Source organism: Brochothrix campestris, assembly GCF_046058945.1.
GTDB classification, from domain to species: Bacteria; Bacillota; Bacilli; order Lactobacillales; family Listeriaceae; genus Brochothrix; species Brochothrix campestris.
Genome location: NZ_CP175511.1, coordinates 460,174 through 517,844, shown reverse-complemented (window position 1 = coordinate 517,844; position 57,671 = coordinate 460,174). Strand labels below are relative to the sequence as shown.

At 42.6% G+C, this 57,671-nt stretch carries 53 protein-coding genes, 4 pseudogenes and 1 riboswitch (2 of these 58 only partly in view); of the genes and pseudogenes, 18 read left to right on the top strand and 39 right to left on the bottom strand.

Annotation, left to right across the window (positions count from 1 at the left end; translation table 11 throughout):
• The 3 genes from pfkB to ACJYYY_RS02680 form a co-directional block, all read right to left on the bottom strand.
• Nucleotides 1-727 carry the 5' portion of a 1-phosphofructokinase gene (gene pfkB, locus ACJYYY_RS02690; protein WP_035314513.1) on the bottom strand. 185 nt of this gene lie to the left of the window's left edge, so only the first 727 of its 912 coding nucleotides appear in the window; it begins with the start codon at nucleotides 725-727; the stop codon falls past the left edge of the window.
• A gap of 2 nt (nucleotides 728-729) precedes the next feature.
• Nucleotides 730-1,476, bottom strand: coding sequence for a DeoR/GlpR family DNA-binding transcription regulator (locus ACJYYY_RS02685; protein WP_035314515.1), 747 nt, complete (start codon nucleotides 1,474-1,476; stop codon nucleotides 730-732).
• A gap of 212 nt (nucleotides 1,477-1,688) precedes the next feature.
• The gene (locus tag ACJYYY_RS02680) at nucleotides 1,689-1,838 is read right to left on the bottom strand and encodes a hypothetical protein (RefSeq protein ID WP_408869079.1); all 150 of its coding nucleotides are present in this window, start codon (nucleotides 1,836-1,838) and stop codon (nucleotides 1,689-1,691) included.
• A 237-nt stretch (nucleotides 1,839-2,075) separates the two neighbouring features.
• On the opposite strand from ACJYYY_RS02680, the pseudogene ACJYYY_RS02675 reads away from it, so the two are divergent.
• Nucleotides 2,076-2,688: pseudogene (locus ACJYYY_RS02675) on the top strand (transposase).
• A 347-nt stretch (nucleotides 2,689-3,035) separates the two neighbouring features.
• The gene (locus ACJYYY_RS02670; protein WP_035315643.1) at nucleotides 3,036-3,413 is read left to right on the top strand and encodes a hypothetical protein; all 378 of its coding nucleotides are present in this window, start codon (nucleotides 3,036-3,038) and stop codon (nucleotides 3,411-3,413) included.
• A 49-nt stretch (nucleotides 3,414-3,462) separates the two neighbouring features.
• Here ACJYYY_RS02670 and ACJYYY_RS02665 read toward each other — a convergent pair whose 3' ends face one another.
• From ACJYYY_RS02665 to ACJYYY_RS02645, 5 genes and pseudogenes are all read right to left on the bottom strand, one after another.
• Nucleotides 3,463-4,212 (bottom strand): alpha/beta fold hydrolase, encoded by a 750-nt coding sequence (locus ACJYYY_RS02665; protein WP_035315642.1) that lies wholly within the window; start codon nucleotides 4,210-4,212, stop codon nucleotides 3,463-3,465.
• A 3-nt stretch (nucleotides 4,213-4,215) separates the two neighbouring features.
• Nucleotides 4,216-5,445 carry a CynX/NimT family MFS transporter gene (locus ACJYYY_RS02660; RefSeq protein ID WP_408869078.1) on the bottom strand — a complete coding sequence of 410 codons (1,230 nt, stop codon included), beginning with the start codon at nucleotides 5,443-5,445 and terminating at the stop codon, nucleotides 4,216-4,218.
• Nucleotides 5,429-6,211, bottom strand: a complete 783-nt coding sequence (locus ACJYYY_RS02655; RefSeq protein ID WP_035315641.1) for a TIGR01457 family HAD-type hydrolase — start codon at nucleotides 6,209-6,211, stop codon at nucleotides 5,429-5,431. Before ACJYYY_RS02655 ends, ACJYYY_RS02660 begins: the two co-directional genes overlap by 17 nt.
• A gap of 112 nt (nucleotides 6,212-6,323) precedes the next feature.
• Nucleotides 6,324-6,608 (bottom strand): annotated as a pseudogene (locus ACJYYY_RS02650) (YutD family protein); the annotation flags it as partial.
• Nucleotides 6,577-7,926, bottom strand: a complete 1,350-nt coding sequence (locus ACJYYY_RS02645) for a bifunctional metallophosphatase/5'-nucleotidase (protein ID WP_408869077.1) — start codon at nucleotides 7,924-7,926, stop codon at nucleotides 6,577-6,579. The pseudogene ACJYYY_RS02650 and the gene ACJYYY_RS02645, both read right to left, overlap by 32 nt.
• Nucleotides 7,927-8,257: 331 nt before the next feature.
• Here ACJYYY_RS02645 and ACJYYY_RS02640 point away from each other — a divergent pair, with 331 nt between their 5' ends.
• Entirely contained in the window at nucleotides 8,258-8,512 is a 255-nt protein-coding gene (locus ACJYYY_RS02640; protein WP_035315640.1) for a hypothetical protein, read from the top strand.
• 146 nt (nucleotides 8,513-8,658) lie between these two features.
• On the opposite strand, the gene ACJYYY_RS02635 is transcribed toward ACJYYY_RS02640, so the two are convergent.
• From ACJYYY_RS02635 to ACJYYY_RS02585, 11 genes and pseudogenes are all read right to left on the bottom strand, one after another.
• The gene (locus tag ACJYYY_RS02635) at nucleotides 8,659-9,456 is read right to left on the bottom strand and encodes a tyrosine-protein phosphatase (protein ID WP_035315639.1); all 798 of its coding nucleotides are present in this window, start codon (nucleotides 9,454-9,456) and stop codon (nucleotides 8,659-8,661) included.
• 30 nt (nucleotides 9,457-9,486) lie between these two features.
• A complete protein-coding gene (locus tag ACJYYY_RS02630; protein ID WP_035315638.1) occupies nucleotides 9,487-10,332 on the bottom strand; it encodes a DUF72 domain-containing protein in 846 nt (281 codons plus the stop codon).
• Nucleotides 10,333-10,545: 213 nt separating this feature from the next.
• Nucleotides 10,546-11,895, bottom strand: a complete 1,350-nt coding sequence (locus ACJYYY_RS02625) for a gluconate:H+ symporter (RefSeq protein WP_035315637.1) — start codon at nucleotides 11,893-11,895, stop codon at nucleotides 10,546-10,548.
• Nucleotides 11,896-13,443: a gluconokinase gene (gene gntK / locus ACJYYY_RS02620; RefSeq protein WP_035315636.1), complete on the bottom strand. Its 1,548-nt coding sequence runs from the start codon at nucleotides 13,441-13,443 to the stop codon at nucleotides 11,896-11,898.
• A gap of 283 nt (nucleotides 13,444-13,726) precedes the next feature.
• Nucleotides 13,727-14,413, bottom strand: coding sequence for a FadR/GntR family transcriptional regulator (locus ACJYYY_RS02615; protein WP_408869076.1), 687 nt, complete (start codon nucleotides 14,411-14,413; stop codon nucleotides 13,727-13,729).
• A 229-nt stretch (nucleotides 14,414-14,642) separates the two neighbouring features.
• Nucleotides 14,643-16,340 (bottom strand): hypothetical protein, encoded by a 1,698-nt coding sequence (locus ACJYYY_RS02610; protein ID WP_408869075.1) that lies wholly within the window; start codon nucleotides 16,338-16,340, stop codon nucleotides 14,643-14,645.
• Nucleotides 16,341-16,502: 162 nt separating this feature from the next.
• Nucleotides 16,503-16,619, bottom strand: coding sequence for an LPXTG cell wall anchor domain-containing protein (locus ACJYYY_RS02605; RefSeq protein WP_408869228.1), 117 nt, complete (start codon nucleotides 16,617-16,619; stop codon nucleotides 16,503-16,505).
• The gene (locus tag ACJYYY_RS02600) at nucleotides 16,568-17,278 is read right to left on the bottom strand and encodes a hypothetical protein (RefSeq protein WP_408869074.1); all 711 of its coding nucleotides are present in this window, start codon (nucleotides 17,276-17,278) and stop codon (nucleotides 16,568-16,570) included. The genes ACJYYY_RS02605 and ACJYYY_RS02600 overlap by 52 nt, the downstream gene beginning before the upstream one ends.
• Nucleotides 17,279-17,518: 240 nt before the next feature.
• Nucleotides 17,519-21,574: a hypothetical protein gene (locus ACJYYY_RS02595; protein WP_408869073.1), complete on the bottom strand. Its 4,056-nt coding sequence runs from the start codon at nucleotides 21,572-21,574 to the stop codon at nucleotides 17,519-17,521.
• Between the two features lie 70 nt (nucleotides 21,575-21,644).
• Nucleotides 21,645-22,784, bottom strand: a pseudogene (locus ACJYYY_RS02590) (adhesive domain-containing protein); the annotation flags it as partial.
• A gap of 291 nt (nucleotides 22,785-23,075) precedes the next feature.
• Nucleotides 23,076-23,441, bottom strand: a pseudogene (locus tag ACJYYY_RS02585) (MFS transporter); the annotation flags it as partial.
• Between the two features lie 55 nt (nucleotides 23,442-23,496).
• Here ACJYYY_RS02585 and ACJYYY_RS02580 point away from each other — a divergent pair.
• The 4 genes from ACJYYY_RS02580 to ACJYYY_RS02565 all read left to right on the top strand — a co-directional run bounded on the left by ACJYYY_RS02580 (nucleotide 23,497) and on the right by ACJYYY_RS02565 (nucleotide 27,095).
• A complete protein-coding gene (locus tag ACJYYY_RS02580) occupies nucleotides 23,497-24,198 on the top strand; it encodes a LysR family transcriptional regulator substrate-binding protein (RefSeq protein WP_408869072.1) in 702 nt (233 codons plus the stop codon).
• A gap of 168 nt (nucleotides 24,199-24,366) precedes the next feature.
• Nucleotides 24,367-25,317: an NADP-dependent oxidoreductase gene (locus tag ACJYYY_RS02575; protein WP_035313058.1), complete on the top strand. Its 951-nt coding sequence runs from the start codon at nucleotides 24,367-24,369 to the stop codon at nucleotides 25,315-25,317.
• A 23-nt stretch (nucleotides 25,318-25,340) separates the two neighbouring features.
• Nucleotides 25,341-26,072, top strand: a complete 732-nt coding sequence (locus ACJYYY_RS02570; RefSeq protein ID WP_035313057.1) for an SDR family NAD(P)-dependent oxidoreductase — start codon at nucleotides 25,341-25,343, stop codon at nucleotides 26,070-26,072.
• A gap of 27 nt (nucleotides 26,073-26,099) precedes the next feature.
• On the top strand, nucleotides 26,100-27,095 hold the full coding sequence (locus ACJYYY_RS02565; RefSeq protein WP_051456788.1) for a pirin family protein: 996 nt from the start codon (nucleotides 26,100-26,102) through the stop codon (nucleotides 27,093-27,095).
• A 410-nt stretch (nucleotides 27,096-27,505) separates the two neighbouring features.
• Here the strand turns inward: ACJYYY_RS02565 and sufB are convergent, their stop codons facing one another.
• From sufB to ACJYYY_RS02480, 17 genes are all read right to left on the bottom strand, one after another.
• Nucleotides 27,506-28,903: a Fe-S cluster assembly protein SufB gene (sufB, locus tag ACJYYY_RS02560; RefSeq protein ID WP_035313056.1), complete on the bottom strand. Its 1,398-nt coding sequence runs from the start codon at nucleotides 28,901-28,903 to the stop codon at nucleotides 27,506-27,508.
• A gap of 15 nt (nucleotides 28,904-28,918) precedes the next feature.
• Complete coding sequence (gene sufU / locus ACJYYY_RS02555) at nucleotides 28,919-29,365, bottom strand: Fe-S cluster assembly sulfur transfer protein SufU (RefSeq protein WP_035313081.1); 447 nt, start codon at nucleotides 29,363-29,365, stop codon at nucleotides 28,919-28,921.
• Entirely contained in the window at nucleotides 29,352-30,584 is a 1,233-nt protein-coding gene (locus ACJYYY_RS02550; RefSeq protein WP_035313055.1) for a cysteine desulfurase, read from the bottom strand. Before ACJYYY_RS02550 ends, sufU begins: the two co-directional genes overlap by 14 nt.
• Nucleotides 30,584-31,894: a Fe-S cluster assembly protein SufD gene (gene sufD, locus ACJYYY_RS02545; RefSeq protein WP_035313054.1), complete on the bottom strand. Its 1,311-nt coding sequence runs from the start codon at nucleotides 31,892-31,894 to the stop codon at nucleotides 30,584-30,586. Before sufD ends, ACJYYY_RS02550 begins: the two co-directional genes overlap by 1 nt.
• Before the next feature lie 19 nt (nucleotides 31,895-31,913).
• Nucleotides 31,914-32,696, bottom strand: coding sequence for a Fe-S cluster assembly ATPase SufC (gene sufC, locus ACJYYY_RS02540; RefSeq protein WP_035313053.1), 783 nt, complete (start codon nucleotides 32,694-32,696; stop codon nucleotides 31,914-31,916).
• Nucleotides 32,697-33,008: 312 nt separating this feature from the next.
• Entirely contained in the window at nucleotides 33,009-33,836 is an 828-nt protein-coding gene (locus tag ACJYYY_RS02535) for a MetQ/NlpA family ABC transporter substrate-binding protein (RefSeq protein WP_035313052.1), read from the bottom strand.
• A 99-nt stretch (nucleotides 33,837-33,935) separates the two neighbouring features.
• Nucleotides 33,936-34,754 carry a MetQ/NlpA family ABC transporter substrate-binding protein gene (locus ACJYYY_RS02530; RefSeq protein ID WP_035313051.1) on the bottom strand — a complete coding sequence of 273 codons (819 nt, stop codon included), beginning with the start codon at nucleotides 34,752-34,754 and terminating at the stop codon, nucleotides 33,936-33,938.
• A gap of 23 nt (nucleotides 34,755-34,777) precedes the next feature.
• Nucleotides 34,778-35,455, bottom strand: a complete 678-nt coding sequence (locus tag ACJYYY_RS02525) for a methionine ABC transporter permease (RefSeq protein ID WP_035313050.1) — start codon at nucleotides 35,453-35,455, stop codon at nucleotides 34,778-34,780.
• Nucleotides 35,452-36,474, bottom strand: coding sequence for a methionine ABC transporter ATP-binding protein (locus ACJYYY_RS02520; protein WP_035313049.1), 1,023 nt, complete (start codon nucleotides 36,472-36,474; stop codon nucleotides 35,452-35,454). The genes ACJYYY_RS02525 and ACJYYY_RS02520 overlap by 4 nt, the downstream gene beginning before the upstream one ends.
• A 97-nt stretch (nucleotides 36,475-36,571) precedes the next feature.
• Nucleotides 36,572-36,678, bottom strand: a riboswitch (SAM riboswitch).
• Between the two features lie 67 nt (nucleotides 36,679-36,745).
• A complete protein-coding gene (locus tag ACJYYY_RS02515) occupies nucleotides 36,746-37,060 on the bottom strand; it encodes a thioredoxin family protein (RefSeq protein ID WP_408869071.1) in 315 nt (104 codons plus the stop codon).
• Between the two features lie 222 nt (nucleotides 37,061-37,282).
• Nucleotides 37,283-37,666 carry a glycine cleavage system protein GcvH gene (gene gcvH / locus ACJYYY_RS02510; RefSeq protein ID WP_035313047.1) on the bottom strand — a complete coding sequence of 128 codons (384 nt, stop codon included), beginning with the start codon at nucleotides 37,664-37,666 and terminating at the stop codon, nucleotides 37,283-37,285.
• A 31-nt stretch (nucleotides 37,667-37,697) separates the two neighbouring features.
• Nucleotides 37,698-38,051, bottom strand: coding sequence for a Spx/MgsR family RNA polymerase-binding regulatory protein (locus ACJYYY_RS02505; protein WP_035313046.1), 354 nt, complete (start codon nucleotides 38,049-38,051; stop codon nucleotides 37,698-37,700).
• A gap of 138 nt (nucleotides 38,052-38,189) precedes the next feature.
• Nucleotides 38,190-39,395: an FtsW/RodA/SpoVE family cell cycle protein gene (locus ACJYYY_RS02500; protein ID WP_051456787.1), complete on the bottom strand. Its 1,206-nt coding sequence runs from the start codon at nucleotides 39,393-39,395 to the stop codon at nucleotides 38,190-38,192.
• A gap of 28 nt (nucleotides 39,396-39,423) precedes the next feature.
• Nucleotides 39,424-39,888: an 8-oxo-dGTP diphosphatase gene (locus ACJYYY_RS02495; protein ID WP_035313045.1), complete on the bottom strand. Its 465-nt coding sequence runs from the start codon at nucleotides 39,886-39,888 to the stop codon at nucleotides 39,424-39,426.
• Between the two features lie 48 nt (nucleotides 39,889-39,936).
• The gene (locus ACJYYY_RS02490; protein ID WP_035313044.1) at nucleotides 39,937-41,037 is read right to left on the bottom strand and encodes a nitric oxide synthase oxygenase; all 1,101 of its coding nucleotides are present in this window, start codon (nucleotides 41,035-41,037) and stop codon (nucleotides 39,937-39,939) included.
• Between the two features lie 195 nt (nucleotides 41,038-41,232).
• On the bottom strand, nucleotides 41,233-41,481 hold the full coding sequence (locus ACJYYY_RS02485; RefSeq protein ID WP_035313043.1) for a GlsB/YeaQ/YmgE family stress response membrane protein: 249 nt from the start codon (nucleotides 41,479-41,481) through the stop codon (nucleotides 41,233-41,235).
• Between the two features lie 36 nt (nucleotides 41,482-41,517).
• On the bottom strand, nucleotides 41,518-41,682 hold the full coding sequence (locus ACJYYY_RS02480; RefSeq protein WP_084038409.1) for a CsbD family protein: 165 nt from the start codon (nucleotides 41,680-41,682) through the stop codon (nucleotides 41,518-41,520).
• 215 nt (nucleotides 41,683-41,897) lie between these two features.
• On the opposite strand from ACJYYY_RS02480, the gene ACJYYY_RS02475 reads away from it, so the two are divergent.
• From ACJYYY_RS02475 to ACJYYY_RS02430, 10 genes are all read left to right on the top strand, one after another.
• Nucleotides 41,898-42,872, top strand: coding sequence for a LacI family DNA-binding transcriptional regulator (locus tag ACJYYY_RS02475; protein ID WP_035313042.1), 975 nt, complete (start codon nucleotides 41,898-41,900; stop codon nucleotides 42,870-42,872).
• 11 nt (nucleotides 42,873-42,883) lie between these two features.
• Nucleotides 42,884-44,497 (top strand): alpha-amylase family glycosyl hydrolase, encoded by a 1,614-nt coding sequence (locus ACJYYY_RS02470; RefSeq protein WP_051456786.1) that lies wholly within the window; start codon nucleotides 42,884-42,886, stop codon nucleotides 44,495-44,497.
• Entirely contained in the window at nucleotides 44,498-46,270 is a 1,773-nt protein-coding gene (locus ACJYYY_RS02465) for a glycoside hydrolase family 13 protein (RefSeq protein WP_408869070.1), read from the top strand.
• A gap of 129 nt (nucleotides 46,271-46,399) precedes the next feature.
• Complete coding sequence (locus tag ACJYYY_RS02460) at nucleotides 46,400-47,665, top strand: extracellular solute-binding protein (RefSeq protein WP_408869069.1); 1,266 nt, start codon at nucleotides 46,400-46,402, stop codon at nucleotides 47,663-47,665.
• Between the two features lie 95 nt (nucleotides 47,666-47,760).
• Nucleotides 47,761-49,059, top strand: coding sequence for a carbohydrate ABC transporter permease (locus tag ACJYYY_RS02455; RefSeq protein ID WP_035313040.1), 1,299 nt, complete (start codon nucleotides 47,761-47,763; stop codon nucleotides 49,057-49,059).
• Between the two features lies 1 nt (nucleotide 49,060).
• Nucleotides 49,061-49,915 (top strand): sugar ABC transporter permease, encoded by an 855-nt coding sequence (locus tag ACJYYY_RS02450; RefSeq protein WP_035313039.1) that lies wholly within the window; start codon nucleotides 49,061-49,063, stop codon nucleotides 49,913-49,915.
• A gap of 49 nt (nucleotides 49,916-49,964) precedes the next feature.
• The gene (locus ACJYYY_RS02445; protein ID WP_408869068.1) at nucleotides 49,965-50,777 is read left to right on the top strand and encodes a hypothetical protein; all 813 of its coding nucleotides are present in this window, start codon (nucleotides 49,965-49,967) and stop codon (nucleotides 50,775-50,777) included.
• A gap of 18 nt (nucleotides 50,778-50,795) precedes the next feature.
• Nucleotides 50,796-51,896 carry an ABC transporter ATP-binding protein gene (locus ACJYYY_RS02440; RefSeq protein WP_035313036.1) on the top strand — a complete coding sequence of 367 codons (1,101 nt, stop codon included), beginning with the start codon at nucleotides 50,796-50,798 and terminating at the stop codon, nucleotides 51,894-51,896.
• Between the two features lie 636 nt (nucleotides 51,897-52,532).
• A complete protein-coding gene (locus tag ACJYYY_RS02435; protein WP_035313035.1) occupies nucleotides 52,533-53,390 on the top strand; it encodes a putative RNA methyltransferase in 858 nt (285 codons plus the stop codon).
• Nucleotides 53,391-53,404: 14 nt separating this feature from the next.
• Nucleotides 53,405-53,725, top strand: a complete 321-nt coding sequence (locus ACJYYY_RS02430; protein ID WP_035313034.1) for a hypothetical protein — start codon at nucleotides 53,405-53,407, stop codon at nucleotides 53,723-53,725.
• A gap of 46 nt (nucleotides 53,726-53,771) precedes the next feature.
• Here ACJYYY_RS02430 and ACJYYY_RS02425 read toward each other — a convergent pair whose 3' ends face one another.
• Nucleotides 53,772-54,716, bottom strand: coding sequence for a diacylglycerol kinase family protein (locus ACJYYY_RS02425; protein ID WP_156921085.1), 945 nt, complete (start codon nucleotides 54,714-54,716; stop codon nucleotides 53,772-53,774).
• Nucleotides 54,717-54,905: 189 nt separating this feature from the next.
• Between ACJYYY_RS02425 and ACJYYY_RS02420 the strand changes: the two genes are divergently transcribed.
• Entirely contained in the window at nucleotides 54,906-55,520 is a 615-nt protein-coding gene (locus ACJYYY_RS02420; RefSeq protein WP_035313033.1) for a PepSY domain-containing protein, read from the top strand.
• A 70-nt stretch (nucleotides 55,521-55,590) separates the two neighbouring features.
• Here ACJYYY_RS02420 and ACJYYY_RS02415 read toward each other — a convergent pair whose 3' ends face one another.
• Entirely contained in the window at nucleotides 55,591-56,457 is an 867-nt protein-coding gene (locus tag ACJYYY_RS02415; RefSeq protein ID WP_035313032.1) for a class II fructose-bisphosphate aldolase, read from the bottom strand.
• 675 nt (nucleotides 56,458-57,132) lie between these two features.
• Nucleotides 57,133-57,671, bottom strand: partial view of a MetQ/NlpA family ABC transporter substrate-binding protein gene (locus tag ACJYYY_RS02410; protein WP_408869067.1) — the 3' portion only. Its footprint extends 283 nt past the window's final position; 539 of the gene's 822 nt are visible here — the last part of the coding sequence; its start codon lies beyond the right edge, outside the window; it ends in the stop codon at nucleotides 57,133-57,135.

Below are 57,671 nucleotides of genomic sequence, written 5' to 3'. Positions count from 1 at the left end.
TTTTAACCGTGCCTGTTGGTACGTTACTTTCGAACACACCTTCAGCCGTTATTAAAATCGCGCCGGCGCCAGCCATTGAAACCAACACATTTTGGGCGCCCAATCTCCGCAGTTTTTGTCCGTATGTAATAATGTCGTCCTTTGTCTCTAAACTCACGTGAAACAAATCAGCCAATTCATGATGATTAGGCTTCACTAATAAAGGCTTTTGAGCCAACGCCCGTTCCAATGGATCACCGGTTGTATCAATCACAAATTGGGCACCGGCCTGCTTCACTTTGGCGATGATTTTATCATAAAAATCACGTCCGAGTGCTGGCGGAATGCTGCCTGATAAAATGACGATGTCGGCTGCTTGCAATTCATCAAACTGTGCCAATAACTGCTTAGCTTCTGCGGGTGTAATAGCAGGGCCCTGTGCGTTGATTTCGGTCTCAGCAGTTGCCTTTAGCTTCACATTAATGCGGGTATCGGCTGCAATCTGAATGAAATTATTCGGAATCTTAAAGTCATTCAAACAGTTTTTAATGAATTCACCGGTAAAGCCTCCTAAAAAACCAAGTGCTTGGTTAGCGACGGTTAGTTCATTCAAAATGCGTGACACATTAATGCCTTTTCCACCTGGTAATTTCAAATCGTTATGCATGCGGTTTACTTCACCGACGGTTAAGTCGTTTACTTCGACAATGTAATCAATTGCCGGATTTAAAGTCACTGTATAAATCATCTTTATCCCTCGATTATCGTTGTTTTTTGCGAAATGCGTGTACGCTCGTCTGATTCGAGCTGATTAGTTATGAGTGTCGCATCACTCAGTTGACAAATTTTAGCAAAGTAACTGCGCCCGCTTTTACTACTATCGGCTAACACATAAGTAACATTGGCGAGTGTGCTGCTTAAGCGTTTAATCTGGGCCTCGTCGGGATCGGGTGTCGTATAGCCTTTTGCGCTATCAAACCCGTTGGCACCGATAAAAGCACGATCAAAATGATAGTTTTTGATTGTTTCTGATGCAATCGCTCCGACCGCCGCTAACGTGCTCAATTTCACCTTGCCACCAATCGTATAAGTGGTCAATTGTTGTTGTGCTAATGCGACTGAATGTGGCAAACCATTCGTGACAACGGTTACATTTGGTGCCGTAATAAACGGAATCATCGCTAAGGTGGTTGAGCCTGCATCGATGTAGATGCATTCGTCGGCTTGAATTAAGGCAGCCGCTGCTTTGGCAATTGCTTGTTTTTGTTGTACGTGTTGCGTTGTTTTTTCTGACATCGCCGGTTCTTTTTCAGCGACATAAAAACGGGTCGCGCCCCCATGAATACGTTTCAGTAATTGCTGTTCTTCGAGTTCGCTTAAATCGCGACGAATCGTTGACTCTGATGCCCCGATTAAGGTGACGAGTTGATTTAATTTAACAATACCTTGCTGTTCAATTAGAGTTGTTATGCGTTGGTGTCGTTCGGCAGTTAACATGTCATCCCTCCATTTGTTTTTATTATAGCATGCAAACGGTCAAAAGCAAGCGTTTTCTTTCAAAAACATTCAAATTCTGTCATTTTCGCGAAAACGGTTCCATCAGTGCTAGGACAACGACTTTTTCATTGCGTCGTGACACTTGACGTATTTATTTCTGTAACCCATATGAATAAAAGCCATCTATTAGAATTTTCTCTAATAGATGGCTTTTATTCAAAGTCTTTTTTCTCTACTTTATCTGAGTCTGCCAAAACAGATTCAGAATAAGCTTCTTGGTAAACTATCCATCCTTCTGAACTCATTTGTGACGATTCGTTAGCAATGAGTGCTTCAGCTAATTTACATTCAGAAATATTCATTCTTATCACCCTCCAAAATAAAGCTATTCACTTTTTTAAACACGTGATATAATTAATTATCTGATTAGTCAAATAATTAAAGTCGGAAAACACACTTTTTTTGGGAGGCTATTTACTGAATGATAAATATTATTAATATGCAATCGCCGATAGTAAAATTAAGCTAGACAAATAAAAAAGTCATTTGTGCGACACTCAAAATAGTTCCGACCAAAGAATTATTAGGAGTGTAGACAAATGACCTATAAACATCTCTACACCAAATGTACTTGTAATGATAGAAGCCTATTTCCAAACGAAACAATCTGTTTTAACCGGATTGAAGAGACTAGGATGTTCAAGACAAACGATTTATAATGTCTACAATTTTTTTAAGAAAGGTTCCTCAGCCAGTGATTATTATCAAAAATACAAAGAAAATAAAACATATTGTGGCAGACGACCTATCATTTTAAGTACGGATCAACAAACTTACATTCAGAAAATGACAGCTAAAGGCTGGACACCTGATGTGATTATTGGTCGTGCTGAGATACCTATCTCATGTTCTGTTAGAACGCTCTATCGCCTATTTAAAGCGAACGACTTCGATATCACAAAGCTACCAATGAAAGGTAAACGTAAGCCAAACGGACACAACGAACGTCGCGGTCTAAACGAAAATTCTAATGGCATTTTGCGTCGAAATGGCTTGCCAAAAAAGATGGACTTTAACCAAGTTGACCAAAACTTCATTTCAGCTGTTGCTTCAAAAAGAAATCACATCCCAAGAAAATCATTAAACTACCGGACACCATTGGAAGTGTTTTTGAGTTACGTAAATGAAGAACAATTGTCCAACTTAATTTGACAAATCATATGAATTTGATTTTATTTGGATTAGGTATTTCAATAATGATAATTTTTTCTTTTTTCAAAATCTGGAATATACCCTTCACAAATATCTTTTATATGAGTGGACTGAATTGTTTTATTCTATCTTAGAATTGTCTTCCCACAAATCACTCACCCCTGTTCGAAGGCAAATTTCAAAACCGTTACAACTTAAAGAAGCTAAAAAAAAGTGGGTTCTCAATACCACATACAATTATTACAAATTCAAAAAAAGATTTAGACCTCTTCTTTCGTGATTTCAAAACGAATTTTTTCGCAAAAGCACTAAAACATCATTCTATATATGGAAGCGATGGAGCATTATTGGATTTTTATGGTAGAACATTCAATACCTTAGATGACGTAAAACAAGAAAACATCAAAGCAGCTCCTGTTATCTATCAAGAGCTTCTCCCTAAAAATAAGAGTGTTGAATATCGTATAAATGTATTTGGTGATAAAATTTCTAGTCTCAAATATAGTAATGTACAGAGTGATGATTGGCACTTTGAAGATATTAGAGGTATTAAAATGCTCGAGTACAAATTACCAATAGACTTAAAGATTGGAACAGTCGACTTAATTTTTTATCAAAATACTTGGTATTTTTTAGAAATTAACTTAGCTGGAGACTGGCGGTGGCTTGAACATGCAGCAAGTACTGATTTTTCAAAAGATGTATTGTCTATATTAAATAACTAAAAAGAAAACAAACAGCTATTGTCAGTGAAAATAGCTGTTTGTTTTCTTTTTAGTTCGTATGTTCAAGCAACCACTGACTCACGAGTGTTTCAATCGCAGCAAATTGTTCAAAGAAACCATGGTCAGCCCCTTCAAACACCACCAATTTTGAACCCGACGGCAGTGTTAAACGTTCACTGTTTTGTTTAAGCACTGCTTCTTCTGCCTCAGTGCCATGAATAATCAAGACTGGGACGGTGACCGCCTGCCATAATTGTTGTTGGTCAACCGTTTCAAAATCATTAATCATCGCAGCACTGACGCACATTTGATCGCGCCAGTCATCATTTGCTAGGCGCTCATAATAATACCCTTTTTGAGCCAAGCATTCGGTTTGCTCAGGTTGTAATTGCGAGATGGCAGCAAATGGAACGGGACCTGTCACTGGCCCCGTTAAAATGACTGTTTCAACGTCCTCATCGAGGCAATGTAATGAGACAAGTCCACCTAAGCTATGAGCGTATAACACAAGTTTTTGATAGCCCTGGGACCGTAACACGGCTTTAGCTACTTCTAAATCGCTAATTAACGACTGCAATGAAATCGGCATATCGACTGATTCCCCACAGCCACCAAAATCAAAACTTAGTACCGGGTAACCAATGGTATTAAAACGCTGTGCAATTTTATCGAACCGACCACTTGAGCGTTTGTTTGATAAAAAACCATGAACGAGAATCACTGCCGTCTGACGCTGACCCGCATAGAAACAACCGATGAGTGGTTGCTTCTTCGCATTTTCAAAGGTGATTTTTTTCATCACTTACCTCCTTCTATTCGCATAAAAGCTCACTTTTTTATTTTGTGAGGCAAATAAACCAAAGGCGACAATCACAAAAATAGTCGCAATTAAGACGTAAACGGTCGTGAGCCATGAGCCTGTTACATCATGAAGCAGGCCAAAGAAGGTTGGACCCATCGCGGCGAATAAATAACCGACAGCCTGAGACATGCCTGATAGATCAGACGCTTCACGTACGGTCTCTGTTTTCAAGTTATAAAACATCATTGATAGGCCAAAGGTTAAACCACCAGCGATGCCAAGAGCGATGGCAGCGAGCCAAATAAAGCGGAAATCAGCCGTAGCTAACGTGTAAAGCAGCCCACCAAAACCGATGAAAAAGGTTGCCCCACCAACGAGCACGAGACTGCGTTGGTTTTTCAAACGATCCGATAACAGCGCCACACCAAACGAGGCTGGCAACTGCGCCATTTGGACGGTGAACAAGACCCATCCTGCTGTTGTTGGTGACATACCGGTATTGCTGAGCATCGTCGGTAACCAAGCCACCATACTATAAAACGACAACGATTGAATTCCAAAGAAAATCGTCACGGCCCAAGCAATCGGGTTGCACCACATGTTCACTTTGGTGACTGTCGGCTGTGTGTGTAAACTCGAAGCGACACTTTCTCGAGGTTGTTTGCGCAGTTGCGGCATCCAGAGAATGATGGCGACGAAGGCAATGACTGCCCAAATGCCAGTAGTCGCACGCCAACCAATGCCTAAACCACTTGATAGTGGGACACTTGTACCACTCGCTATCGCTGCCGTCATGTTCATAAACAGCGTATAAAGACCGGTCATATAACCGATGCGTAACGGAAAATCCATCTTAATTAACGCGGGTAGCAAGACGTTGGCAAACGCAATGGCCAACCCAACAAAAAAGGTCCCCACTAAAAAGAGCGTCGTTCCTCCAAGTAAGCGCGCCACGCTCGCTAAGAATAAAAAAAGCACGGCTGAAAATAGCACATTTTTCATCCCGAACCGGTTGCCAATTCGCGAAATAAATGGTGAAATAGCTGCGAAGGCTAATACGGGTAAGGTCGTAATTAAACCTGCTACCGTGGCAGACATGTTTAAATCAAGCTTAATTTCATTCGTTAATGGTCCTAATAAGGTAATCGGTGCCCGTAAATTCATCGCCAAAATAAATATGGCAAACAGCAATAAATACGACTTTGGTTGACGCTTAATTGACTGTCTCATCGACACCCGCCCAATCGGCTAGTGACTCCACAATATACGTTGGTTGCGCTGCTACCGCTGCTAAATCCTCACGTTGTGTATAACCTGTTAATGTTAAGAGCGTATCAATGCCATAATTAATACCGACCAAAATATCGGTTAAGTAATTATCACCGACCATTACAACCTCTTCTTTTGAGAGCTGTAAACGGTCTAATGCCAAGGCCATTAAGGTCGGATACGGTTTGCCGATAAAAATCGGTTCCTGCGCTGTTGCCGTTGCCACAAAGGCTGTTAATGCTCCATTTCCCGGCATTAAACCACCTTCGAGTGGTACTGCTTTATCGGGATTAGTCGAAATAAAGACGGCTCCTGCGGCAATCGCCTGCGTTGCATGCGCAAGTTCTTGATAAGTCACGGCCGGATCTAGTCCAATCACAACCGCATCAGGTTGTGCCAACGTTTGTTCATAGCCAGCGGCGGCGAGCTCATCGGTCAAGCCTGATTGCCCAATCGCATAGACTTGCTTGCCAATGTTGTGTGTTTGCAAGTAATGCACCGTTGCTTGTGATGATGTCACAATATCAGTTGCCAACGCGGGCACGTTCATCGCTTGTAAGCGTTGTGCGACCTGTTCTGGCGAACGGGTTGAATTGTTGGTAACAAAAAGATAAGGGATTTTCAAAGAAGCCAATCGTTGGATAAACGCAACCGCTGCTGGAATCGGTTGTTGTCCATGATAGATGGTACCATCTAAATCAAATAAGTAAGCTTTATATTGTTTCATTTGTTACCGCCTCGCCTTCTTGATTAACGCTTGACGTTGGTATTACTGTTTCTGTCACTGGTTCGGTTACTTCTGCTGGAATTGTTGGCTCTGCCGGTGCCATCGACATCGGTAATTTCTTCAACACAAAGTGAGCACAGCCAAAGTTACAATACTCATATAAGTAATCGTTCAATGTACTAATTCGGGCATCAAAGTTCGCCTTTTTATTGTTATCCTCAAAAAAACCTTTAAGACGTAGTTTTTCGTAACCCCAATCACCAACAATGTAATCATATTTTTTTAATACTTCACTGTATCGTTCTAAAAACATTTCTTCTTGAAAGCCTTCACGATAGTCGCGCACGACTTCGTAAGGTTGACCATTAATCATTAACATCGTAGTCCCTCGTTTCATTGGTTAATTTCTGTTCGACTAAATTACGAATAAACAAGTCACTTTCTAACGAAAACGACAGCTCTCTTATCACACGAAATAACGGTGAAAAAATGAAGGTATCCGTTGTGACTATCTTATATATTTTATCACGTTTGAGTGGTTTATTATCCCACAAAACGAAATCATTTGTGTCATAACTAATACGTGGCAACAACACTTGTCCAAATATTTGGCCACGAAAACCATATCCTTTCAGTGGATGATCACGTAAGTCGGTTGCTTTTTCACGAATTTGGCGGGCCAAGAACAGCAGTTGATTCCCTGTTAAATGTAACATAAACGGATTCAATGGATGTGGTAAACATTGGTGCATGTCAAAACGCGTTACACGTCCTTGTGGTAGTGCGGTTAAATAGATGCCCGCATTCACTAAGAAACTATCTGCACCAGTTGCCTCACAGACAATTTCATTCACATATTGCGAGAGTGGGCTCTCTTCATACCAGCTATATGACAATGGCGCATCTAAAATGGCGACCGTTTGATTGAGCAACTGTTTTCCTTCGTTGAAAAAAGCTTCCGTTTGCAAATGATCAGCTGGGCTTGCCGCTAACGTCGCGACTAGATGAACCTGCGCTTCTTTGTGAATAACCGTTCGGCCAACGATATTAAGCGTCACCTCGCCAATGTATTCACCGTAGCGACCACAGGCTCCCAACAATACTCCATTAATAAGCTTACCCGCTTGTAAGAGATGATGGGTGTGTGATCCTAAAATCACAGTCAGTTGCGGAAACTGTTCAGCCAGTTGTTCATCAACCGGCAAACCAAGATGCGACATGAGAACAATCGCACTCACATCCGACGGTAACTGTGGTAGAACAGCCTCTAATGCCACGAAGGGATCGGTTGTTTCCCACTGTAACAGCTCATAAAATTGGGCAAAAATAACCGTTAAGGCGATCACTGCAACTTTTTCAGTACCACGTTCATAAATAACAAATGGTTGAAAGGTTCCTAAGTCATCGGTCAGATTGGCGCAAATAACGTCGCCACTGAAAGTTGCATATAATTTTTGCAACGCTCCTTTCGTCAAGGTGGTGCCTTCATTATTGCCAATTGTGACGGCATCATACGGGATGGTATTAAGTAACCTCACGTTTGCCTGGCCTGCTGTCGCATCTGTTAGTGGGTGCACACGATCAATAAAATCACCAATATCAAAAAACAGCGCTGGGCTTGCTTCCTTTTTTTTAGCCGTTAGAAACCGATGGATTTTAGGCCAGTTTTCCAAATGACTATGAATGTCATTCGTATGATAGAGTTTCAATTCCATAACCGTCGCCTCTTCTCCGTTAAATTTCAATACTCTTACATTATAGCAAAAAAGTAGTCCGACACGAGGCAATCTGCTAGGCTTTTCGTTACAGTTGCTTTATTAAGATTAAAATGAGATGAGAAAGCTCTCATTGTTCTCAAAAAGAATATTGTTTTATTTTAATTTAAGCCTATAATTAGCAATGTTCCTAATCGCGGATTGATGCGTTGTTTTAATGACCATCGCTATCACGCATCGAACCAAACTAATACATTATCTAACTACAACGACTTAATGAATACATAGTCGCACCCTCTCCACCAACTAATCTCGTAAGGAGGCGCTTATTATGACGCCACAACATTCATCAATCTTTTTAAGATTCTTAATCCAATTAACTATTTTTATTTGCATTAGTGTCATCGGTTTTTATCTAAGTGATTGGCTCATTACAGCCCTCATTACTACTGCTCACTGGATAACATTGGCTCGCCTCATTGCTGGCTGCCTCATTTTCACCTTTGCGTTAGGCTTTAATCAGCGCTTATGCTATAGCACGCTTAAACGTCAACGCTCAAAAATAAAAGCGGAGTCAGCTCGTTAGAACTGTCGAAATTGGAACTACCGATTTGCCGATTATTTACCGTCGGCAAGTGAGGGAGTGAAATTTCCTCAGTTCTGGCTGAAACAGCTGGAAAAATAAAAGCGGAGAATATACCTTAAATAAAAAAACGCCCTTCGGCGTTTTTTTTATTTGAGGTATATTTGCTTAAAATCGTTAATGTCGTTCTCTGAGAAACCAATCACTTCATGTAAATAGTCTGTCGTTGAACCATAGTTATCATCAATTGTTTGGAGCGCATTTAAAATATAATGACCATTTACTTCTAGTCCTCGTTTAATCGCTTGATAAACTGCTGGTTCTAGTGGCATACTCGCGCTTATTTCAGCTAACTTCCGTTTGTTTTCTTCCGCACGACCAGGGTTACTCAATAAATAATCACGTAAAATCGTCTTGTTATCGACTGCCAACGTTTTTAAAATTAACGCTGCGCCAAACCCAGTCCGATCTTTACCTGCCGCACAATGCCAATAAGTCGCTGAATCAGGTGTTGCTAATAAGCCTTGCATAAATTGACGGTAACCCGCTTGTGCTGTTTCTTCTATCACTAAGCGACGGTTAATTTCCATCAAAAAGGCATTTGAAGTTGGTGCCTTCGAAACTTCAGCGATTATATCAGCAAGGCTCGCACCATGTCCTAAATCGGACATGACCGCGATGTTCGTATCCACTACGCCTTCAATTCGTTGATTGGGTAGTTCTGCAATTTCGGCTAATGTTCTAAAATCAATCACTTGACGAATATTTAATTCATCATATATTTTGGCTTTATCTGCCGCTGTAATATCGTTTAAGGCTGCTCCACGGATCAGGCGATTCGATTTCGTTACGCGATTTTCAGTGGTCACATAATTACCTAAATCCCTCACGTTAACCGCACCTTCAAGTTTAATAAACGGATTGTGCAAATTCATCTTCATCTTCATTTTGTCAGCTCTCCTCTAGTTCTAATGTATTCAATCAAATAGTCCTAACTGTCTCGTTTCTAACAGCTGTTCACTGCTTTTAAAACGGCTTTGTAACGCTATGCCATTCGCTGCAGCATCGCCACCAGCATTATTATTAAAGATGACATAGGTTGCTGCTGAAGGCGTTCCTAATTGGACGGCTAATTCCGCTAACTCAACTTCATTGTAACAATAAAGCGTACGGACATCACGCCAACCATCCCCATCCGTTTGCTTCGCCTGAATCCACCCCGCCTGATTACGACCGTGGAGGCGCATGAATTTTTTGGCTGCTGTCGTCTGCTTGACAAACGGCACTGTCCTTTCACCGACCTGTGGTTGGTCAACCATCGTATGAATATAGTTCTGCTCGGTTAAAAAATGCCATAAATCGGTTTGAAAACGTTCATCATACCAACTGCGATGTCTAAATTCGACGGCCGCATCAACGGGTAACCACGCTCGAATCTGTTTTAAATAGGCAATATTGGCCGGATTACAACTAAAATAAGGTGGAAACTGCAACAAAACAAACGCTAATTTACCTGCTTCAATTAATGGACTGAAGCTATCAATGAATTGAGCAAATAGCTGTTGTTGCTCTTTGTTATCAACCATTTCCACACCATTTACGCTATGTAGGGTCATCACTCGATTAGCTTTAACGATAAATTCAAACCCCGGCAACGTCCGCTTGACCCATTGTGCCACTGTCGTTTGACGGGGAATGGCATAAAATGAACTATCGAGTTCAACAACTGAAAAATAAGAAGCATAGTCTTCAAGTTGTTGTTTTTTAGTGCCTTGATACAACAGCGGATGGTCAGACCAACCACTTAAGCCAATTTTCACCATAATGTTGTCACTCCTACTTAAAAATGCCTTCACCTTATGATAGCGTGAGTTATTGTTAGTTGCAAAGAATTGCCTGTTTCTTTATTCGTTTGCCGCGTGGCATTTGAACAAAAAAAGACAAACGCAACGGCTACTGTCGCGTTTGTCTTCCAAGTTGCTTGTTTCTACAGTTCCAATTTCTACAGTTATAACGGGTTGCTTTCACTTTTAGTATTAAACGATTAAGTTCAGTGCTAACGCCCCGCCTAAACCGACAACTGCAATGACTGTTTCCAGTGCTGTCCATGTCGCGAATGTCTCTTTAATTGAGAGGTTGAAATATTCTTTAAACATCCAGAAACCAGCATCGTTAACGTGTGAAGCAATTAAGCTCCCCGCACCAGTTGCAATTACCATCAACGCTGGGTTTGTTCCTGTTGCTGCCATTAATGGCACCACTAAACCGGCTGCTGTTAAGGCTGCTACCGTTGCTGATCCTAAACAAATACGTAAGACCGCTGCAATCAACCACGCTAAAATAATCGGTGATAAACTTGAATCAGTAAACATTTTTGCAACGTAGTCGCCGACGCCACCATCAACAAGGACTTGTTTAAAGGCACCACCACCACCGATAATCAGTAACATCATCGCGATTTGTTGAATCGCTTTCGACATTGAGTTCATCAGTTCTTTCATTGGAATCTTACGCGCTATTCCCATGCTATATATCGCAAAGAGCAATGATAGTAACATCGCCATTCCGGGTGTTCCCACAAAGGCAATCGCTTCATCAACTTTTACATGGCTGCTAAAGTTGAGTGAGTCTTTTAGCAATTGGTAAACAGTCGCAATCGCCATTAAAATAACAGGGAATAACGCTGTTAATGTACTAATTCCAAAACCTGGTGTTTCGTCTAATTCAAATTTCTTTTGTTCACCTAAGGCCGTAATGTTACCTGTACGGGCAAAGGCATCTGGCACAATTTTTTTGGCGAATTTAGTATATAAAGGACCTGCGATTAAAGCCGTTGGAATTGCAATAATCATCCCGTATAGCAACACCATGCCGATGTTTGCTTTGTAAATTAAAGCAATCGCTGTTGGGGCTGGATGCGGTGGTAAGAAACCATGTGTCACCGATAAGGCCGCTGCCATTGGAATACCAAGGTATAAGATTGAAATACCTAATTCACTCGCAATTGTGAAGATAATTGGAATTAATAATACTAAACCAACTTCAAAGAAGAGTGCAATACCGATAATGAATGAAGCAATGAGTACTGCAATCTGGATTTTTTTACGTCCGAACTTATTAATTAATGTAACGGAGATGCGGTAAGCACCACCTGAATCAGCTACAAGTTTACCGAGCACTGCACCGAAACCAAACACGAGTGCTAAGTGACCCAATTGACTCCCAATCCCCGCTTCAACGACCCCGATAATTTCATTCATCGGAATACCTAAGGCAATCCCGACACCAATTGCAACAATGACTAACGAGACAAACGTGTTCAATTTAAATTGAATAATGAGTAATAGTAAAACAATAATCCCAATTCCGACAATGACTAATTCCATTTACTCCGCCCCCAAACTATAATGTGTGTGTCGTTGAAAATCAGCTAATGCTGCGAATTCTGTTTGTAATAAACGTGTCGTACGTACAAAGATTGGAAACAGTTCACGATAAGCCGCAAAATGAGCCTCGTTCGGAATATGAGCGTGTGTAACACCAACCATTGGTGCCACGGCTTCTAATGAAGCGACTAAACCTAATTCTTCCATCGCGAGTACGGCTGCTCCTAAACATGAGCTTTCAAAACTTTCAGGAATCACAACTTCTTGTTCAAAAATATCAGCGAGTAACTGGCGCCATAAACTCGAGCGAGCAAATCCACCCGTCGCATGAATCCGTTTTGGCAACGGTGCAATTTCTTCTAATACGAGCAAGACGCTGTATAAGTTGAAGACAATCCCCTCAAGTGCCGCTCGAATCATATGATCACGCGTATGCGCTTGTGTTAAGCCGATAAACGAGCCCTTCGCATTTGCATCCCATAACGGTGCACGTTCACCACCTAAGAAGGGATGGAAGATAAGGCCGTTTGACCCCGCCGCGATTTGACTCGCTTTTTCAGTTAACATATCATAGCGTTCGCCACCTGTTAACGTTTCTGACGGATAAAGTTGGTCGCGCACCCACCGGAAGACGATACCACCATTATTAACCGCACCACCGATAACCCAACGGTCTTTCGTAAGCGCATAACAGAACGTGCGTCCCTTTGGATCCACCCGTGGTTCGTTTACGACCATTCGGACAGCGCCACTTGTTCCAATTGTTAAGGCTAACGTTTCACCATCAATCGCGTTAACGCCTAAGTTTGATAAGACACCGTCGCTAGCACCGATAAAGAACGGGATATCTTCAGCTAAGCCCATTGCTGCAGCATAACGCGCATCCAAGCCACTAATCGCTGCATTCGTCTCAACCACTTCTGATAAATACGATGCATCAATTGCTAATAATGAGAGCACTTCTTCATCCCAGTCTAAGGTGTGGATATTGTATAGACCAGTTGCCGAAGCGATCGACATATCAACCACGCGACGGTTGAATAAACGTAAGAAAATGTATTCTTTAATACCGATAAAATAACGAGCTTGTTTGTAAACTGCTGGCTCATCATTTTTCAGCCATAACAATTTACTTAACGGTGACATCGGATGAATCGGTGTGCCAGTGCGTTTATATATTTCTAACCCATTGAGGTTGTCTTTTAAATGTTGCGCCCAACGATGCGAACGGTTATCTGCCCAGGTAATCGACTGTGTCACTAACTGCTCTGTTTCATCTAATACAATCAGGCTGTGCATTGCACTTGAGAATGATACACCTGCAATACGCGCTTTATGTGGACCAGCATCTTTAACGATGCGTGAGATAACGCTTACAACTGCTGCTAAAATTTCATCAGGATCTTGCTCTGCTTTATCTGGTTGATCTTGAATGAGTGGATATAATGTATCTGCTGTTGCTATTACTGTTCCGTCTGTATCGTATAAGACACCCTTTGTACTCGTTGTTCCAATGTCCATTCCGATAACTAAATCTAATGCTGTCATGTTAACACCCCTCTATTCAATCGTTCTACACCGTTCTAGTTGTAGGACGTCATACGTCTTTGTATATTTGAATGATAACGCTTACACATCTAGATGTCAATGCTTTTGCGATAAAAAGTTACGAATTCTGACACATTTTTCAGAATCTTCGCTTTTAAAGCGTAAATAGCCCTTAAAACCTTCCTTCTTATTGTTTCAATCTTGAACAATATCAAAAAAATGAGTTGCACTAATTAGTGCAACTCATTTTTTCAGATTGTAGACAACGTCTAAAAGCGCTTTATTATTCAATCTTCAGGGCGGTCTTATTATATTGTAAATGTAAGCTCATTTGTCGTTTCGCCTCGGCGCCATCGTGTGCCTTAATGGCTGCTACGATAGCCGCATGTGTTTTAATGGTTTCTTCCTTTAAATGCCGATCGGTCAAATCGATAAAAAGTGAAATTGCCGTTTGAATAATCGGAATCAGTGATGGGACAACTAAATTTTGACTGGCTCGTGCAATCGTTACATGCAGTTCAATGTCTTTTTCTTCATGATTTTCATCTTGATGAATTAAGACCGCAATTTCTTCACATAACCGTTCCATCTGTTCGACTTCTGCTGTTGTAGCATGTTCAGCCGCTAAGCGCACGATTTCAGGTTCAATAATACTACGCATCTGCATTAAATCGCGACTCAATTTCTGTTTATCGGCAATGAAACTTAAACCGAGCGGATCATCTGACAATCCCGGTGTTTCGGAGACAAACGTCCCTGTACCACGTCGGATTTCAACAATATTCCGCGCTGCTAATAATTTAATCGCTTCACGAATCGTGCCACGACCGACATTTAATTCGGCTGCCAATTCAAACTCATTCGGTAATTTATCACCTGAGATATATTGCTGTGCTTGGATTAAATTCGTCAAATTACTAGCGACGACTTGTGCCAGCGGTTGTCTTGTTATTTTTTTTGTTTCTGTCATTATTCAACCTACTTTCACTTTATTACATTAAGTATAGCAAAAATACGGTGTTGAACTCAAAAAAGCAAATTATTAAGGCTACTTCCATCGAGAGGTTTATCTTTAAACATTCTAACAAGTCCATGCAACACTTAATTTTCTTTATTTAGTTTCAAGGAAGGTAGCACCATCACCTTTTATCATAAATAAATCGGCAGCCTTGGCTGTTTATAAGGCTGCCGATTTTTTATTATGTCATACTCTCTCCTAATCGATACGTTAGATACTGAATATAACCCGATAAGTTATGTTCAACATCATCGATTCGTACCCGTAATGATTGGTGACGAATAAAGAAACCGTTCAAAACTAAAGCGGGTTGTTTAAAGTACATCGCTACTTCGGGATACATAAAGCCAACACGTTGAAATTCTGCCCGTTTATCAATTGTTTTGCGTAATAATTCTTCGTCAAAATCATTTAACAAGTACGCCTTATCTGCTTGTTTGATCTTATCAATCATTTTATAGGCTGCCATTGTTAACTCCAAGAAAGTTGCAAATGTCGTTTCACGGTGATAAATAAACGATAGCTTATCTGCACAGTTTTTCAGACCAAATTGATAATATTTATCTTCTGAAAGGTAGTCGGTTAACTCATTCACTGCATAGCTCAACCAGTGATCGTGTTCTTTCCAATACTCCTCGGCAATGAATATTTCAAAATATGATACAACCTCATCTAGCCATTTTTTATTACCATCTAGTTGATAGAGTCGTAATAGAGCGAAAACTGCCTCTCCTTCATAATAAATGATTCTGAATTTATCTTTGATTGTAAAGTCTGGGTAATGCAACACATGATTATAATGACCCGTTTCATCATTGCGCATCGCAATAATGCCATTTGCTAACTTTTCAGCGGTATCATTATAGCTTTTATCGCCTGAAACCTCAGCATATTTTGTCATCGCTAAAATTGCAGTTGCATTTGATCCTAATTTGATTTCATTATTATTTTCTTTATCAACTACATAAGCGGTGTTAACATCCTTAAACACAATTGCAGTCATAAGGTACGTTAAACTTTGCTGTGCTTTAATCAAGATGTCTTTCGTTTTCAAGACTTCGTAACCTTCTAACATGGCATAGACAGAACTAGCATGACGCAGAATATTATATGTACCAATTGGTTTCGCAAATGCTGAAAAATAACCGTAATTAAACTGTCCTGACGGTTGAATTTCCTTCGCTAAAAAATGCGTCGCTTTTTTTACAATTTGCTCAATTTCTTTTTTTAGATTAGAGGTTTGACGAACACCATTCGTCAATTCACCTTGTTGCAATGTTTTCCATTGACGTTGCTCCGTGAAATCAAAAAAATACCCAATTGTATCGAATAAATAGATTGACTTATTGTTGTAGGCACTTAAATTAAAATTAAAAATTTTATAGCGATTTGTCTTTAAATAATGACGAATATTCACTTCATCGATTCCGATAATACCGTTCGTTGCTTCTCGTACAAAGGCATTACCGACCACTTCTTGTTCTAAAAAAGACAGCGAAAAATCGGCATCAAATGAAAGGCCTCTACGAAAATAATTTTTTTTGAAGGCTTGAATATTTTTTTGCAAAGTAGGCACTGTTGTCTCTTCGATTTGATGCACCAAATCGACTTTTAGAAAGGCAAGGTTCGGTTGGTACTTGTTTATCCACTTTAGCGCTTTAGAACTCACTTTTTCTAAGGCATGCTCATATGATTTATCAGATATTTGATGAAACACTTTTGCACGTTGATTCAATTGACCGATTGAAAGATAGACAATTGCTTTTTGTTCTGTTTGCACCTGTGGCATTTCCATATCCCTGATAGAAGATAGCCGTGTTTTTGCTCGAAAACGATTCATTGCTGCGTTGAATTTTTGTAAGTTTGACATCGTTTGCATATCGAATCCCCCTGTTTTATACAATTTAAAAGAGCCTATATTGATTATATCAATATAGGCTCCAGATTGTAGACAAAGTCGAATTAAACTACTTTTACTTTAAACGTTAGTACAAGTGACTTTGGCTACAAGATGACTTGACTGAGTTGTCGGTAGAAAAACTTATTGTTTTTTACCTGATTTACGACGGTTGAACAATAATGCTGTAAAGCCTGCAAATAATGCCATCAAACCAGCAACTGGAGTAGTTGAAGTACCTTCACCTGTTGTTGGTAACACGTTAGTATTACTTGTGTTAGCACTTGTTGGTGTTGTAAACGTTGTACCAGTTTCCAAACCAGCATCGGTATTAAACTGACTTCCCTCTGTTGGCGTAGATGAAGCCTTTCCAAAATCATCTGTGAGGCCAAGTGAAGGTGTATTACTGTCAGCATCCGCATCGGCGTCAGCATCAGCATCAGCGTCAGCATCCGCATCGGCGTCAGCATCAGCATCAGCGTCAGCATCAGCGTCAGCGTCAGCGTCAGCATCAGCATCAGCGTCAGCATCTGCGTCAGCATCAGCATCGGCGTCAGCATCGGCGTCAGCATCAGCATCGGCGTCAGCATCAGCGTCAGCATCGGCATCGGCATCTGCATCCGCATCGGCGTCAGCATCCGCATCGGCATCCGCATCGGCGTCAGCATCTGCGTCAGCGTCAGCGTCAGCATCAGCGTCGGCATCGGCATCCGCATCGGCGTCAGCATCGGCGTCAGCATCCGCATCCGCATCAGCATCCGCGTCAGCATCGGCGTCAGCATCGGCATCGGCGTCAGCGTCGGCATCCGCATCCGCATCGGCGTCAGCATCGGCATCCGCGTCAGCATCGGCGTCAGCGTCAGCATCGGCGTCAGCATCGGCGTCCGATTCAACTGGATCTGTTGGATTATTAGGTACATCGTTTAATGGTAATACTTTTGTTGTTGTTGATGCACTTTTTTGTCCATCCTCATCAATTTGATAAAACTCAATAATTGTTCCTGCCGGTAATGTTTCAGTTAATTGGATCGTAAAGATACCATTGTTATCAACAATAATAGTCCGTAAGAAGCTATTACCTGTTACTTTGCTTGATCCAATTATTTGACCATTTACAAGAGCATATACAGTAGACCCAATTAAGCCTTTACCATGGAGAGTTAATTCATTTTCATAAATTGGTGATGATATTGGTGCATCTGGGAAAATTGCATCGCTGTCTCCATCGGCGTCGGCATCCGCATCGGCATCAGCATCTGCATCCGCATCAGCATCAGCGTCAGCATCGGCATCGGCGTCAGCATCGGCATCCGCATCCGCATCGGCGTCAGCATCAGCGTCAGCATCGGCATCAGCGTCAGCATCAGCGTCAGCATCGGCATCGGCGTCAGCATCGGCATCTGCATCCGCATCCGCATCGGCGTCAGCGTCAGCATCGGCATCTGCATCAGCGTCAGCATCGGCATCCGCGTCAGCATCGGCATCCGCATCAGCATCGGCATCAGCATCCGCATCAGCATCAGCATCCGCATCAGCATCAGCGTCAGCATCGGCATCCGCATCGGCATCCGCATCCGCATCCGCATCGGCATCCGCATCGGCGTCAGCATCGGCATCCGCATCGGCATCCGCATCCGCATCGGCATCGGCATCTGCGTCAGCATCTGCATCAGCATCAGCGTCGGCATCAGCATCAGCGTCAGCATCAGCATCCGCGTCGGCATCCGCGTCAGCATCGGCGTCAGCATCTGCATCAGCATCGGCATCAGCATCAGCATCAGCGTCAGCATCGGCATCCGCATCAGCATCAGCGTCAGCATCGGCATCCGCATCCGCATCGGCATCCGCGTCAGCATCAGCATCAGCGTCAGCATCGGCATCTGCATCCGCGTCAGCATCGGCATCCGCATCGGCATCCGCATCGGCATCCGCGTCAGCATCGGCGTCGGCATCCGCATCGGCGTCAGCGTCAGCATCGGCGTCCGCGTCAGCGTCCGCGTCGGCATCCGCATCGGCGTCAGCATCCGCATCGGCATCGGCGTCAGCATCGGCATCTGCATCCGCGTCAGCATCGGCGTCAGCATCGGCATCTGCATCGGCATCCGCATCGGCATCCGCGTCAGCATCCGCATCGGCGTCGGCATCAGCATCCGCATCGGCATCCGCGTCAGCATCTGCATCTGCATCGGCATCCGCGTCGGCGTCAGCATCGGCGTCAGCGTCCGCGTCGGCATCCGCATCGGCGTCAGCATCAGCATCGGCGTCAGCATCAGCATCAGCATCAGCATCGGCATCCGCGTCAGCATCGGCATCAGCATCCGCATCGGCATCCGCGTCGGCATCAGCATCTGCATCGGCATCCGCATCAGCATCGGCGTCGGCATCCGCATCAGCATCAGCATCGGCGTCAGCATCAGCGTCAGCATCAGCATCGGCGTCGGCATCCGCATCCGCGTCAGCATCGGCATCCGCGTCGGCATCCGCGTCAGCATCGGCGTCAGCATCGGCGTCAGCATCAGCATCGGCATCTGCGTCAGCATCTGCATCAGCATCAGCGTCAGCATCGGCGTCAGCATCGGCATCAGCATCGGCGTCAGCATCGGCGTCAGCGTCCGCGTCGGCATCTGCATCAGCATCGGCATCCGCATCAGCATCGGCATCGGCATCGGCATCAGCATCGGCGTCGGCATCAGCATCCGCATCCGCATCTGCATCGGCGTCAGCATCGGCGTCAGCATCAGCGTCGGCATCAGCATCAGCATCAGCGTCAGCATCAGCATCTGCATCCGCATCCGCATCTGCATCCGCATCCGCATCGGCATCCGCATCGGCATCAGCATCCGCGTCAGCATCGGCATCCGCGTCGGCATCAGCATCCGCATCTGCATCGGCGTCAGCATCGGCGTCAGCATCAGCGTCGGCATCAGCATCAGCGTCAGCATCAGCATCGGCATCCGCATCCGCGTCAGCATCAGCATCGGCGTCGGCATCCGCGTCAGCATCAGCATCAGCATCGGCATCGGCATCGGCATCCGCATCGGCATCCGCGTCAGCATCAGCATCGGCATCCGCATCGGCATCAGCATCCGCATCCGCGTCTGCATCGGCATCTGCATCGGCATCGGCGTCAGCATCAGCATCCGCGTCAGCATCAGCATCCGCATCAGCATCAGCGTCAGCATCGGCGTCAGCATCGGCATCCGCATCAGCATCGGCATCGGCATCCGCATCGGCGTCAGCATCGGCATCCGCATCGGCATCCGCATCCGCATCGGCATCCGCATCGGCGTCAGCATCTGCATCAGCATCGGCATCAGCATCAGCGTCAGCATCAGCATCCGCGTCGGCATCCGCGTCAGCATCGGCGTCAGCATCTGCATCAGCATCGGCATCAGCATCAGCATCAGCGTCAGCGTCAGCGTCAGCGTCAGCGTCAGCGTCAGCGTCAGCATCTGCATCGGCATCGGCATCAGCATCAGCGTCAGCATCGGCGTCAGCATCGGCATCCGCATCGGCATCGGCATCCGCATCCGCATCGGCGTCAGCGTCAGCATCGGCATCGGCGTCAGCATCGGCATCTGCATCGGCATCCGCATCGGCATCCGCGTCAGCATCGGCGTCGGCATCAGCATCCGCATCGGCATCCGCGTCAGCATCTGCATCTGCATCGGCATCCGCGTCGGCATCAGCATCCGCATCGGCATCCGCGTCAGCATCGGCATCAGCATCAGCATCCGCATCAGCATCAGCATCGGCGTCGGCATCCGCATCTGCATCGGCGTCAGCGTCAGCATCAGCATCTGCATCGGCGTCAGCATCGGCGTCGGCATCAGCATCCGCATCCGCATCCGCGTCAGCATCTGCATCTGCATCGGCATCCGCGTCGGCATCAGCATCGGCGTCAGCATCGGCGTCAGCGTCCGCGTCGGCATCCGCATCGGCGTCAGCATCAGCATCGGCGTCAGCATCAGCATCAGCATCGGCATCCGCGTCAGCATCGGCATCAGCATCAGCATCGGCATCGGCATCCGCGTCAGCATCGGCATCAGCATCAGCATCGGCATCCGCATCTGCATCGGCGTCAGCGTCAGCATCAGCATCTGCATCGGCGTCAGCATCGGCGTCAGCATCGGCGTCAGCATCGGCGTCAGCATCGGCATCTGCATCAGCATCCGCGTCAGCATCCGCATCGGCGTCGGCATCCGCATCGGCGTCGGCATCCGCATCGGCATCCGCGTCAGCATCCGCATCGGCGTCGGCATCCGCATCTGCATCGGCATCGGCGTCAGCATCGGCATCCGCATCGGCATCAGCATCAGCATCCGCGTCAGCATCGGCGTCGGCATCAGCATCGGCGTCAGCATCGGCGTCAGCATCGGCGTCAGCGTCAGCGTCGGCATCCGCATCGGCGTCAGCATCCGCATCCGCATCGGCATCGGCGTCAGCATCGGCATCTGCATCAGCGTCAGCATCGGCATCTGCATCCGCATCCGCATCGGCATCCGCGTCAGCATCTGCATCAGCATCAGCATCAGCGTCAGCATCCGCATCCGCATCCGCATCGGCGTCAGCATCAGCATCCGCATCGGCATCGGCATCGGCGTCAGCGTCAGCATCGGCATCAGCATCGGCGTCAGCATCAGCGTCGGCATCCGCATCAGCGTCAGCATCGGCGTCAGCATCGGCATCCGCATCAGCATCGGCATCCGCATCTGCGTCAGCATCTGCATCAGCATCAGCATCAGCATCGGCGTCAGCATCGGCATCTGCATCGGCATCGGCATCGGCATCGGCGTCAGCATCTGCATCCGCATCCGCATCGGCGTCAGCGTCAGCATCGGCATCGGCATCTGCATCCGCGTCAGCATCGGCGTCAGCATCGGCATCCGCATCAGCATCGGCATCCGCATCGGCATCGGCGTCAGCATCTGCATCCGCATCGGCGTCGGCATCCGCATCGGCGTCAGCATCGGCGTCAGCATCGGCGTCAGCATCGGCGTCAGCATCGGCGTCAGCATCAGCGTCGGCATCCGCATCGGCGTCAGCGTCAGCATCGGCATCAGCATCGGCGTCGGCATCAGCATCGGCGTCAGCATCGGCATCAGCATCGGCGTCGGCATCCGCGTCAGCATCGGCATCTGCATCTGCATCGGCGTCAGCATCAGCATCAGCGTCAGCATCCGCGTCAGCATCCGCATCGGCGTCAGCATCGGCATCAGCGTCTCCTTCTTCAGGAGGTGTTACAACAACCTTTGTACCATTAACAACTAAAGGAACTGACGTTGTATCTGATAATGCTGATAATAGCGAAATATCAATAACATTTGCACTCAAAATTCCAGCCTTAACTGCAATTGGATATGTGCCTGCTAAGTCAGCGTTAATTAATGACTCTTCTGGAATATTTAATTTAACATTTTTATAATTAACTGACATTTCTCCCAATACTTGTACTTGTAATAAATCATTAGCAATATCAATTGTACCATCTGATATTTTACCAATTGCATCTGTTAACAGTGACGTTGTTGAGGTTACTGTTTTGAAAACTGTTGCAATCAATGCATTTAACGTTTTTGGTACAAGTCCAATCAGTGGAATTTTTTCAGCTTCAGGTAAAATTTTTATTTCTAAAGCATTTAAAGCCGTTACAACATTTTGCAACGTTTGAACAACAACATCGTTCACAGCACTTTCGAGATGATTACCTAATCCAGCCGTAAAATCGGCAACTAGCTCACCATTCTCACCCACTGTGACAGACACATCTTCATCGTAAGCTAATAAATTAGCTAATGCCTTATCAATATTATTTAACGCATCAACTGCTGTTGACAGTTCTTCAATCCCTTTGATTGTAATTAATGAATTAGGAATAACTGATTTGTCTAATTGATTAACTAAATCCAAGACAGAGGCAACAGTCGTTCCAACAGTATTAGTTAGACCTCTCACTAAACTACCTAGGGCTGGTAAATCGGCCATTGTAATTGGTAATAATTCGACATGCACGTGAGCACCTTCAGATGTAATCGTCACCTGATCACGTAATTCTTCAGGTATACTGCTTAAATCAACCTGGGCAACACCTTTTCGATTTGTCCCTAACAATTCGAGATCAGCTAAGGCTGTTCCTGCAACCGTGATATCATAAGCATTTGTTCCAACTGCTGTTTGAGACACACTTGTATTGCCAAGTAAATTAACTTGTGCTAATGAAGCCGTGTCTGCCGAAACAGTATGATAATCAAATGATAAGTTTTTATTAAAATTGACTGACAGTGGCGAAGTTACGAGTCCAAAAGCGACAACCGCCGTTGCAATTTGTTGAATTCTTAGTTTGCGTTTATTCTCAATTCTTTTCTTGAAATCATAGTTCTTTGTTTTCTTCAAAAGAATTCCCCCATCCCATTTATGGTTGGCCATGTCAAGTGATATAGCCAGTATATAAATTATATCATAAAAAGAGAGACAATTCTGAAAATTAAATCATTTTATAATATAACAACAAAATAATAGCGATTTAGGACTGTTTTAATCAAAAAAATATTTTAACGATACTTATAACTAGCCAAAATAAAAATATGCAACTCGATTTTCACTTTTTGAACTAGCGCCACCTTGTTTGATTAGCTATTAAAAAAAACAGTCATTTCCTCGGTTATGTACAAAAAAAGCAATCGCTATTTGCGACTGCTTTTTGCTTTAATCAACACCTTATTGTTCATTTTTCTCATACAAGAAATGGTGCAATGGCACACAGATGATTAAAATAAAGCCTAAGATTAAATACAAGCCTTTATAACCTAAGGTTGGCACAACATAGCCTTGTACAAATGGCCCAATGCCTAAACCGATATCGGTTAAGATAAAGAAGGTTGCTGTTGCTAAGCCAATCCGGTGTGGCGGTGCCTGTTTAATCGCAACTGCTTGACAGCTCGATAAATACGTCCCGTAGCCTAAGCCAATAAAAGCACCTGCGATTAGCAAGACGGCACCAGTTGTTGTTTGGCTTAAAATAAACATCCCGATAATGAGGATGATTAACGCCGGGTACATAATAAAGTTGGGGTCCTTCGTATCAAATAAACGACCTGTGACCGAATCTGGCCGCTTGCTTTATCAACATGCCAAACAAATGATTAACCAACTGGATTATGTCAAAACCGAAATCGCCGCGCTTGAAGGTGGACTTATGGGCACACTGGCGATTGGTGTCGCCACCAGTTGTGCCAAATACTTACACGAGATGATCCACGCTTATCGCCAACATTATCCCGACGTTTTCATTAAAATGTATAAGGGCGATTCGGCCTATCTCGAACAGCTCTTATTAACTGAAGAAATCGAGCTCGCCTTTATGTTACAACCAGCCGACTTAACGAATTATGATGTCATTCGTTTGAAGCAGGAACCCTTTGTTGTTGTTATGCCGACGAGCTGGCATCAACAACTCGCAACACCAGCGATTTCGTTACAACAGGTTAATAAGTATCCGCTGTTGATGCTCGGTGCGATGGATGGCTTTTCGATCCACGAAAACATCCTCAATTTTTTTAGCCTCAAAAACTTAACGCCTAATATTGTGTTAGAATGCAAAGATATTTTCACCTTGCTCAACTTTGTCGTCGAAAAAATCGGGGTCGCGATTTTACCACAATCTGAAATTCACGACGTCTTTGCGAATCAGTTGCAAGCGGTTGCGATTAAAGACGTCACTTCCGTCACCAAACCGAGTATCATCACCTTAAAGTATGCGACGCCCTCACGTCGTGCCCGTTTCTTTATGGATGTTGTCGCTGCTATTTTGATGGAAAAATACCTTGAAGTAAACAATTAAGTCGTATCGATTGGCAGCTAGCAGACCATTGCTCAGCTGTTTTTTGTTAAGGCTAATCCTTTGTAACTATTCAAGCACTAGACTTGCAGTTATTTCAACATCGTTGTATACTTACTTTAAGTAAGAGGGTTACCTAAAATAAAAGGATGAAAGAAGGAGATTTTAATGATGGTTACAGCAAAAACAATTGGGTTTGATCGATTTGGTGACGTTGATGTGTTTGAAGAACGTACGGGTGAGATTGCCCTTAATTCGACGAATAATGTGCTGGTGAAAGTCAAAAAAGTTGGCATTAATCCTGTTGAAGCCTTCGTTCGCAGCGGTAAAATGAGTCGTAGTGCCGCACCAGCTCAGTTCCATGTGTTAGGTAATGAAGTCGTTGGTGAAGTCGTTAAATTATATGACAATGCAAGCAACCTCAGTATCGGCGATAATGTCATCGTCAAACCTGGCGCTGGCGGCTATGCTGATTATTTAACAACTAACGCGCGCAATGTCTTTAAAGTCCCTGCTGAGATGCCACTTGATTTCGCAGCCGGGTTTTCGGCGACTGCTTCAACCGCTTATTGGGCGCTCTATGGTGGTTTTTATGACCTCAAAAAAGGTGATACGCTCGCTGTTGTTGGTGCCTCAGGTAGTGTTGGTAACTTCGTCGTTCAACTGGCCAAAAGTTTTGATGTGACCATCATTGCCCTCGCAAGTGCACATAATGAAGCCTACCTCAAAGAATCGGGTGCCAATGTTTTTATTGACTATCGTGACAGTGATGCTGTAGCAGCTTATGCTAACAAAGCCGACTTCGTCGTTGATGCATCGCTCTTCAATAAGGGTGAAAAAGTTGCGTTACAACTTGTGAAAGAAGGCGGCACTTATTTAGGGATGACAACCTTACCACAGGATACCCTCGGTAAAAACGTCAAAGTCGTCTTCTTATCACGGACACCGGCAATGACGAATGCGGTTGTGATGCCATTCTTATTCAAATTTTACGAAGAACATGGTCTAACACTCAAAATTGCTGAAACATTACCGTTAACTGTCGCCGGTGTACAAGAAGCCCATCGCTTAATCGTCAGTGATCGCGCCGCTGGAAAAATCATTTTAACTACTGAGGATTAATAAAAACTAAAGGAGGAGATCGTATGTATAAAGATAAAATTGTTGTTGTCGCTGGTGGAACGGGGAGTGTTGGTGAAGGGATTGCCAAATGGTTTGTTTCTCAAGGAGCAACTGTCGTTATTCCGACGCGTAATATGACTAAAATTGCGAAGGTTCAAGCTTACATTGCACCGAATGGTAAAAACCTCCATTTTATTGAAGGAAATATTGCTGATGAAACAGATGCGATTCGTGTGAGAGATGAAATTATTGCGACATACGGTCAAATCGATGCAATGGTCTCTTCCTTATTTGGCTGGTGGTCTGGTGATAAATTAACCGACCTTTCATTAGAACGATGGAATTACATTATCAACAGTAGTTTAACCACACACTTTATCGTCGCGAAAACGTTTATTCCTTATATCGCACCACGCGGAAGCTATAGCTTTATCGTTGGTCTTTCATCGGTCAGACCCGTGCCTCATTCAGGACCAATTTCAGTAGCCAATGCCGCTGAGTTAATGTTACGTCGTGTCTTATCGGCTGAAAATGATCCGAACCAAATCCGCATTAACGATATTAACCTTGGCCCAATCAATACGCGTTCACGTGGTGCGATGTACTCTAGTCCTGATTATATCGACGCAGTCGAAGTGGGACGCATTGCTGGTATCATCGCCTTTGAAGAAGGACAAAATATTACTGATGCTTCCATTGCACTTCGCTTAAAAACAAATTATCACGAATGGTTAACTCAAATGGGTATTAACTAAGACCCATTCGTTAGGAGGAATGTTCTGATGATGAAAGGTAAAGCTTATCCGGTCGATTCAGCCCGAATCCCGGTGCAAAACCCCTTTATTTTAGTCGGTCATCACACGGATACTTATCCTAGTGGCGACGGTAACATGGCACCGAGTGAATACCCGACTGACTGGATTAAAGGCAATGATTTTAGTAAAACACGGGGCTGGAAAATGTATCATGGCCGCCATGTGCCGGGTTTTCCCGCACATCCACACCGTGGTTTTGAGACGATTACATACGCACGTAAGGGGGTAATCGACCACTTCGATTCATTTGGTAACAGTGGCCGCTATGCTGATGGCGATGTGCAATGGATGGTTGCAGGTAAGGGCATTCAGCACGCTGAAATGTTTCCTTTGATTGAAACCGAGCAGCCGAATCCGTTTGAAATCGTCCAAATTTGGCTCAACATGCCCAAACGTTTAAAAATGGGCGAGCCGGCCTACCAAATGCATTGGCGTGAAACGATTCCAGTCGTGCCATTGGCTGAAACAAACCCTGCTAAAAATTATTTAAAAGTGCTCGTTGGCCGTTACGATGATGCCGTCTCTGGCAGTGCCCCTGCCAGTTCTTATGGCTTTGAAGCCAACCATCACATCAATGTCTGGGATGGTCAAATCGAGGCTGGCAATCACTTTGTGATTCCGGCTTATCCAACTGATGTTAAGGTACAACTGTATGTTATGAGCGGTAGCCTCACTCATAAAGACTCCGTCATTCCAGCAAAAACATTACTCGTTTATACCGATGATGAGCCGACAACCTTTGAAGCCACAGCTGACACGACCTTTATGGTGTTTATCGGTCAGACGATTGATGAACCGGTCTTTGCTTATGGCCCATTTGTGATGACTACGCGTGCAGAAGTTGAACAAGCCTATGCCGATTTTGAAGTGACACAATTTGGTGGCTGGCCGTGGGATAGCCATGACCCTAAAATAGCGGCTGATCAACCACGCTTTTCGTCAGCGGATCAGTTGAAGTCCTAGCGTTAAATAAATCGGTTAGAAACAAATAACTTAGAAAATAAATGACATTGAATTAGACTTTGTCTACAAACAGAGAGCCTCCCCTGAATAATGTCGGGAGGCTCTCTGTTTGATAATTAAATTGTATAACTAGCAGGTAGTCCAGCAGTTGACTATAGGCAGCCACTGATCATTTCTCAACATGACCGCTTAATTCACTTACAAATTGCTGACGTTGTTTTGAATAGCGATGCACATACCACCCCCAATATTTTAGTGACACTGATTATGAGTGCAATTGTAGAGAAACTAAAGAGTACCAACCGACAACACAACCACACCATCTTTGTTAGCCGTCTTTGATGAAAAAAGAGCTATAAAAAAAAGCCAAAGCTGCCAATGTAACAGCAGCCCTAGCTTTGTTTTAATCTCTAACCAATTGATCCTTCCATCTCAAATTTAATGAGACGGTTCATTTCAACGGCATATTCCATCGGTAATTCTTTGGTAAAGGGTTCAATAAAGCCCATTACAATCATTTCAGTTGCTTCTACTTCAGTCAAGCCACGGCTCATGAGGTAAAATAACTGTTCTTCAGATACACGTGACACTTTAGCCTCATGTTCTAATGAAATTTGACTGTTTAAAATTTCGTTGTACGGAATCGTATCCGACGTTGATTCATGGTCCATAATGAGCGTATCACATTCGATATTCGAACGCGCATTTTTCGCTTTACGACCAAAGTGAACCATCCCACGATAAGTAACGTTACCACCTTGTTTAGCAATTGATTTCGAGACAATCGAAGAAGATGTGTTTGGCGCCAAGTGAATCATTTTTGTTCCGGTATCTTGACGTTGGCCACGGCCACCAATCGCAATTGTTAAGGTTGTGCCACGCGCGCCTTCGCCCCGAAGGTAAACCGATGGGTATTTCATTGTTAATTTTGAACCAATGTTCCCATCAATCCATTCCATTGTTGCATTTGCATCACAGAATGTACGTTTTGTCACTAAGTTATAAACGTTGTTCGCCCAGTTTTGAATCGTCGTATAACGGCAATAGCCGCCTTCTTTTACCATGATTTCAACGACAGCAGAGTGCAGTGAGTTCGTCGTATAAACAGGAGCAGTACAGCCTTCAACATAGTTGATTGAACCGCCTTCGTCAACGATAATCAACGTTCGTTCAAATTGGCCCATATTCGGTGAGTTAATACGGAAGTACGCTTGTAATGGCGTTTCTACCTTTACACCAGGTGGGCAGTAGATGAACGAGCCACCCGACCAAACGGCTGAGTTCAAGGCTGAAAACTTATTATCTTGCGGTGGGATAATTTTACCGAAGTACTCACGGAAAATAGCTTCATTTTCGCGTAAGGCTGAGTCGGTATCTTTAAAAATAACACCCTTGTCTTCAAGGTCTTTTTGAATGTTGTGATACACCACTTCTGATTCGTACTGTGCAGATGCACCGGCTAAATATTTTTGTTCAGCCTCTGGAATACCAAGTTTATCAAACGTTGCCTTGATTTCAGCTGGTACTTCATCCCAGTCACTTACTGTTCCTTCAGACGGTTTAACGTAATACGTAATGTCCTCAAATTTCAGTTCAGAGAGGTCACCACCCCAAATTGGCATTGGCATTTTATAAAATTGTTCTAGGGAACGTAAACGGAAGTCAAGCATCCATTGTGGTTCTTTTTTCATGTTGGAAATTTCAGTAACGATTTCAGCTGTTAAGCCACGTTCTGTTCTAAAAATAGAGACGTCCTTATCGTGGAAACCATATTCATAATCGCTTAATTCTGGCATATTGGGAGCCATTGTCATTCCTCCTCGTTAATTGTTCGTTTCTGTCGTTGCCAGTGCTTTTTCCATCGCCTTCCAAGCTAAGGTGGCACACTTGATGCGGGCTGGAAACTGGGCAACGCCTGCCAAGGCTTCTAATTCACCGTTTTCTTCATCGATGTGTGCATGTGGTTGCCCTTGCATCATCGCTGAAAAGTCGTCCGATATTAGGAGCGCCTGTTCAATCGTATGTCCTTTAATTGTTTCAGTCATCATTGAGGCTGACGCAATTGAAATCGAGCAACCTGAGCCAGTAAACTTCGCCTCTTCAATTAGGCTATCTACTACTTTCAGATGTAAAAAAATCTGATCGCCACAGGTTGGGTTATTCATTTCAATTTGATGCGTCTCATTCGTAAGCTCGCCACTGTTACGCGGTTTACGATAATGTTCAATAATTACTTGTCGGTATAATTGATCTAAATTACGCTTCACCATAGCCAAAATACTCCTTTGTCAGTTCGATTGCTGCCACGAGGGCATCGACTTCCGCTTTCGTATTGTACATATAAAAACTTGCACGGGCCGTTGATGAGGCCCCGAGCCATTTCATTAACGGTTGGGCGCAGTGATGACCGGCCCGAATCGCAATCCCTTGTTCATCTAGTACCGTCGATAAGTCATGCGGATGTATATCACCGACATTGAATGACACTAAGGCTGTTCGTTGTTGCGGATCAAGCGGACCGTGTATGTCAATGCCCTCAATTGTACGTAACCGTTCAAGCGCATAGGCCACCAGTTCTGTGCCATGGGCTGCTACGGTTGCCATCCCGATCGTATTCAAGTAGTCAATTGCCGCACCTAAGCCAATTGCCCCGGCAATAATCGGTGTACCTGCTTCGAATTTCCACGGCAACTCTTTCCAAGTTGCCCCTTCCAACGTTACAAAATCGATCATCTCGCCGCCATACTCAACTGGATCCATTGCTTCGAGCAAAGCCCGTTTGCCATATAAGACACCGATACCGGTTGGTCCCATCATCTTATGTCCCGAAAATGCCAAGAAATCAATGTCGAGTTCTTGGACATCAACTGGTAAATGTGGCACGGATTGTGCCCCATCAACCACGATGATGGCACCGTTGGCATGAGCGATGGCCGCAATCTCTTTAATTGGATTAATCGTCCCCAGCACATTTGAGGCCTGGGCTAAAGCCACGATTTTAGTTTGTTTATTAATCGCTGCAGCTGCTTTCTCAACTGTCAGACGACCGTCTACCTCCAACTCAAAGTAAGTTAAGGTTGCACCGGTTTGCTGAGCAACCTGCTGCCATGGAATCAAATTACTGTGATGTTCGGCTGGTGAAATGACGATTTCATCGCCTACCTGCAACTGTGCCATCGCGTAGCTTGAGGCCACGATATTGATAGAAGCTGTTGTGCCACGGGTAAAGATGATTTCAGCTGCATCGTTTGCCTTAATGAACGCCTGTACTTTCGCACGGGCACCCTCGTATAAATCTGTCGCTTGAGAACCGAGCGTATGTACACCACGGTGCACATTACTATTCGTTGTTTCATAATAATGCGACACTGCATCAATCACGCATTGGGGTTTTTGAGACGTCGCAGCGTTATCAAGATAAACAAGCGGACGTTCATTAACCACCTGCGTTAAAATCGGAAAATCAGCTTTGACAGATAAAGGGTTCATTAGCGTTTCACTTTCCTTTCAATCTCGTGTGAGAGTAATTCACTCACGCGTTTAATTGGTAATTGATCCACAACTGGATTCAAGAAACCGTGAATAACTAAACGTTCAGCTTCATGTAAGCTCAGACCACGACTTTGAAGATAGAATAACGCTTCTTCATCCACACGACCGACAGAGGCAGCGTGACCCGCTGTTACTTCGTCTTCATCAATTAATAAAATCGGGTTCGCATCGCCACGTGCGCTATCGCTTAACATGAGAACACGTGATTCTTGTTGTGCATCAGCACCTTTGGCATTGTGCATAATATGACCAATACCGTTGAAGATTGACGTCGCTGCGTCTAATACAACACCGTGTTTTAAAATCATGCCGTTAGAGGCTTTCCCAAATTGACGGATTTCGGTTGTGAAGTTTTGTGTTTGTTTACCTGTTCCAACCGTAACTGTTTTAACATCACTGTTTGAGTTATCACCCACAAGGTTTGTTAAATGGTTAATGACTGAGTTGCCATCATTCATCACACCGATTGCCCAGTTTAAAGTAGCATCGCGTAAGACGTGACCACGACGGTTAATGTATGACGTCACGCTTGCGTCTAGCGTATCGACTGCACCGTAAGTAACGATGGCGTTATCTTTAACGATAACTTCTGAAATAATGTTCGCAATCGCACGACGTTTCCCTGTTTGACCGACATAGTTTTCAACATAAGTTAATTTTGAACTTTCGTCAGCCACAATAATCGCATGGTTCATAAACGGTTTACGGTCATCATTTTGAATGAAAACAGCTTGAATTGGTGTTGACAATTCAACGTTTTTAGGCACATAAATAAACAGGCCACTATTAACAAGCGCTGTATGGAAGGCTGTTAAACGGTTTTCATCCATTTTGACAGCCGTTGTCATAAAGTATTGTTGCACTAACGCACTGTTTTCTTTAACAGCTGTTGCTAAGTCTTGCACAATAACGCCTTTATCAATCGCTTCTTGTGACAGGTGTAAGTGGACAGGTGTTTGATCTTCTTGAATGTAAAGCGACATCTCTTGATTGTCGACATCGGCAATTTCAGCCACGATTCCAGGTAATTTCTTCCCGAAGTTAGGTTGTGCCAAGCCAGCGTATTGGCTGAACTTTGTGAAATTCCATCGTTTAATCTTTGTTTTATCAACGTACGGTAACTCTAATTCTGCTGCTTTAGCCCATGCTTGTATACGTAAATCAGTTAACCATGACGGTTCTGCTGTTTTTTGCGCAAATGACGTAATAAATGCAGGGTTAATGGTTTCAATCGTTTGTAAGACCATCTGTATCTTCCTCCCTTTTTTAGTCGTTTGCTACTTCTTTCGCATCTACTTCAAGTCCTAATTCAGCACGAATGCCTTCATAACCTTCCGCTTCTAAGCGTTTAGCTAATTCTGGTCCACCTGATAAAGCAACTTTACCGTTCATCATCACATGAACGTGATCGGGTGTAATGTAGTTTAAGAGACGTTGGTAATGGGTAATAATCATGCAACCAAAGTCGTCGCCACGCATTTCATTGACACCTTTAGAAACGATTTTCAATGCATCGATATCTAAGCCTGAGTCAATCTCATCCAAAATTGCGAATTTAGGTTTGATCATCATCATTTGTAAAATTTCGTTACGTTTCTTTTCACCACCAGAAAAACCTTCGTTGACATAACGTTCTGCCATTTCTTCAGTCATTTCAAGGCCTTCCATTGTTTTATCTAATTGTTTCAAGTATTTCATAATTGGCATTTCGTCGCCTTCTTCACGACGAGCGTTGATTGCTGAACGAATAAATTCAGCGTTTGTAATCCCAGTGACTTCACTTGGGTATTGCATTGCTAAGAAAAGACCTGCGCGTGCGCGTTCATCAACTTCCATTTCTAAGACATCTTCGCCGTCTAATAAAATTTCACCAGACGTTACTTCGTATGAGGGATGCCCCATAATTGCTGATGATAAAGTTGATTTACCTGTTCCGTTTGGTCCCATAATGGCATGTACTTCACCGGAATTCATTGTTAGGTTAACACCTTTTAAAATTTCTTTTCCTTCAATTGACACATGTAAATCTTTCACTTGTAACGTGCTCATTAATATCCCTCCAACTTTTTCTAATAATTATTAGTTTAGTATGATTTTAATCTAAAAGCAATGCTGAAATCACATCAGTGTAAGGTTTCTTTTAGCGATTATCACTTAGATGATTCAAATTGATAATCAAATTCAGCATACTGTCATACCCTTATTGTAACAAATTACGAAAACATTGTATGCCTTTTAAATTGATAAATTCTTGATCCACATTAAAAAAGGAGAGACATGTAACGTCTCTCCTTTCATTACTGAAAAATCCTAGCTACACGAATCGTCAAGCTTTCAGGAAAATGCGTGTGCCAGTGCTATCTACTTCACTGGCACAACGGCACCTTCATATTTATCAGTAATAAAATCTTGGATTTCTTTTGATTGTAAAACTGCAACTAATTTTTTGATGGCTGCCTTGTTTTTATCCTTGGCATTAACCGCAATCACATTTGCATACGGTGAATCAGCATCCTCTAAAATTAAGGCATCTTCCGTTGGTTTCAAGCCCGCATCTAACGCATAGTTCGTATTGATGGCATAAAGATCAGCCTCGTCATTTTTATAGGCTTTTGCAAGTAAACCTGGATCGATTTGATTTAAGAATTTCAAGTGTTTCGTGTTTTCAATATCATCGAGGGTCGCATCGACTTTATTTTCAACTGAATCGTTAATCTTCACTAAGCCTTCTTTTTCTAATAACATTAAAATACGACCATGTTCAGCAACGTTATTACTAATTAAAATGGTTGCGCCGTCTTTGACATCAGCCACATCTTTGTATTTCGATGAGTAAATACCGAAGGGCTCAATATGAATTTTACCGGCATTGACTAAGTCTGTGTCGTTTTCTTTATTCGATAACTCCAAAAAGGGAATATGTTGGAAGTAGTTGGCGTCTAATTCACCATCTGCTAAGTTTTTATTCGGTAAGATGTAATCTTGGTATTTTTTAATATCTAAGATAATACCTTCTTTTTTCAAGATTGGTTTTGCCTCTTCTAAAATTTCGGCATGCGGTACGTTAGATGCCCCTATCACTAACGTCGTTGTTTTCTCTTTCTTCTCGGCTGTCGCATCGGCTGACCCACATGCTGCCAATACCACTAATAAAATGGCGCTAATAATTACTAAAATTGCTTTTTTCATATCCCATTCCTCCTAATTGATAAATATTGCGAATATTCACTCTTTTTGAACTATATATAAAATAGCGAAGGAGCGAACTCCCACACTATTGTTATATCGTTACTTGGTTGGTAAAACCGCACCCTCATATTTGTCAGTAATGAAGTCTTGAATTGCTTTCGAGTGCAATACTTTAATTAATTTTTTAATATTAGCATTGTCTTTATCTGCTTTGTTCACCGCTACAATGTTCGCGTATGGTGAGTCAGAATTTTCAAGAATCAACGCATCTTCTGTCGGTTGCAAGCCCGCATCAATCGCATAGTTAGTATTGATGGCATATAAATCAGCTTCCTCGTTTTTATACGCTTGTGCCAAGAGGCCAGGATCAACTTGATTTAAAAATTTCAAGTGTTTGATGTTGTCAATATCTTTAATTGTAGCTGTGACTTTATCTTTAATGCTGTCGTTAATTTTAACGAGCCCTTCTTGCTCAAGTAACATTAAAATCCGTCCTTGGTCAGCTGTGCTGTTACTAATTAAAATCGTCGCACCGTCTTTGATATCACTGACTTTTTTGAATTTAGCTGAATAAATACCGAACGGTTCAATATGAATTTTGCCGGCACTGACTAAATCGGTCTCGTTATCTTTGTTGTATTGTTCTAAGTAAGGAATATGTTGGAAATAGTTGGCATCTAAATCACCTGATGCCAATTGTTTATTTGGTAAAATGTAATCTTGGTACTTTTTGATTTCAAGTTCGACCCCTTCTTTTGCAAGGAGTGGTTTTGCTTTTTCTAAAATCTCAGCGTGCGGCACGTTTGAGGCACCGACCACCAGTTTAGCACTGTCTTTTTTGGCGTCATCATTGCCACCACAGGCAGCTAAGGTGACAAGTACTAATACAGTAACAAGACTTAAAATGATTTTTTTCATGTTTGTTCCCCCCATTTAATTAATTAACGTTTATCAAGTTTCGTTGTAATCTTATCGCCAATAAATTGGATAATAAAGACGAGGATTAAAATAATAACAGTTGTTACAAATGTCACATCATTTTGTGAGCGTTGGAAACCAGTGAAGTAAGCCATGTTTCCTAAACCACCAGCGCCGATAACCCCCGCCATTGCCGTGTAGCCAATCAATGAAATCGTCGTTACGGTTAAGCCAGAAATAATGGCCGGCATCGCTTCAGGCAATAATACTTTACGAATAATCGTCCATTGACTCGCACCCATTGCACGACTCGCTTCAATCACACCTTTATCAATTTCAACGAAGGCGATTTCAACGAGGCGGGCATAAAATGGTGCCGCTGAAATGATCAAGGCCGGGAATGCGCCCGCAGTACCAATGACTGTTCCCATGATGGTTTTCGTAAATGGCATCAGGAGGACGATTAAGATGATGAACGGAATCGAGCGGAAAATATTAACGAAGGCCACTGACACCCAATTGATTAGTTTAATGAAGATGTTGCTTTGATCGCGTGTTAAAAATAAGAGTAACGCGAGTAACAGGCCTAAAATAAAGACAAAGACGATTGAGATAACTGTCATAATTAACGTTTCTTGCGTCGCCGTCCATACTTCTGACCAGCTAATATTCGGTAACCATTTTTCCATTAATTCATTCATGCACGAATCACTTCCATTCTGACGTCAATCTCTGCTAGGTATGCTTTCGTTGCTGCAATGTTCGCTTCGGCCCCAACCAGTTGGATAAAGAGGAAACCATACGCACCGTTGCGTGTTTGTGTCATCGATCCATGTAAAATGCTAATATCGATGTCGAATTTTTTCGCCAAGTCGGTAATGACTGGCTGCGTCGTTTGTGAGGCTGTAAAGACTAAGCGCGCTAGTAAACCGGTCGGATACGTTTCAATCAACATTTGTTCAATCTCAGCTGTTTGGGTATCATCAGTGGCCTGCGAGACGAAACGACGGGTGATTTCTTGTTGTGGTGTTTGGAATACCGTCAAGACCTCGCCTAATTCGACGACTTTACCGCCTTCCATCACTGCGACACGGTTACAGATTTTACGGATAACGGGCATTTCATGCGTAATTAGGATAATTGTTAAGCCAAGACGTTTGTTAATATCGGTTAACAAGTTGAGTACCTCACTTGTTGTCTGTGGATCGAGCGCACTGGTCGCCTCATCACACAGCAACACGTCAGGATCATTGGCTAACGCTCGGGCAATGCCGACCCGTTGTTTTTGACCGCCACTGAGTTGTGCGGGATACGATTTGTCACGTCCGTCTAAGCCAACTAAGTGGATCAGTTCAGCTACACGACGCTCACGTTCTGCTTTTTTCACACCAGCAATTTCCAATGGAAACGCAATATTTTCGGCGACTGTGCGTGACCATAACAAGTTAAAGTGTTGAAAAATCATGCCGATTTTTTGGCGTGCCTTGCGAAGGTCTGCCCCTTGGATATTTGAAATGGCGATATCATTTAACTGAATATTACCGGCTGTTGGTGTTTCAAGGCCATTAAACATCCGGATAAGCGTACTTTTACCTGCTCCCGAATAGCCGATTATTCCGAAAATTTCGCCAGTTTCAATCTCAAAACTAACATTTTTAACAGCGTCTACTGCACCGTTGCGCGTTTGAAACGTCTTGCTGACATTTTCTAATTTAATCATCTGCTCCAACCTTTCTTATTAACCGCTTTTTAAGCATAAAAAAACATCTTTCTGAATTTCAGAAAGATGTGAAACGTCTATTATTAGAATAGCCCGCTTCTCATCTTTCTAAGTGATCACTCACTTAGCTTGATTTAGCACCGTCCATTCTCATGGGGTTGCTGGGTTTCATCGGGCAAGTCCCTCCACCACTCTTGATAAGAAATATCATATAAAGTTATACTTATTAACGTAATTATAAAGGCTTGCGCTACACAAGTCAATCACTGTTTCACTTTTTTTTTAGCACTATTAACTCACGATACAATTCGGTCACATTATCAATCACGGTGAGGCGCTTGACGACACCGTTCGTATCAAAGCGGTACACGCTTGGAACGCTTTGAATTTGATAAGTTTGCACGATTTTCGGTAAATAATTGAGATTCATTTTAACTAACGTCAGTTCTGGAACTGTCTCTGCAATAATATCGAGTTGTCGTTCCACGACGTGACAACTGCCACACATCGGTGTGTAAAACAAGACGGCAAAGGCGCGCTGCTGTTCCCTTGCTTCATGAAATGAGGGTTCGTACCACTCTTGCATGACATCCCTCCTTCTTAAAATAAAAATCATTCAAAGCGTCTGTCGCCTTGAATGATTTCAGATGATAGTCAAAGTGGAATTAAACTGCTTTGATTTGAGCGTTGAATAAGCTAACAGCTGGGATATTTGATGCGAAAGTCAGCGACTGTCATTAGTCGCGCTTCTTTCACATGTCAACATCTGCGAAGTTATGCCTGCTGCCTTCACTTTTATTGCTCTCTTTTATGCTTCTGCGATAAATGCTTCGTACTGTTCATATGTTAGTAGCTCATTATAAGCTGCCTCATCAACATCGGTTAATGCACAAATCCAACCTTTTTCATACGGATCTTGGTTTAACGTTTCAGGCTCATCTTCAAGTAGCTCATTGACTGAAACAACGGTACCACCAACTGGTGCATAAAGTTCTGAGACTGTTTTAACAGATTCAACACTTCCGAATGAATCGCCTTTTTCGATTGTATCATCGACTTCAGGAACTTCAACAAAAACGATATCGCCTAGTTCATCTTGTGCATGTAATGAAATACCGATGTAGTAATTATCGCCGTCTTTTTTTACCCATTCATGTTCCTCTGTGTATTTATAAGCTTTGTAATCAGTCATATTAAAAAACCCCTTTTCAGTTAGTTTAGTTTTATTTCCAAAAACGCGCGTAATCTTCTTCTTTAAAACCTAAGGTAACCATCTCATCACTGATTGCTAATGGACGTTTAATTAACATCCCATCAGTTGCAAGTAAGGCGAAAATTTCATCATTTGTCATGCGATCAATCTTATTTTTTAAGTTTGATTCGCGGTATTTTTGACCACTTGTGTTGAAAAAACGTTTGATTGGTAAGTTTGTTTTCTCAAAGGCTGCTTTTAATTGTGCGGCAGTCGGTGTTTCTTCTACGATATCAATTGCTTCAAAAGCGACATCGTTATCAGACAACCATTTTTTGGCTTTCTTACACGTCGTACACTTAGGGTATTCATAAAATTTAATCATTTATTATCCCTCACTCTTCTTTTTTCTGTTTCTATCCTTATCATAGTTGATTTTTAGTATTTGGACAACCTTTTAGCGGAAAGATTCTGAATAAAAAAAGCCAGCATCTTTCTGTAAGGAAGGTGCTGACGGCAGTTATTATTTTCGTTTCTTAACATCATATAAGGCAATATCAGTTTCTTTTTCTTCTTTCGAAAACATTGAATCAGGTGAGTTAAAACGCATCGACATTATGACACCTATCCCTAACAAGTTAACGACGAGCGAGGTCCCACCATAACTAATAAATGGCAATGGAATCCCTGTAATCGGTAGCAAGCCAATTGTCATCCCGGCATTTTCAAGCACATGGAACATAATTGTCATCACAACACCGGTACAAATAACCGCGTAAAACTCATCTTTTAAATCCAAGGCTGTTCCAATAATTTGGTAGACGAGAATAAAGAACAAGGCAATAACGATACTGCCGGCAATAAAGCCCCAGTGATGATTAATCATCGCAAAAATCATATCGGTATGACCTTCGGGAATTGATGCCATTCCATTCGTGCCTTCATAACCGGTAATTTCACCCGATCCGATGGCTTGCATTGCTAAAATTAATTGATAGCCATCTGAATCAGCAGATGAATAAGGATCCAACCACGAGGTGATTCGTCCAAATTGATACTGTTTGAAACCAATCAATGCGAGCCATTCTGGTTTAACCATTACAGTATAAATCATCGCTGCGCCTAATGAGAACACGCCTAAAATCAAGGGTAAGAGAATCCGCCACGTAATCCCTGAAATGATAAACATACCTAGCGTAATCGCCATTATAACTAAGCCGGTTCCTAAATCGTTCTCCAGTAAAATTAAGACAAATGGAATGAACGATGTTAGTGATATTTTAAACAATAACACCCAGTCGGTTCTGACTGTTCTAATTTTAGCCGCCTTATTATGTTCGATAATAACTTTACCTTGCATTAATACGAGGCAAATCTTCATTAATTCAGCTGGTTGAAACTGCCCAACAACTGGAAGTTTTATCCAACTACGTGCCCCATTGACTTCGACACCGATGCCAGGAATAAGGACGAGTAGTAAAATAAACAGCCCAAATACGTATAAATACGGGGTCAGTTTAATCATGAGTTCCCGATCAATCCGCATAATTACAGCAACTGCGACTGCTCCGATTATGTAAAATGCCCCTTGGCGAATAACCAATGAACGACCATAGGCTGGATCCGTATTTAAGGCGGTATAAATTGCGATTAAGCTAACGGCCGCAAACAATAACATCGTGACGATAATACCATAGTCAATCCGTTGGCCTTTATTTTTATTTTCCATATCATTCCCTCTTCCATCCAAACGTCTGCTACTGCACTTTCACAAAACGTATCAAATTGTTCACTTCATAATCTGCCTGGTAAATACTAGTTGGCTCCGCCTCAAACAGCGTTGCTAACAGCGGTTTAATATTGTTAACCACTCCTGTATTATCCGGTGACAGCACCCATTCAATTGTTTTAAAATCCAATAACCCTTCAATGCTCACCTGCGGACCAACAAATGGTTTTTTTGTTAATTCTGCGGTAAATAAATACATACCTCCATTAGCGGTGCCAAAATTAGTCCATCGCATCTCACCACGCGCGGTCACTTTGTCAAGACGTATCCCTGTTTCTTCATGTATTTCTCGAATGATACAGGCTTGCGGCGTTTCATTCGGTTCCAACTTGCCACCGACACCATTCCAACTGCCCATCCATGGCGCTTTTAAACGATTCAACAGTAAAAGTGAATCGTGATATTTAATAAAACAGATGGTATATTTTAACATCTTAGTCCTCTTTTCGTTCAAAAAATGGTCTTATTTAAGAGTACTCTTTTATTGCTGAAAAGGACAGTGATTTTCCTTCTCAAACAGTGATTTTTTATAAAAAAAGTTAGGTGTTTTGGTCGTATTCGCATAGGGCTGATGGAAAATATGTGTGCTTGCAGGCGACATCGGTGGTATCAACCACGCCCAGTTCCCTGTAACTTCACGGTGTGCTTCCACTTCATTCGACTCAAATTGGGCAAATTGTTTGGCTGCCGTATGATGATCGACCATTTGCACTTTTGCCCGCTTGTAGGAATCTAACACTGCGTAATTCAACTCGAGTAAGGCACGGTCCTGCCACAACTCACGATTTTTGCGCGTCTCAATTCCTAAGGCGGTCGCAATCGCGGGCAATTTATTATAACGGGCAGTATCGACGAGGTTACGTGAAGCAATCTCGGTTCCCATGTACCAGCCGTTAAACGGACAAGCTTCATAAGAAATACCACCGATGCTTAGACGCATATTGGCGATAATCGGCACTGCATACCATTTCAAGCTTAATTCTGCCAATTTTGGATAGTCTGGATGTGTGATCGTTACTTCTTTTACTAACGGTGACGGAATGTCCCGCATACACAAGGGCGAGTGTTCATCCACTTGAAACAATAATGGCAGGACATCAAAGTCAGTTTTATTCGATTGCCATCCTAATCGTTGACAAAGTTTCGTAATGTCATTTGATAAGGGATCACCGATTTGTTTGCCATCAACAATATAGCCAGCATAGCGAATCAATTGCTCATTCCAAATCCGCACCCTTCCTGGCTCAAAGACCGTAATTGTTGGTCTAATCGCTCCACCATTCGTACCCGCTTCAATATGATGCAACAACGCCGCTTCAACCTCAACAGCTGTCGTCGCCGATCTAGCATCAATCAATTGCAGTTGTTGCCAAAAGAGACGGCCGATGCAACGGTTGTTGTTGCGCCAAGCCATTTTCACGCCATGCGCGAGTTCCTCTTCGGTATGTTTATATGTATGAGTTGTTTTAATTTCACATTCAATTTGCTTAAGTCGTTGAGCTAACGCAGACGTCTTATTCAATTCTTTATAGCATTCCGCTATAAATACTCGTGCTTCTTCAACTAACGTCACTTTCATCATCACTCCCTAATTACAGTTTATTATACCAATAATTGCAATTAAATTCAGTTGGTTTGCTAAAAGGAGGACAAAAAAAGAAGCCAACAAAAAATGTTGGCTCCAGATTGTAGACAAAGTCGAATCAAACTGCTTTTTCTGTGAAAAGTGGTCAAGCGACTTTGCTATAAGCTACTTTCATTTTTAACCTCTAGTTCACTAATCTTTTTTCAGTTTTCCAAAAATAAGTGATGCGACAAATACTAAAATAACCGCACCGATAATCGATGGAAAAATCGCCATACCTGCGAGCGATGGGCCCCAGCTACCTAAAATCAATTCACCTAACCATGAACCAACAATACCGGCCACGATGTTGCCGACCCAGCCATAGGCTGTCTTAGTAATTGCTCCGGCGATTGCACCAATAATTGCACCAATAATTAATACCCAAATAAAATGTAACATGCTAACATCTCCTATCTTTCTCTCGTATTGTGTCAGTTATTTGTCTTTATCATTAAACGAGTCTTTCACCTTACCTGCAGCTTTTTTCACTTCACCTTTGACTTGATCGGCCTTGCCTTTATTTTTTAAAGAGTCATCGTTAAGTGCTTTACCTGCTGCTTCTTTTGCTTTCCCTTTAAGCTTGTCAAATGCTCCACTCATACCTATCCCTCTTCTCTTTGAATTTTTTGGCGTAACTTAAATTATCGTTACACTTTAAACTTTCCCTCCTATAAAAAAACCAAACATTTTTTATTAAAAAAGTTTGTTATTTTGTCACAACTATTCATTTTGATGCTTCATTTGACAATGCAAACGTTTGCATTTACACTTGTTTTAAGATGTAAACGTTTACTTTACGCGAAAGGAGACCGTTTATGACAACCTTATCTGATGTTGCCAAAATGGCACATGTCTCTAAAATGACTGTGTCGCGTGTCGTCAACCATCCTGAAAAAGTGGCACCTGACGTGCGTACGGCTGTTTTAAAAGTGATGGCAGAACTCAATTACACGCCCAACTATGCCGCCAAAGCACTTGTGACGAAACGCACGCAAATTATTAAGTTTCTCTTTTTAGAAGAGGTCGATACGACTGAGCCCTACTACATGTATTTATTGCTCGGCTTAAATAAGACACTCGCCAAACAGCGCTATTCGATTCAGCTTGTGCAACCTGAGTCCCTCGATATCGGAAATTGTGACGGCTTAATTGTCGCCGGATTCCGTGAACAATACCTTCCCCTAATACAAGCGCTAACAGAGCCTATCGTCTTTTTTGGTGAAAATAAACATGGCTTTGACTACGTCGATATTAATAATTACAAAGGGACAGCCTTAACGACCGAACAATTATTACAAGATGGCTACACGCGTATCTTTTTCTTCGGTACCAATATTAAGGAAGCCTTTGAATTATCACGTGAACAAGGCTACGTTGCGACGATGAGCGCCTGGAAACGAGACAGCGTCGTCTATAATATGCCCAATTCTTTCAATGACTCACAACGGTTCATGCGCCACTTTTTAACAAAGGCGATGCAGGCACCTACTCGCGAGCGGATTGGCATTGTCTGCGCCTCCGATAATATCGCGACAGGTGTGTTGCAAGCCGTTAAACAGTTCACCTCTTTAAAAATCGGTCAAGATATCGGTATCACTGGCTTCGATGGCATTTATCTCGACCGTGTTTCACAGCCTCATATTACAACCGTGCGTCAACCGATTATCGAAATGGGAGAAACCTGCGGTCAAATGATTTTAGATAAAATCAATCAAGAACCGACACCGTCGCGGTTTTTATTTGAACCAACATTACTGCTCACCCCTTCACGACAAGAAGGCGAGGCATAAAGGAGAGAGACATGACCGAACTTATTTATCACGTCTATTTAAAAAGTTTTCAAGACAGTAATAATGATGGGATTGGTGACTTAAACGGCTTATATGACCGACTCCCCCTCATCGCTGAACTGGGAATCACCGCTATCTGGCTCAGCCCTATCTTTCAATCGCCCGGCATTGATAACGGCTATGATGTCAGCGATTATTATACGATTGCACCTGAATATGGTACATTAGCGGACTTGAAACGTGTGATTACCCGCGCGAAACAATTTGATATTGCCATCTATTTAGATTTAGTCATCAATCATACCTCGAATCGGCATCCGTGGTTTGAGGCAGCGCTTGCCGATCAGCATTCCCAATACCGTGATTACTACATTTGGCAAGCAGCTACCCCAACGCAACCACCGACAAATTGGGCCTCGTTTTTCGGTGGCAGTACGTGGCAGTATGATGCCTCATCTCAGCAAGCCTATTTTCACTTGTTTGCTCCGGAAATGCCCGACTTGAACTGGGAAAATCCCGCAGTCATTAATGACTTAGCGGCGGTGGCAGCTTATTGGCTCAATCACGGAGTCGCCGGGTTTCGACTCGATGCCATCTCACATTTAGCAAAAGACCAACGTTTTTTGTCGGTACCGACAGCAAAGCAGACACCTGTGTTAGCTGAATGTTATTACGCTAATCTCCCTCGGAATTTCGAGCATTTAGCTGCCTTTAAGGCCGCGATTGCCGCGCGGACAAAGCAGCCGTTTGTCTTACTTGGTGAAGCCGCTTCTGCCCAGCCCGCAGATGTGCCGCGCTACTTTGAAACAATCGATTGTTTAATTACCTTCGGACATTTTCAAACAAAAACACGTGGAGACAGCGGTGTGGCACAGCAGTTACAACAGCTCGATTTACCCGCCTTCAAACGTCAATTGTTAGCCTATCAACAACAGGCCGACAGCGGACAAATGGCACTTTACTTAAGCAATCACGACCATCCGCGAGCCGTTTCACGATTTGGTGACGGCTCAACTGACGCAGCCATCGCCCTTTTATGCATGCAACTGTTTTTAAACGGCTGGCTACTGCTTTATCAAGGTGAAGAGCTGGCCTTAACAAATGCGATTCATCCGCAGTTAAAAGACTATGCAACTGATCCAAGCCTCCCTTCTTTTTTACAGGACACGGCAGAATTAAGCGTTGTTGAACAACTCTTCGTTGTTCAACAACGATCGAAAGATGCGGCCCGTGGTGCAATGAATTGGGATGAGCAGCCCTTTCAAGGCTTTTCAACCGTTGCCCCTTGGAACAATCTGTTGTCGCCTGGCACCCCTTATCTCGCGCAACGAGCTTCTACGACAAGCGCTTTAGCACACTATAAGCAGTTGCTGCAGTTACGCCAGCGATACAGCCAACAGTTGGCACAAGCAACGACACAATTTAATGCCATTGCTGATGAACAGCTTTTTGAACTGATACGTGAAACGACAGACGAACGTCTTATTATTCGTGTCAATCTATCGAATACACCACTCGTTGTGACACCTTCTGCTGACACAACGACATTATTTAACAACGGCTTTGACCCAAGCAACCAACAGTTGGCACCCTTTGGTGTCCTGATTTTAAAGGAGGAATTATAAATGGAACTTGCAGCAATTTATCACCGACCCGAAAGTGAAGATGCCTTTTTACACAGTGATGGACGCCTATACTTACGACTTCGCACAAAAAAAGCCGATGCTCAAAAGGTTTATTTAATCGGCGGTGATCCTTACTTATTTACGGTCGATAACTGGTGGCGCGAACAACGTCCGATGCAGAGAGTTGCGCAGACACTCACCCACGACTATTGGGAGATTACCGTTGAACCTCCGCATCACCGTTGGCAATACGGCTTCGTTCTTGAAAGCCAAACAGACACCCTCTTTTTTGGTGACCGTGGCGCGTTTCCCGTCAGTGAGCGTGTCTTAACGTATGCCAATTATTACTTCCGCCTGCCCTATTTGCACGCAATCGATGCCTATCGTGCGCCGACTTGGGCAAGCGATACACGCTGGTACCAAATTTTCCCCGAACGCTTCGCTAATGGTAATCCCAGCCTGTCACCGACAGATGTGCGTGACTGGAGTCAAGAATCGCCAACTACATCAGCCTTTTATGGCGGCGATTTACAAGGTATTATCGATCATCTCGACTATTTGGCCGAGCTTGGTATTAACGGGCTTTATCTCACGCCTGTTTTCAAAGCACCAAGCAACCATAAATACGATACCGAAGATTATTTCACGATTGACCCTCATTTTGGTGATGATGAGACCTTCCAACGTTTTGTTGATGAAGCCCACCACCGTGGCATGCGGATTATGCTTGATGCCGTCTTTAATCACATTGGTGATCGCTCACCCCAATGGCAGGATGTGCTCCAACACGAAGAAAAATCACGCTTTAAAGACTGGTTTCACATTGAGAGCTTTCCCGTTCAAACTGGCGTTAACGGCAATATCGAAAATGAACCGACCTTATCCTTCGACACCTTTGCCTTTACGACACATATGCCTAAACTAAATACCGCAAACCCCGAAGTGCAGGACTATTTAATCAGCATTGCTACGTACTGGATCGAAAAATTTGGGATTGATGCGTGGCGCCTCGATGTGGCCAATGAAGTCGATCATCATTTCTGGAAAAAAATGAAGACCGCTCTAACAGCGATTAAACCAGACATTTATATTCTCGGTGAAATATGGCACAGCGCCCAACGTTGGCTCGAAGGCGATGAGTTTCATGCGACAATGAACTACCCTTACATCGAGACGATCAATGATTATTTCATCGACAAATCAATCGATGAAGCGACTTTGATTTCCGGCTTAAATACCCAGCTAATGATGTACCGCAAAGACACTACGGCTGTGATGTTCAATATGCTCGATTCACATGACACAGCCCGCGTGCTCTCGCGGATGGCTAACGATAAACAACGTTTAAAGCAATTGCTCGCCTTTTTATTTTTACAAAAAGGAACACCGTGTCTCTATTATGGTACTGAAGTCGGCCTAGATGGTTTCAATGATCCTGACTGCCGTAAGTGTATGATTTGGGATGAACAAGCGCAAGACAAAGACCTACTCGCCTTCACTAAAAACATCCTGAGCTTCCGTAAACAATATAACCACCTCATTCAAACCGGTCACTTAACATGGTTAGACACGCCCAACGAACTCATTGGTTTCACTTTGAAGGATGAAGCCAACCAATTAACAGCCTTATTTAATCGTTCGCCTGAGACGCGACGCTACCAACAGACCGCTGCGCTCAAAGAAGCAAGACCAATTATTGGTCACTTTGAAACGACAACTTCCCATATACAACTACAAGCAAATGATTTCATCGTTTTAGAGCAGTCATTGTAACAATAGACCAATTATTATTTTCCAGCTGGAATGATGTTACCGGTAACATCATTCCAACCTATTGAAAGCGTTTGCATAGATGGTTATACTTAAATTAGTTAGTAAATAAACTTATTGGGGGCTAATAACATGAAGAAGAAATTGACGGTATTCGCATCACTCTTATTAATTTTCACCCTTGTACTCGCAGGTTGTTCAAGCAGTTCATCTAAGAAAGAAGAGAAAAAATCATCCGATAGCGATTCGAACACGTTAACTGTTTCAGTTGAAGAAACGTATAAACCATACGTCGAAAGTATTAAGGCTCAGTTCGAAAAAGACAACGATGCTAAAATCAAAATCGTGACAAAACCGATGTTTGATCAGCTCGAAGCTATTCCCTTAGATGGACCAGCTGGCAAAGCACCTGACGTTACGATGGCTGCTTATGACCGTGTCGGTGGTTTAGCACAACAAGGCCACTTAGCTGAAGTAACTGAATTGGCTGCTGCTGATTTTAGTGATAAAGAAAAAAATCTTGTCACATCAGAGAAAAAACAATTCGGCGTACCCTTTGTTATTGAAACACTCGTCATGTATTACAACAAAGATTTAATCGCTAAAGCACCAACAACCTTTACAGAATTAGAAAAATTAGCAACTGATACTAAATTTGACTTCGCTTCTGAAGACGGAAAAAACACCGCTTTCTTAGCAAAATGGACTGACTTTTACTATAGCTATGGTTTATTAGCTGGTAACGGTGGTTATGTTTTCGGTGAGGATGGCACAGATGTTAAAGACATCGGTCTTAACAATGATGGTGCCGTTGCAGGTGTTGAATATGCCAAAGAATGGTATAAAAAATGGCCTAAAGGCATGCTCGATAACAAAAGTGCCGGAGATTTCGTCACAAAAGAATTTACTGAAGGTAAAACAGCCGTGGTCATTGATGGCCCTTGGCAAGCAGCAACCTACAAAAAAGCAGACATCGACTATGGTGTAGCCGCAATTGCTAAATTACCTGGCGATAAAGCTTACAGTCCCTTTGCTGGTGGTAAAGCTTGGGTTGCAACTTCTTATGCTAAAAACGCTGACCTCGCACAAAAATGGTTAGCCTATGCCGGTAATGCTGATAATGCCTTTACCTTCTATGAAGATACGAACGAAATTCCTGCTAACGAAACAGCACGAGCTAAAGCTGCTGCAACAGATGACGCTTTAACTAATGCCGTGATTGATCAATTCAAATCAGCAACACCAACACCGACGATTCCTGAGATGAGTGAAGTTTGGACTGGTGTTGAAAACCTCATGTTTGATGCCGTATCAGACAAAAAAGAAGCACAAGCTTCTGCAGATGATGCCGTCAAAGTCATTGAGACAAATATTAGCGAAAAATACGATAGCAAATAAGGCTTAACGATTGAGACGCTCACTCTGTCACTCTTAATTGAGTCAGTCTGGGCGTCTTTTCAGCTTATTTTAAGACAGAATTGAGGAGATTAGCTATGAAAACAACACAGCAATCCGTAACCAAGGCAACCCTGTTATCACTTATCTCTGGATTAGGACAGTTCTACAACAAACAATATTTCAAAGGGAGCATCTTCTTAAGTGTGTTTCTTCTTTTTCTCTTTGAAATGTTCACCTTTGGTTTTACAGCCCTCGCTAATTTTATTAGCCTCGGCACAACCCCAGTTGTTGATAACTCCTTATTCATGATGATTAGAGGGACCTTACAAATTATCGTTACACTTATTTTCATCTTCTTTTACGTCCTCGTTATTAGTGACGCGCGTGCAATTGCCAGACGTCATCAGCAGGGCTTAAAAGTCAACACTGTCCCTAAAGACAACTTACGTTCATTATACGAAGAAGGTTTCCCGTATTTATTAACTTTGCCGGCTTACTTATTGATGATTTTCGTCATTTGTTTCCCCGTCATCGTGACCGTTTTTATCGCCTTTACAAACTATGATTTTCAACATATCACCCCCTTTCGCTTGCTTGATTGGGTCGGCTTTAAAAACTTCTTAAACTTATTCGTACTCGCTTCATACCGGGCAACCTTTGCCAGTGTCTTTTCTTGGACCGTTATTTGGACCTTATTAGCCACAACGCTCCAAATTGTATTAGGTATTATTACCGCCGTGGTCGTCAATCAAAAATTCGTGAAAGGCCAAGCCTTTTTCCGTATTTTATTTTTACTACCATGGGCTGTTCCTGCCTTCATTACGATTATGAGTTTTTCGAACATGTTCAATGACAGTATCGGCGCGATTAATGCCCAGGTTATTCCGTTCATCAATCATCTTCCATTCGTCAATATTGATGCCATCTCCTGGAAGACCGATCCTTTTTGGACAAAGACTGCCTTAATTATGATTCAAGGTTGGCTCGGTTTCCCATATATTTATGTAATGGTCACTGGTGTCTTACAATCGATTCCCGAAGAGATGTACGAGGCTGCTAAAATCGATGGTGCCTCGCCATTCCAACGTTTCTCGAAGATTACCTTACCAATGATTTTATTCGCAACCGCACCCGTCCTCATTACACAGTACACCTTTAACTTTAATAATTTCTCAATTATTTACCTTTTCAACGAAGGAGGCCCCGGCAGTGTGGGTTCTGGCGCCGGTTCAACCGACATTTTAATCTCATGGATCTACAAACTAACGACCGGTACAGCCCCACAATATTCAGTCGCTGCCGCCGTCACACTCTTAATTTCAATCATCGTCATCTCAGTCTCGTTGATTGCCTTTAAGAAAACCAATGCCTTTAATAATGAGGAGATGATGTAAGATGGCTCGGAAATTTGGTCAAAGTCAAAAGAAAGCACGCTTTTTCGCCCATTTATTCACCTATCTGTTCTTAATTGGGCTTGGTATCATCATTGTTTATCCGCTGTTAATCACCGCTTCCTCTGCTTTCAAAGACAGCAGTGTTGTCGCCTTCACCTTAGATTTGAGCGGACAATGGTCGCTTGATAGTTTCAGACGACTATTCAGCGAAACCAATTATCTCTTATGGTATAAAAACACAATCATTATCGCAATCGCCGTGATGGTTATCCAAGTGGCCGTTGTCACATTGGCAGGCTATACGTACAGCCGTTATCGTTTTAAAGGACGAAAAAACAGCCTCGTGTTCTTCCTTATTATCCAAATGGTACCAACAATGGCTGCCTTAACTGCCTTCTATGTTTTGGCGATGCTCTTAAATGGACTCGATACGTACTGGTTCTTAACCGTACTTTATATTGGTGGTGGGATTCCGATGAACACGTGGTTGATGAAAGGTTACTTTGATACCATTCCTCGTGACCTCGATGAATCCGCTCGTATTGACGGAGCCGGTCACTTCCGTATTTTTTGGCAGATTATTTTACCGTTAGCACGACCAATGATTGCCGTTCAAGCACTTTGGGCTTTTATGGCACCGTTTGGCGACTTTTTACTCGCGAAGTTCTTACTACGAACTGATGAACAATTGACCTTAGCAGTCGGTCTCCAAACACTTGTGTCTGATCCACAGCAACAAAAAGTGGCCTTATTTGCCGCCGGTGCCATCCTAACTGCGTTACCGATTGTTCTGTTGTTCTTCCTCTTACAAAAGAACTTCGTTTCAGGTTTAACGTCTGGTGGCACAAAAGGATAGACAGCATACACAGGCTTAGACTTACATCGCAAAATTGGAGGTTCAACAGATGAAACGCACACCCTTTATCATCAATTATTTCACACGTATCTTTTCACCACGACGCATGATGGCTGGTAAACAGCAATTTAAATGGTGGCAACTACTCGTCACACTCTTTTTTCTAGTTGCTTGTTTAATGGTTCCGCTTACGTTACAACTTACTAAAATGACAACCTTCAATCTGTCACTCATCATGCCTGAACCGTATGAACTGTCGCTAACAAACAGCTTACAGAGCGTAGCAAATGGTTCCTTTAGCCAACAGCAACTACAGGCTAAAACCATCACGTCTGAATCGAATAAAGGGATGAGTGCCGTAGCAACCGCACACCCTTTCGTACTCGCAGATAACGTTACAACCGCGGTCATTTTCGAACGTACCGCCGTCACTATTAAAAGCCCTGCCGGATTATCGTTCAGCCTACCTTACGATGACACAACCACAACCGCTGACTTTAAGTCCGAAGAGTCGTTTAAAACATGGGTGAATAAACATTGGTTTGAAGCCAATGCCGGACTGCTACTGCCGACCTTAATCCTCGTCGCTTTTTGCGCGTTACTACTAACACAGTTAGCTACATGGTTAGCCGTTGCTGTTTGTTTCGCATTAGTGAAACGTTCGCACGTCAGTGATATTACAACGGGCCGTGAAGTCATGACCCTCAGTACCTTAGTGATGGGTGCACCCGCCGTTGTTACAGCCATCATCAGCCTCTTTGTTTTTGATGTCATGCTGTTTATGTCATTGTTATCCATCGGCTTAATCGCGATGGTTCTCTTACTCTTTTACGTTACGCATTTCCGTCTTAAAAAAAACTAATACAAGGGGTCGATCATCATGGTTGCCATTTCACTTAAAAACATTTACAAAATTTACGATAAGAAAGTTACCGCTGTATCAGACTTCAATCTTGAGATTGAAGATAAAGAATTCATCGTTTTTGTCGGACCATCAGGCTGTGGTAAATCTACCACGTTACGGATGATTGCTGGGTTAGAGGATATTAGTAAAGGGTCCTTTACGATGGATGGTCATTTAATGAATGATGTTGCTCCCAAAAACCGTCACATTGCAATGGTGTTTCAAAACTATGCCCTCTATCCTCATTTAAGCGTGTACGATAACATGGCTTTTGGCTTAAAACTACGAAAAATGCCGAAAAAAGACATTAAAGTGCGTATCGATAAAGCCGCCAACATTTTAGGCTTAACTGAATACCTCGAGCGAAAACCACGGGAATTGTCTGGTGGTCAACGCCAACGGGTTGCGTTAGGTCGTGCAATTGTACGTGAGGCTAAACTCTTTTTAATGGATGAACCACTCTCTAACTTAGATGCGAAACTGCGCGTGCAAATGCGAGCTGAAATCAGTAAAATCCATCAAGAACTCAACACGACGATGATTTATGTGACCCATGATCAAACCGAAGCAATGACGATGGCGACACGTATCGTCATTATGAAAGACGGCATCATTCAACAAGTCGGCACACCCGAGCATGTTTATGAAAATCCAATTAACCTCTTTGTTGGTAGTTTTATCGGATCGCCTCCAATGAATTTTATTAAAGGTGAACTTCAAGGCAACCGCTTTATTACCGAGGGCGCGAGTTTAACAATCCCTGAAGGAAAACGCAAGCTGTTAAACGACCGTCCTGATGGCCCGATTATCTTAGGCATTCGACCGGAAGACCTTCACGATGAGCCGATTTTTTTAAATGCAGTGCCGCAAAATATTATTGACTGCACGATTAGCGTCGCTGAATTAACAGGAGCTGAATACATGCTCCACTCTGACCTTGGCGGTCAAAACTTCATTGCCCGCGTGAATGCCCGCTCAAAATACCCGGTCCATTCAACGATTCAATTAGGCTTAGATATGAGCAAAGCCCACCTGTTTGATCCTGAAACAGAATTGTCACTGACAAGTAAGGAATGAAAGCGAAATTAACCTGTTAGAACTGTAGAAATTGGAACTACCGAATTTGCCGATTATTTACCATCGGCAAGTAAGGGAGTGAAATTTCCTAAGTTCTGGTTGATTGAGCTGGAAGAATGAAAGCGAAATTAACCTGTAAGAACTGTAGAAATTGGAACTACCGAATTTGTCGATTATTTACCATCGGCAAGTAAGGGAGTGAAATTTCCTAAGTTCTGGTTGATTGAGCTGGAAGAATGAAAGCGAAATTAACCTGTTAGAACTGTAGAAATTGGAACTACCGAATTTGCCGATTATTTACCATCGGCAAGTAAGGGAGTGAAATTTCCTAAGTTCTGGTTGATTGAGCTGGAAGAATAAAAGCGAAATTAACCTGTTAGAAACGAGAAAATTGGAAGAAAAACGCAAGCGACTATTTTTGTCGCGTAGCTTTTTCTGAAATTGGCAAGTTTCTGGTTGATTGAGCTGGAAGTATGAAAGCGAAATTAACCTGTTAGAAACGAGAAAATCGAAAAAAAGAAGCCTGTCCAACATTTTTTGTTTGCGGGCTTCTTTTTTTGCTTTTATAGCCTCACATCGTAATACTATCCGCTCGTATGTTATAATAAAACCATACTATTCAACCGGAGGAAACACATGCTAAGTAAAAAAGAACACAGCATTGCTCGCTTAACACAACATGAGTCTATCCTAAATTGCCCGATTTGCCACACCTCTTTTACAATAACAGAACAGTTAACTTGTACCAATGGACATAATTTTGATTTTGCGAAACAAGGTTATCTTAACTTACTGAATCAACATAATGCCACACATTATGATAAAGCACTCTTTGAATCACGACGGGAGCTTATCACCGAAAGTGCTTTTTTTACACCATTGATTGAACGACTCACCGCCTTGATTACAGTACATACGACTGAGCCCGTCTGCATCGTTGACGGTGGCTGTGGCGAAGGTTCACATCTCGCTGCCATTGTAGCGGCTTTAAAAGAACAGGTAACGATTGCCTTCGGGACTGATATTGCCAAAGAAGGCATCTTATCTGCTGCTAAACATTACACAGACGTCGCTTGGATTGTAGCCGATCTTGCGAACATGCCCTTTGCGGATAACAGCGTCAACGTGCTTCTTAACATTCTTTCACCCGCCAATTATAAAGAATTCGAACGCATGTTAAGCCATAATGGCCTTGTCCTTAAAGTCGTACCGCAATCACGATACCTTCAAGAACTACGTCACCATTTTTACGCTGATTCGGTTAAAAAGACATATAAAAACGATGATACTGTTGCACTCTTTGCAGGTCAATTCCCACAGTTCAGACGCGAATCATTAACCTATAAAGTACAATTAAGTATCCAACAACTATCACAGCTTTTGCACATGACACCCTTAACATGGAATTTGGGAGAGGATGACATCCAAGCTTTCATCACCAAAAGTGATGGGTGTATCACAGCTGATTTTGACATCTTAATTGGTCATAAATAAAGGAGATTGTAATTATGCCCGTAGCCTTTCACATCAATGAAAATCATAAATGGCAAGACCTCGAAAATAATATCGCTCATTTATTAACGACCGGTTATACCGATAAAATTGTCGTCGTCGCAACCGATGAAGCAGTCACTCATTTTTACGACATTACACAATTATGGTATATCGAGCGCACCTCTGGTCACATTAAATGGATGGTTTGTAACGATACGCTCGAAGCCCAAGACCTTGATGCCAGTCAATTACCCCCATTTGTTGTTATCGTCCCCAATGGCATCAAAGAGTTACTCAATCGTCAAATCGTTGGTTATGGTTATATTAAAATTTAAAAAGCTACTTCTTAATTGATAAATTATCAATTAAGAAGTAGCTTTTTCAGACCCAAAATAAATGTTGCTCTGTTTCCAAAGTAAGTTCATACGCGGATTGGCCTAAGACTTCACCATCAATTTGTCCATCGACTTTTTCATCAATAATCAACTTCATATTAGATGACTGATAGTGATGAAATTCGACAGATTTCACGTGATGCCCACCCAGTAACATCCCACCGAATAATTGAACCAATTTAAGCAAGGACACTTTTCTAACAACAACCAAATCCATTTTCGCATCATTATTCTGTGCCATCGGTGCAATTGCTACACCGCCACCAAAATAGGGATGGATTGTTGTCGTCACTAAAAATGCCTGTGGAAACGCAATCGTTTGGCCATTCATTTCAATCTGTAAATCAAACGCTGCTTGTTTGAAATAACCTCTCAGCAAAGCAATCACATACGTAAATGTTCCTAAACCGAGCTTATTCAAGAATTTTTTCAAGCGTGATTGATTAGCGATTTTCACAATCAAAGCATCAAATCCTAAACCAAGATTGTTTACAAAGTAACCACGTTTCTCCTTTTCAACTGTATGATAATGTACGATATCAAACGCTTGTGGCTCTGTTAAACGTAAGATATGAGCTAATGCTTTTTTGGGAGAACGCGGTAAGCCACTGCCACGGGCAAAATCATTGCCCGATCCCGCTGCAATATAAGCAATTGGTATGTGACGATAGTCCTCTCCCATCGCTTGAATGGTTTCATTAACCGTACCATCGCCACCCACAATTAGTAACGTCGGTCGCTCTTCATCAGTTTGATACTGACGACAGTATTGCTTGACTAGCGCTAGTGTTTCACCCGCATACTGACTTGTGACTTGCTGGTAAGCAATTTTTTGTTTATTTAACATCCCACTCAACTGACGGCCGATAACAGCACCTCTACCACCGCCAGATGTTGGATTAATAATCATATAAATTTGTTTATGTCTCAACTGAATTATGCCCCTTTACTTAGACTTCTTTTAATTATAGCAAATGTACACTTTTAGCACATGCTTTTTTCCATCACGAAAACGCACTGTTACATGACTATTGAAGTAGTGAAACTCAGTCTCTAGTATGATGTTATTAACTCAGAATAGCACTATACTAAAGATATACTAATAAAGGGAGTGTTAATTATGAAATTATCTAAAATTATCACATTAACCGCTTTAGGATTTGGTTTAGCATCAGTTGGCGTCCTGGCTGGCTGTCAGGATGATAAAGCAACTTCAGCTACACCAACCGAAAAAACAGAAACTGCTAAAACGACTGAAAATAACAATGCGACGAATGATGCGACACAAAAACTCCCTAAAGTAACAGTAGCCGAAGCGATTGATACTTATCAAAAAGAATTTCCTAATAGCGATATTACAAGTATCGAATTAGATAGTTCATTTTCAAAATGGTACTACCAAGTTGAAGGCGTTGACGATAATAAAGAATACGAAGTGAAAATTGATGCCGAGAAAAACACCGTGAAAGACTCATCTGATAAAAAATTAGACAGAGATGATCAAAATGGTATTAAACGCGCTGAAGACAAACTTGATTTAAACAAGCTTGCATCACTTAAAGATGTAACTGATATTGCCCTCACAAAAGCTGAAGGAACTGCGACTGATTGGAGCCTAGACAAAGAGCTTAACGTGACTTACTGGAGTGTTACAATCGAAAATGGTAAGAATGAAACCGAGGTTAAAATCAACGCAAGTTCTAAAGAAGTGATTGAAATCGAGCAAGACAATTAAGTCATACGATAGATAAATAAAAATGTCCCTCGCAGATTGCGAGGGACATTTTTATTTCATAAGTTAAAACTTACGCTTTACCTTTAGAACCGAACCATTCAATACGTTGTTTAACTAACTCAGTTACTGCAGTAGTACCTGGAGCTAATAATTTACGAGGGTCAAAGCCTTTACCTTCTAAGTCTTTACCTTCTTCGATGTATTTACGTGTTGCTGCTGCAAATACTTCTTGGCATTCAGTGTTAACGTTGATTTTAGAAACACCTAATGAGATTGCTTTTTTAACTTGTTCAACTGGGATACCAGATCCACCGTGTAATACTAACGGAATACCATCAGTAATATCAGCGATAGCGCCTAAAGTATCAAAGCTTAAGCCAGTCCAGTTAGCAGGGTAAGAACCGTGAATGTTACCAATACCTGCTGCTAAGAAATCAATTCCTAAGTCAGCGATAACTTTACATTCTTCAGGAGAAGCTAATTCACCAGTACCAATAACGCCGTCTTCTTCGCCGCCGATGCTACCAACTTCACATTCAACAGAAACGCCTTTAGCGTGAGCTTTAGCAACAACTTCTTTAGCTTTTTCTAAGTTTTCTTCGAATGGTAAGTGAGAACCATCGAACATAACTGATGTGTAACCAACTTCGATACATTCTAATGCATCTGCATAGTCACCGTGATCTAAATGAAGTGCTACAGGAACTGTAATACCCATTGAATCGATTAAGTTTTTAACTAAATCAACACATACTTTGTATCCGCCCATGTATTTAGCTGCACCCATTGAAGTTTGGATCATAACTGGTGAGTTTGAAGCTTGTGCTCCTGCTAAGATTGCTTTTGTCCACTCAAGGTTGTTAGTGTTGAAAGCACCTACTGCGTATTGTGCTGCGCGTGCGTCTTTTAACATTTGTTCTGCTGATACTAATGCCATAATTGAATTCCTCCTAGTTTATCTACATTTCATACTCTTAAATATTACATCTTATTTGCATAAAATTCAATACCTAAAGAGTTTACTCCTACATTGTAACAATTTATCGCACGAATTCCCACAAAATGATATTAATTTTATGAAAATAACACGGAAATATGACATTACTTTCGAGTAAATGTCACATTTCGTTATCGCTTCATAATGTAAGCGGTTTTTCTTCTCAAAAAACAAACAATCGCCTTTAATAGAAGGCAATCCAGATTGTAGACAAAGTCGAATTAAACTGGTTTCACTTTGAACGTTAGTTCAAGTAACTTTGGCTACAAGATGACTTGACTGAAAAGAAACGTTGTTATAGTAGGAAACACGAGCCTTTGAGGTGAGTGTACAGATGGTACTCGACTCCGAGAAGGCGAGGCATTGACGACCTAGAACAGCGTTTATCTTCAGTCTGAATCGCCTTTAATAGAAGGCGATCATTTTAAATATTCTAATGACGCAAAGTGTCATGTCCGTTTATACGCTGTTGAACGAGCTGCTTTCGCTTTGATTACTCCAGTTCTATCAGCTAAAGGCTGTCTAAATTTCGCCTTTTCGTACCGGAAAAGATAGCCGGCCTCAAAGCCTCCAATTTAGTTGCCTTTGACGAGCTGCTTTCGCTTTGATTACTTTTTAAAACGCTGGTAACAACGTATCTGCGTGTTCTTTTTCTAAAAAGTCACGGACTTCTTTGCTTGTCATCGCTTTTTTCAATGCTTTGATTTTTGCTGAGTCTTTATTATCTTCACGAGCAACTAAACTAATGGCAAAGCGATCATCGACTGTTTTTTCTAACAAGACTGCATCTTTTGGTGTCAAATTCAACTTAGCAATGTAAGTCGGATAATTGTAAACAAGTGCCACATTATCTTCACCGTATGTTTCCGCTAAGTTAAGTAAATCAACCGATAGCCATTGTAATTTTTTAGGATTTTTAACGATGTCTTTAATTGTACCGTCGAAGCCGACACCCTCTTTAAGAGTAATCAGTCCAGCTTCATTTAAGATGGCTAAAGCTCGTCCTTCATTCGAAACGTCATTTGGCAAGGCCACTTTTGCGCCTTCAGGAATAGTTGTGATATCTTTGTATTTTTTTGAATAGAAGCCCACTTTAGCATTGTAAATTTTTTGAATTGCCACTAAGTTGGCATCCTTTTCTTCATTAAATTTCA

What these genes read in the sequence shown, in the direction of transcription:
- ACJYYY_RS02685 (WP_035314515.1), bottom strand. Translation starts at nt 1,476, where the DNA reads ATGTTAACTGCCGAACGACACCAACGCATAACAACTCTAATTGAACAG.
- ACJYYY_RS02680 (WP_408869079.1), bottom strand. Translation starts at nt 1,838, where the DNA reads ATGAATATTTCTGAATGTAAATTAGCTGAAGCACTCATTGCTAACGAA.
- ACJYYY_RS02665 (WP_035315642.1), bottom strand. Translation starts at nt 4,212, where the DNA reads ATGAAAAAAATCACCTTTGAAAATGCGAAGAAGCAACCACTCATCGGT.
- ACJYYY_RS02660 (WP_408869078.1), bottom strand. Translation starts at nt 5,445, where the DNA reads ATGAGACAGTCAATTAAGCGTCAACCAAAGTCGTATTTATTGCTGTTT.
- ACJYYY_RS02655 (WP_035315641.1), bottom strand. Translation starts at nt 6,211, where the DNA reads ATGAAACAATATAAAGCTTACTTATTTGATTTAGATGGTACCATCTAT.
- ACJYYY_RS02645 (WP_408869077.1), bottom strand. Translation starts at nt 7,926, where the DNA reads ATGGAATTGAAACTCTATCATACGAATGACATTCATAGTCATTTGGAA.
- ACJYYY_RS02640 (WP_035315640.1), top strand. Translation starts at nt 8,258, where the DNA reads ATGACGCCACAACATTCATCAATCTTTTTAAGATTCTTAATCCAATTA.
- ACJYYY_RS02635 (WP_035315639.1), bottom strand. Translation starts at nt 9,456, where the DNA reads ATGAAGATGAAGATGAATTTGCACAATCCGTTTATTAAACTTGAAGGT.
- ACJYYY_RS02630 (WP_035315638.1), bottom strand. Translation starts at nt 10,332, where the DNA reads ATGGTGAAAATTGGCTTAAGTGGTTGGTCTGACCATCCGCTGTTGTAT.
- ACJYYY_RS02625 (WP_035315637.1), bottom strand. Translation starts at nt 11,895, where the DNA reads ATGGAATTAGTCATTGTCGGAATTGGGATTATTGTTTTACTATTACTC.
- gntK (WP_035315636.1), bottom strand. Translation starts at nt 13,443, where the DNA reads ATGACAGCATTAGATTTAGTTATCGGAATGGACATTGGAACAACGAGT.
- ACJYYY_RS02615 (WP_408869076.1), bottom strand. Translation starts at nt 14,413, where the DNA reads ATGACAGAAACAAAAAAAATAACAAGACAACCGCTGGCACAAGTCGTC.
- ACJYYY_RS02610 (WP_408869075.1), bottom strand. Translation starts at nt 16,340, where the DNA reads ATGCAAACGATGTCAAACTTACAAAAATTCAACGCAGCAATGAATCGT.
- ACJYYY_RS02600 (WP_408869074.1), bottom strand. Translation starts at nt 17,278, where the DNA reads ATGTACCTAATAATCCAACAGATCCAGTTGAATCGGACGCCGATGCTG.
- ACJYYY_RS02595 (WP_408869073.1), bottom strand. Translation starts at nt 21,574, where the DNA reads ATGCCGATGCTGACGCCGATGCGGATGCTGACGCGGATGCTGACGCTG.
- ACJYYY_RS02580 (WP_408869072.1), top strand. Translation starts at nt 23,497, where the DNA reads ATGATTAACCAACTGGATTATGTCAAAACCGAAATCGCCGCGCTTGAA.
- ACJYYY_RS02575 (WP_035313058.1), top strand. Translation starts at nt 24,367, where the DNA reads ATGGTTACAGCAAAAACAATTGGGTTTGATCGATTTGGTGACGTTGAT.
- ACJYYY_RS02570 (WP_035313057.1), top strand. Translation starts at nt 25,341, where the DNA reads ATGTATAAAGATAAAATTGTTGTTGTCGCTGGTGGAACGGGGAGTGTT.
- ACJYYY_RS02565 (WP_051456788.1), top strand. Translation starts at nt 26,100, where the DNA reads ATGATGAAAGGTAAAGCTTATCCGGTCGATTCAGCCCGAATCCCGGTG.
- sufB (WP_035313056.1), bottom strand. Translation starts at nt 28,903, where the DNA reads ATGGCTCCCAATATGCCAGAATTAAGCGATTATGAATATGGTTTCCAC.
- sufU (WP_035313081.1), bottom strand. Translation starts at nt 29,365, where the DNA reads ATGGTGAAGCGTAATTTAGATCAATTATACCGACAAGTAATTATTGAA.
- ACJYYY_RS02550 (WP_035313055.1), bottom strand. Translation starts at nt 30,584, where the DNA reads ATGAACCCTTTATCTGTCAAAGCTGATTTTCCGATTTTAACGCAGGTG.
- sufD (WP_035313054.1), bottom strand. Translation starts at nt 31,894, where the DNA reads ATGGTCTTACAAACGATTGAAACCATTAACCCTGCATTTATTACGTCA.
- sufC (WP_035313053.1), bottom strand. Translation starts at nt 32,696, where the DNA reads ATGAGCACGTTACAAGTGAAAGATTTACATGTGTCAATTGAAGGAAAA.
- ACJYYY_RS02535 (WP_035313052.1), bottom strand. Translation starts at nt 33,836, where the DNA reads ATGAAAAAAGCAATTTTAGTAATTATTAGCGCCATTTTATTAGTGGTA.
- ACJYYY_RS02530 (WP_035313051.1), bottom strand. Translation starts at nt 34,754, where the DNA reads ATGAAAAAAATCATTTTAAGTCTTGTTACTGTATTAGTACTTGTCACC.
- ACJYYY_RS02525 (WP_035313050.1), bottom strand. Translation starts at nt 35,455, where the DNA reads ATGAATGAATTAATGGAAAAATGGTTACCGAATATTAGCTGGTCAGAA.
- ACJYYY_RS02520 (WP_035313049.1), bottom strand. Translation starts at nt 36,474, where the DNA reads ATGATTAAATTAGAAAATGTCAGCAAGACGTTTCAAACGCGCAACGGT.
- ACJYYY_RS02515 (WP_408869071.1), bottom strand. Translation starts at nt 37,060, where the DNA reads ATGCAAGAGTGGTACGAACCCTCATTTCATGAAGCAAGGGAACAGCAG.
- gcvH (WP_035313047.1), bottom strand. Translation starts at nt 37,666, where the DNA reads ATGACTGATTACAAAGCTTATAAATACACAGAGGAACATGAATGGGTA.
- ACJYYY_RS02505 (WP_035313046.1), bottom strand. Translation starts at nt 38,051, where the DNA reads ATGATTAAATTTTATGAATACCCTAAGTGTACGACGTGTAAGAAAGCC.
- ACJYYY_RS02500 (WP_051456787.1), bottom strand. Translation starts at nt 39,395, where the DNA reads ATGGAAAATAAAAATAAAGGCCAACGGATTGACTATGGTATTATCGTC.
- ACJYYY_RS02495 (WP_035313045.1), bottom strand. Translation starts at nt 39,888, where the DNA reads ATGTTAAAATATACCATCTGTTTTATTAAATATCACGATTCACTTTTA.
- ACJYYY_RS02490 (WP_035313044.1), bottom strand. Translation starts at nt 41,037, where the DNA reads ATGATGAAAGTGACGTTAGTTGAAGAAGCACGAGTATTTATAGCGGAA.
- ACJYYY_RS02485 (WP_035313043.1), bottom strand. Translation starts at nt 41,481, where the DNA reads ATGTTACATTTTATTTGGGTATTAATTATTGGTGCAATTATTGGTGCA.
- ACJYYY_RS02480 (WP_084038409.1), bottom strand. Translation starts at nt 41,682, where the DNA reads ATGAGTGGAGCATTTGACAAGCTTAAAGGGAAAGCAAAAGAAGCAGCA.
- ACJYYY_RS02475 (WP_035313042.1), top strand. Translation starts at nt 41,898, where the DNA reads ATGACAACCTTATCTGATGTTGCCAAAATGGCACATGTCTCTAAAATG.
- ACJYYY_RS02470 (WP_051456786.1), top strand. Translation starts at nt 42,884, where the DNA reads ATGACCGAACTTATTTATCACGTCTATTTAAAAAGTTTTCAAGACAGT.
- ACJYYY_RS02465 (WP_408869070.1), top strand. Translation starts at nt 44,498, where the DNA reads ATGGAACTTGCAGCAATTTATCACCGACCCGAAAGTGAAGATGCCTTT.
- ACJYYY_RS02460 (WP_408869069.1), top strand. Translation starts at nt 46,400, where the DNA reads ATGAAGAAGAAATTGACGGTATTCGCATCACTCTTATTAATTTTCACC.
- ACJYYY_RS02455 (WP_035313040.1), top strand. Translation starts at nt 47,761, where the DNA reads ATGAAAACAACACAGCAATCCGTAACCAAGGCAACCCTGTTATCACTT.
- ACJYYY_RS02450 (WP_035313039.1), top strand. Translation starts at nt 49,061, where the DNA reads ATGGCTCGGAAATTTGGTCAAAGTCAAAAGAAAGCACGCTTTTTCGCC.
- ACJYYY_RS02445 (WP_408869068.1), top strand. Translation starts at nt 49,965, where the DNA reads ATGAAACGCACACCCTTTATCATCAATTATTTCACACGTATCTTTTCA.
- ACJYYY_RS02440 (WP_035313036.1), top strand. Translation starts at nt 50,796, where the DNA reads ATGGTTGCCATTTCACTTAAAAACATTTACAAAATTTACGATAAGAAA.
- ACJYYY_RS02435 (WP_035313035.1), top strand. Translation starts at nt 52,533, where the DNA reads ATGCTAAGTAAAAAAGAACACAGCATTGCTCGCTTAACACAACATGAG.
- ACJYYY_RS02430 (WP_035313034.1), top strand. Translation starts at nt 53,405, where the DNA reads ATGCCCGTAGCCTTTCACATCAATGAAAATCATAAATGGCAAGACCTC.
- ACJYYY_RS02420 (WP_035313033.1), top strand. Translation starts at nt 54,906, where the DNA reads ATGAAATTATCTAAAATTATCACATTAACCGCTTTAGGATTTGGTTTA.
- ACJYYY_RS02415 (WP_035313032.1), bottom strand. Translation starts at nt 56,457, where the DNA reads ATGGCATTAGTATCAGCAGAACAAATGTTAAAAGACGCACGCGCAGCA.